The sequence below is a fragment of the Rhodococcus sp. NPDC019647 genome (assembly GCF_044389235.1).
GTDB classification, from domain to species: Bacteria; Actinomycetota; Actinomycetes; order Mycobacteriales; family Mycobacteriaceae; genus Rhodococcus_F; species Rhodococcus_F oxybenzonivorans.
Map to the genome: position 1 here is coordinate 1 of NZ_JBIRXS010000019.1, position 57160 is coordinate 57160.

Consider the following 57160-nt stretch of genomic DNA (forward strand, 5'->3'; position numbering starts at 1 on the left):
CCCATTCCGAACCCGGAAGCTAAGCCCTCCAGCGCCGATGGTACTGCACTCGACAGGGTGTGGGAGAGTAGGACACCGCCGAACATCCGTTACCGAAAGGGGACCCAATATACTGGGTCCCCTTTCGTGCTTTGTGTGAAAGGAATGACTGTGTCGGAGAGCGACGACGGACGTCGATCCTTCCGCGGAGGCGGTGCCTCTAATTCTGGACGAGGCGGTGCTTCCGGTGCGGACCGAGGCAGTGCCTCAGGGTCGAGCAGAGGTGGCCCGTCGGGTGGTCGTGGTGGATCGTTCGGCGGACCGCGAGGTGATTCTCGTGGCGGTGCCGGCAATGACCGGCGGGGTGGGCAGCGCCGTGGGGGCGAGGGCGGATTCACTCCGCGGGGTCGTGATGGTGACCGCCCGCAGCGGCAGGATGCCCGTCCCGACGAACCCGACCTGCCCGAAAATGTCGAGGCCGGTGAACTTGATCCGACTGTCCGGCGTGACCTGCTGAGCTTGGACAAGACGAACGCGAATACCGTTGCGCGGCATCTGGTGATGGCGGGCAAGTTGGTTGACGACGATCCCCGACTGGCCCTGGCGCATGCGCGTGCGGCGCGGCAGCGGGCCGGACGTATCGCCGTCGTTCGTGAGGCCGCGGGCATCACCGCGTACCACGCTGGTGAATGGGCAGAAGCGCTGTCCGAGCTGCGGGCCGCACGTCGGATGGCTGGCGGTCCCGGACTCCTCGCCGTGATGGCGGATTGCGAACGTGGACTGGGCCGACCAGAACGGGCGATCGAACTGGGTCGGAGCGATGAAGCAGCGGCTCTGTCTGGTGACGATGCCGCCGAGCTGCGCATCGTAGTTGCAGGTGCGCGCATGGACCTCGGGCAGTTCGATCAGGCCGTGGTCACGTTGCAGACGCCGGACCTCGACGCTTCCCGTACCGGTCCGGGCGCTGCGCGTCTCTTCTATGCGTATGCCGACGCCCTGGTGGCCGCCGGCCGTATCGAGGACGGACTGAAGTGGTTCCTCAATTCGGCTGCGGCGGACCTCGAAGGTGATACCGACGCAGAGGAGCGTGTGGCCGAGCTGACCGGAGACGATCAGTGACGGTGGAGCACGGTGTGGCGTCGTCGCTGCGTGAGGGATATGACGCTCTGCTACTCGACCTGGACGGCACCCTGTATCAGGGTCCGCTGGCAATTCCCGGTGCCCGGGCCGCGCTGGCGTCGGGAACGCAAGCCCTCTATTACGTGACCAACAATGCGAGTCGTAGCCCAGGTGAGGTCGCCGCACACCTGACCGAGCTCGGTTTCGACGCCTCGGAGTCGAGGGTGGTCACGAGTTCGCAATCCGCAGCTCGACTCCTCGCTGAGAAGATCGAACCCGGTGCTGCAGTGCTGGTGGTCGGGACGGAAGCCCTGGCGGATGAAGTGGCGCGGGTCCGCTTGCGCCCGGTGCGGTTGTTCGCGGATTCGCCCGTCGCGGTGGTGCAGGGCCATTCTCCGACAACCGACTGGGCGATTCTTGCGGAGGCGACTCTCGCCATCCGGTCGGGAGCTCTCTGGGTAGCGGCCAATGTCGATTCCACGCTCCCTACCGAGCGTGGGCTGGTGCTGGGCAACGGATCTATGGTGGCCGCTCTGCGCACCGCAACGTCCTGCGTACCTTTGGTTGCCGGTAAACCGGCAGCGCCTTTGATGGAAGACGCGATACGCCGTAGTGGGAGTTCGCGCCCTCTGGTTGTGGGCGACAGACTCGACACCGACATCGAGGGCGCCAACGCGGTGGGTCTCGAATCCCTGTTGGTGCTCACCGGGGTCAGCACTGCCATCGACGTCCTTCGGGCAACCGAGGAACAACGCCCGACCTTCATCGCGTCCGAACTGGATGCCCTCAACCGGCCTGCTGACGAATCGCGGGTCGGCGAGGACCGCCGGTTCTCCGTCGAGTTCGATGGCACTGATCTGGTGATCGAACCGAAAGGCGAATCGATCGGCACTGCCGATTCGGTGACGCTGCTCCGGCACGTGGCTGTGTCAGCATGGAAGTACCCGGAGTTCGGCCGCGTCACGTCCACTCACCCGGCAGTCAGCGCGCTCGTGTCCGATTGGGGTGCTTGACCGCGCAACTCGAGTGCCCGCAGATCCTTTGTGTCCGCGGCGCGGTTCGCTGTATGCGTATCCGAAGGGGATCGACTAGCGTTGTGCCCGATGAGCACGCCAATACCGCGCCCGGGAGCCCATCTACCTGGGCCAACGCCGAGTGTCGACCCCGAGAAGATTTCCGCGGAGGTGGACGGATTGCTGACGCGGCTGCACGCCGTCGAACCAGATCCCGAGGACCCACACGGAGTCGGTGTCATTCCGAAGAAAGCGCATCTGCTCGAGAAGGCCCACGACGTTCTGGTGGAAGCGCTGGCCGCCGTGGACAAGATCTGAGGTGGCCCGACGCGCGCGGGTGGATGCCGAACTCGTTCGGCGTGGACTGGCCCGGTCCCGTGAACACGCCCAGGAACTCATAACATCCGGCAGAGTGCTGATCTCCGGAGTAGCTGCGACCAAACCCGCTACCGCCGTCGAAGCGGGAACACCGCTACGGGTGGTCGAGGTGGACAACGAGGTGTCCTGGGCTTCGCGGGGCGCCCACAAGTTGCTCGGAGCTCTCGAAGCGTTCGGACCCGGCGGGCTCTCGGTGGACGGAAAGCGGTGTCTCGACGCCGGCGCCTCGACGGGGGGTTTCACGGATGTACTTCTCCACCACGGCGCCCGGGAGGTGGTCGCGGTGGATGTCGGATACGGCCAGTTGGTGTGGCGGTTGCAGTCGGACGATCGGGTTCGTGTGGTCGACCGCACCAACGTGCGTGCTATCGACGCCGAGCGCATCGGCGGACCTGTCGATCTCGTGGTCGCCGACCTGTCGTTCATTTCCCTCGAACTCGTGCTGCCGGCCTTCGTCGCGTGTGTGACTGCCGGGGCAGATCTCGTTCCGATGGTGAAGCCGCAGTTCGAAGTCGGTAAAGATCATGTCGGGTCGGGCGGAGTTGTCCGTGACCCGGAACTGCGGGTGGCTGCCGTGCTCAGGGTGGCAAGGGCCGCGGAGTCCCTGGGGCTGCGTACGCTGGGAGCCGTCGCGAGCCCGTTGCCAGGTCCCTCCGGAAATGTCGAGTATTTCCTGTGGCTCCGTTCGGGTGCCACTGCGGTGCCGGAACCGGGTGTCGTACCCGGGGTTGATGATGAACCGGTCGACTCGATCGAAGAGTTGATCCGCACCGCGGTGCAGGAAGGACCACAGTGAGCGGGGGAAGCAGCGGCACGGCACGCGAGATTCTGCTGGTGGCGCACCCGGGCCGGGCCGAAATCACTGAGACGGCACGGCGCGTCGGTGAGATCTTCAAGAGCGCTGGAATCGGACTGCGCGTCCTCGTCGACGAGGTCGACAACACGCGCATCGAACCAATGGACGGCATGGCGCCCGACGAGTTCCTCGTGCCGGGATTCGAGGTGACGATCGTCCAGGCCGGTCCGCACGCCGCCCTCGGCTGCGAAATGGTGCTGGTCCTCGGAGGAGATGGGACTTTCCTTCGCGCCGCGGAACTTGCTCAGGCCGCGTCCATTCCGGTGCTGGGTATCAACCTCGGGCGCATCGGCTTCCTCGCCGAAACGGAGGCCGAACATCTGGACGAGGCACTCGGTCAGGTGGTGCGCCGCGAATACCGGGTGGAACAGCGCATGACGCTGGACGTCGTCGTCCGGGTGGACGACGAGATCATCGAGCGGGGCTGGGCGCTCAACGAAGCGAGCATCGAGAACCGGTCCCGGCTCGGTGTTCTCGAAGTAGTGCTCGAAGTCGACGGCCGCCCCGTGTCGGCGTTCGGATGCGACGGAGTGCTCATCTCGACACCGACCGGGTCGACGGCCTACGCCTTCTCCGCCGGCGGTCCCGTCGTGTGGCCCGAACTCGAAGCCCTGCTGGTTGTTCCGAGCAATGCCCACGCACTCTTCGCGCGGCCGCTCGTCACCAGCCCGGAGTCGATCATTGCTGTCGAGACGGTGGCCGGTAGTCATGATGGCTTGGTGTTCTGTGATGGCAGGAGAACTCTCGAACTTCCTGCGGGTGCGCGGGTGGAGGTGGTGCGCGGTAAGGAAGCCGTTCGCTGGGTGCGACTCGACTCGGCTCCCTTCGCCGATCGCATGGTGCGAAAGTTCGAGCTGCCCGTCACCGGGTGGCGAGGAAGGAAACCCTAGACGTGCTGGCAGAGATCAGGATCGACAACCTCGGTGTGATCTCCGAGGCGTCCGCGCAGTTCCACGAAGGCTTGACAGTACTCACCGGTGAGACAGGCGCCGGAAAGACGATGGTGGTGACCAGCCTCCATCTCCTCAGCGGTGCCCGGGCAGACGCGGGCCGGGTGCGTCTCGGGGCGCCGCGAGCCGTCGTCGAAGGTCGTTTCGTGACGGACGAGAATACCGAACGCGTCGAGCGGGCCGTCACCGAGTTGCTCGAGTCGACCGGCGCCGAGCGGGACGAAGACGGCACCATCATCGCCGTGCGGACGGTCAGCAGCGACGGCCGCTCGCGCGCGCACCTCGGCGGCCGCAGTGTCCCCGCAGGAGTGCTGTCCGACTTCACCGACCCGCTACTGACCGTGCACGGGCAGAACGACCAACTGCGGCTGTTACGACCCGACCAGCAGCGTGCTGCGCTCGACCGATTCGCGGAGAAAACCGTCGGCCCTCTGCTGGCGCGGTACCGCAAGCACCGCGACGAGTGGCTGACCGCACGATCGGAGTTGATCGAGCGAACCGGCCGCACGCGCGAACTCGCGCAGGAGGCCGATCAGCTGACGTTTGCCCTCAACGAAATCGACGGCATCGCACCCACCCCGGGGGAGGACGAGTCGATCGTCGCGGAGGTGCGCAGGCTCAGCGAACTCGACTCCTTGCGGTCGGCAGCGCAGGAGGCGCAGACCGCACTTGCCGGCGGTGACGAGATGGACGGTGACGGCGTGTCGCCGCCCGCCCTCGACTTGTTGTCCGAAGCCCGCGCCCGTATCGAGTCCGCCACTGATCCGGAGCTCGACGGGCTGGGTTCGCGTCTTGCGGATGCCATCGCCGTGGTCACGGACGTGTCGGCCGACCTCACCACCTACCTGGCCGGACTGCCCGCGGACCCCGGCGCTCTCGATTCGCTGTTGTCGAGGCAGGCGGAGCTCAAGAACCTCACGCGCAAGTACGCTGCGGACGTCGACGGCGTGCTGGAGTGGGCCGAGAACGCGCGGGCGCGGCTCGAGAAGATCGATGTGTCGTCCGATGCGCTGGCCGCGCTGACGAAGCAGGTGGAGGAGTCGGCGGCGGCGACTGCGGAGGCGGCATCGAAACTCACCGCCGCCCGTGTCAAGGCTGCGGCCAAGCTCGCCAAAGCAGTGAGTTCGGAGCTGTCCGGTCTCGCGATGGGCCGCGCAGCTCTCGACGTGTCGGTACGCGCACGTGCGGCGGGCCCTCAGGACACCGCTCCGCTCACCGTCGAGGGCGCACAGGTGCATGCCGGGTCCTCGGGTGTCGACGAAGTCGAATTCAGGTTGTCGGCCCATAGTGGTGCACAGTCGCTGCCGATCAGCAAGAGCGCCTCGGGCGGTGAACTTTCGCGGGTGATGCTTGCACTCGAGGTGGTGCTTGCCGGATCCGATTCGGGGGCGACCATGGTGTTCGACGAGGTCGACGCAGGGGTTGGCGGTCGCGCTGCAGTCGAGATCGGCAAGCGACTGGCCCGGCTGGCGAGAACCCACCAGGTGATCGTCGTGACCCACCTGCCGCAGGTGGCGGCATTCGCTAATACCCATCTAGTGGTCGACAAGGTCGACGACGCCGACGGAGTCGTCAGTAGCGGGGTGCGCACCCTCACCGATGACGAGCGGGTCGTGGAACTGGCCAGGATGCTCGCCGGTCTCGACGACACCGAAACCGGTCGTGCACACGCTGAGGAACTGCTGGCCACGGCAAAAGCGGAACGCGCTGTCTGAGCGAAAACTGTTGATGATGGTGGGACCGATGTGGTAGCTGGTTCGGCGCGCCTCCACAGGTGGGCTGTGCATCCGCGTCATCATCGAAGCCATGAAGATGCCGGCACTGCTGTCACGTAACACCGAAACTTTGCCTGGGGTCAGCGGCATCGCCAGGGTGGACCGCAACACAGCCAAGCTGCTGAGGCGTGTCGGGCCAGGTGACGTCGTCGTTCTCGATGAACTCGACCTCGATCGCGGTACCGCGGACGCCTTGGTCAAGGCCGGCGTTCTCGCAGTGGTCAACGCGTCTCCGTCGATTTCGGGGCGCTATCCGAATCTGGGACCGGAGGTGATCGTCGCCAACGGGATCCTCCTGATCGATTCCGCGGGAACCGAGGTTTTCAAGAGCATCAAGGACGGAAGCAAGGTCCGGATCGACGGCGGCTGCGTTTATTCGGGGGAGCGGCGCATCGCCAAGGGCGACGAGCAGACCGAGGCCGAAATCTCCGATCGGATGATCGAGGCGAAGACGGGACTGGTCGATCACCTGGAAGCGTTCTCCGGCAACACGATCGAGTTCATCCGCACCGAAAGTCCGCTTCTCATCGACGGGGTGGGAGTGCCGGATGTCGACGTCGACATGAAGGATCGGCACGTGGTGATCGTGTCCGACGGACCGGATCACGCGTCGGATCTGAAAAATCTCAAACCGTTCATCAAGGAATACTCGCCGATCCTCATCGGGGTGGGGGCAGGCGCCGACGTTCTCAGATCTGCCGGCTACCGGCCCGACCTCATCGTCGGTGACCCGGAGGACATCACCAGCGCGACGCTGAAGTCGGGCGCCGAGGTGGTGCTGCCGGCAGACCAGGACGGGCATGCCTCGGGCTTGTCGCGTATCCAGGACCTGGGCATCGGGGCGATGACGTTCCCGGCTTCCGGGTCTCCGTCGGACCTGGCACTGCTCCTTGCCGATCACCACGGTGCCTCGTTGATCGTGACCGTGGGCAATACGGTCTCTCTCGACGAGTTCTTCGACCGCGGCCGCCGCGACAGCAATCCGTCGGCGTTCATGACCCGGTTGAAAGTTGGACCCAAGCTGGTGGACGCCAAGGCCGTGGCGACCCTTTACCGCAGCAGGGTGTCGGGAGGCGCCATCGCTCTGCTCGTACTGGCCGCTCTGGTTGCGGTGATCGTGGCCCTCGTGGTGTCGAATGTCGGTGGTGAAGCTCTGGACTGGGCTATCGCGACCTGGAATAGCTTTGCGCTGTGGGTGCAGGGGTTCTTCAAGTGATTTCTTTGCGTCAACATGCCATTTCGATCGCAGCGATCTTCCTGGCGCTGGCAATCGGGGTGGTGCTGGGATCCGGCCTGCTGTCGAGCGGTCTGGTGTCCGGTCTCCGCGATGACAAGGTTGATTTGCAGAACGACATCGAAAAAGCGAACGAACGCAACAACCAGCTGACCGAGCAGCTGAATTCGGCCGATGGTTTCGACTCGGCGGTGGCCGGCCGGGTGGTGGCCGACGCCCTTGGGGGGCGAACTGTCGTCGTGGTGACCACGCCCGACGCCGACCCTGCCGACCTCGACGGGGTGAACCGGATGATCGGGGCGGCCGGTGGCAGCGTCACGGGACGGGTGTCGCTGACGGACTCGTTCGTCGACGCTACTGGTGGTGACCGGCTGCGCACGGTCGTCAACAATGTCATCCCCGCCGGTGTCACCTTGAAGACGGGTGCCGTGGATCAGGGCAGCCTGGCGGGTGACCTCCTGGGCTCGGTGGTTCTGCTCGGCAAGGAGACCGGTCAGCCGCAGAGTTCACCGCAGGAGAGGGCGCTCGCTCTGGAAACGTTGCGAGGTGCGGGTTTCATCACCTACGACGACGGTGGGGTCGAGCCCGCCCAGCTCGCGGTGGTGCTCACGGGGGACCGTGACGTGGAGGACGGCGCCAGCGGTAACCGGGGCGCGGTGGTTGCCCGGTTCGCGGGAGCGTTGGACTCGCGTGGCGGTGGAACCGTCCTCGCCGGTCGTCCGGCTTCAGCGCAGGGAAACGGTGCGGTCGCCGTTGCCCGTGCCGATGCCGCACTGTCGGCGGCGCTCACGACGATCGACAACATCGACCGCGAGGCAGGGAAGATTACCGTTCCGCTGTCGTTGCAGGAACAGCTCGGCGGCGGCGCCGGCCGGTATGGGACCGGACCGGGAACCACCGGAGTCACGGTCGGGGCGACGCCCGCGTAGTGCACGTCACACCATGGGGGAGTGCAATCTCGGCGCGTTGTTTCCCGCAGGTCTGCGGAGGTGTTACCGTGAAGTCCCGTGGGTCGGCAGGCCCCAGCATTGCTCGAACAGACCAAGCCCTGCACAGTCGTCACGGGAGCCCCTTTGCCACAGTCACGCACTTCTTCGCGTACCGCCACCAAGCACATCTTCGTCAGCGGCGGCGTCGCCTCCTCGCTCGGCAAGGGCCTCACAGCCTCGAGTCTGGGACAATTGCTGACCGCGCGAGGGATGCGCGTGACCATGCAGAAACTGGATCCGTACCTCAACGTCGATCCGGGAACGATGAATCCCTTCCAGCACGGTGAAGTGTTCGTGACGGAAGACGGCGCCGAAACCGACCTCGATGTCGGCCACTACGAGCGCTTCCTCGATCGCGACCTTTCCGGTCAGGCGAATGTGACCACGGGGCAGGTGTATTCGACGGTCATCGCCAAGGAACGGCGGGGGGAGTATCTCGGGGACACCGTCCAGGTCATTCCGCACATCACGGACGAAATCAAGAGCCGCATCCTCGCCATGAGTGGGCCGGACCTGCAGGGTCAGCGTCCCGATGTGGTGATCACCGAGATCGGCGGCACCGTCGGCGACATCGAGTCGCAGCCGTTCCTCGAGGCGGCCCGTCAGGTGCGACACGACGTCGGCCGCGACAATGTCTTCTTCCTCCACGTCTCTCTGGTTCCGTACCTGGCGCCGTCGGGTGAGCTGAAGACGAAACCCACACAGCACTCGGTTGCCGCGCTGCGGAACATCGGTATCCAGCCCGACGCGCTGATCCTGCGCTGCGACCGTGAGGTCCCGCCGGCGCTGAAGAACAAGATCGCGCTGATGTGCGACGTCGACGTCGACGGATGTATCTCGACACCCGATGCGCCGTCGATCTACGACATTCCGAAGGTTCTCCACAGCGAGGGTCTCGACGCATACGTCGTGCGTCAGCTGGGACTACCGTTCCGGGACGTGGACTGGACGGTCTGGGGAAATCTTCTCGAGCGCGTCCACCAGCCGCGCGAGACGGTGCGGATCGCGCTCGTCGGCAAGTACGTCGACCTTCCCGACGCGTACCTGTCGGTCACCGAGGCACTGCGAGCCGGAGGCTTCGCTCACCGATCCAAGGTGGAGATCTCCTGGGTTCCCTCGGACGCCTGTGAGACCGAAGCCGGAGCGCAGGCAGCGCTGGGGGATGTGGACGGGGTGCTGATTCCCGGCGGTTTCGGGATCCGCGGCATCGAGGGCAAGCTCGGCGCCATCCGGTATGCGCGCCACCGCAAGATCCCACTGCTCGGCCTGTGCCTCGGCTTGCAATGCGTCGTGATCGAGGCCGCCCGCAGCGTGGGGCTCGAGGATGCCAACTCTGCGGAGTTCGAGCCCGAGACGACGCACCCGGTCATCTCCACGATGGCCGATCAGGAAGACGTCGTGGCCGGCGAAGCCGACCTCGGTGGAACGATGCGCCTCGGCGCCTATCCCGCCGTGCTGGCCAAGGGGTCGGTCGTTGCGCGGGCGTACGGCAGCGAGCAGGTTTCCGAGCGTCATCGGCACCGCTACGAGGTCAACAATGCCTACCGCGACCGCATCGCCAAGAGCGGACTTCTCTTCAGTGGGACCTCGCCGGACGGGCACCTCGTCGAGTTCGTCGAGTACCCAGCGAAGCAGCATCCGTTCTTCGTCGCAACGCAGGCCCACCCGGAGCTCAAGAGCCGTCCGACTCGTCCGCATCCCTTGTTCGCGGCATTCGTCGCAGCGGCGTTGACGTACAAGCTCGAAGAACGCCTTCCCGTCGACGTCCACGGTGAGGAGCGGACGGTCGAGGTCGCCGTGGCGGACGAGGTGGCTGCCGCCACGGACCGGGCGTCGATCGACAGTGCCGGATAAGTAGAGCCGGCGCATGACCGACACCGATCGGCACGAATTCGACATTCTCGACTCGCGCGTCGTCTACAGCGGGGCCATCCTGGCATTGCGTCTGGACGAGGTGGCGATGCCGAATGGGCGGACAGCCGAACGAGAGGTCGTCGAGCATCACGGCGCAGTTGCCGTCGTGGTGCTCGACGACGAGAACCGGCTCGTCCTCATCCACCAGTACCGGCACCCGGTGGGCCGCCGGCTGTGGGAGATTCCGGCGGGCCTCCTCGACGAACCGGACGAGGACCCGCTCGAGGCTGCGAAGCGGGAGCTGGCCGAGGAAACAGGACTCGCGGCGAAACAGTGGGCTGTCCTCGTGGATGTGGCTGTCTCGCCCGGCTTCACCGACGAGTCGGTGCGGGTGTTTCTCGCGGAGGACCTTTACACCGTCCACCGGCCCGAACCGGAGCACGAAGAGGCGGACCTCGAGATAGAGCGGTTCCCGCTCGACGAGGCGGTGGCGATGGTCCTGCGCGGTGAGATCGTCAACGCCACCGCGGTTTCCGGGATCATGTCGTTGGCCGCAATCAAGTCGCGACCCGACACGCCACTACGCGACCGGGATGCACCGTGGGTCGATCGTCCGGCGAAGTTCAGTGAGAGTAAACGCTCACGTGCCGGGGTCGAAGCCGCGGGAGAATGATCCGGTGATCCCGCGGCAGGTCGAAACCTACATCGATCACCTGGCAGTCGAACGCGGTGCTGCCCGCAACACCATCTCGTCGTATCGGCGTGACCTGTCGCGGTACACACAATTCCTCGCCGATCGAGGGATCACGGACATCGGACGGGTCCGCGAGCAGGATGTCAGTGAATTCGTCGTCGCGCTGCGCAGCGGTGACCCCGAGCGCGGCCTGCCGGCGCTGGCCGCGAGTTCGGCCGCCCGCGCGTTGATCGCGGTGCGCGGGTTTCACCGCTTTGCCACCGCTGAGGGGATGGCGGCGGTGGACGTGGCTCGGGTAGTCCGACCACCCTCGCCGGCCACCCGGCTTCCCAAATCATTGCCCGTCCGCGAGGTGCTGTCGCTACTCGAGGCCGTCGGCGGCGCAGGGCCCGCCGACGGGCCCAGAGCGGTGCGCGACCGCGCTCTTCTCGAGTTGCTGTACTCCACGGGGGCCCGCATCTCCGAAGCGGTCGGCCTCGATGTAGACGACATCGACACCGAGAACCGCTCCGTCCTGCTCCGGGGCAAGGGCGGAAAGCATCGGGTCGTCCCCGTGGGCAGGCCCGCGGTAGAAGCCCTCGACGCCTACCTCGTCCGCGGCCGGCCGGCGCTGATGTCGCGGGGCACGCCCGCGCTCTTCCTCAATGTCCGCGGTGGTCGACTATCACGGCAGAGCGCTTGGAAGGTGTTGCAGACTGCGGCGGAGGCTGCCGGGATCACGGTAGCGGTCTCGCCGCACACGCTGCGGCACTCGTTTGCCACTCACCTTTTGGACGGGGGCGCCGATGTGCGCGTCGTCCAAGAGTTGCTCGGACACGCCTCCGTCACGACGACGCAGATATATACCCTGGTCACGGTGGGTTCGCTGCGCGAAGTGTGGGCACACGCCCACCCTCGGGCGCGGTAGGCGAACGCGTGTCGAGGGGAATATTCATGGTACGAAGCGGTAGCGTTCGTATAACGATGTGTGATCGACAGCGAGCATCGAGAGAACAGGGGATCATCGGACCGTGATGACACCGCAGCCGCCAGCAGCGGAGTCAGGGCACTCGCAATCGGAGGGCGACATGTTCGACATGCGACAGACCGACCCCGCAGCCCTGTTCGACGACACCGTCGTCGAATCGGGTGAGCTCGGCCCCACCGGGAGACCGACCCGTGCCGTGCCGGAACCTGCGCCGCTGCCATCCCACGGTCCCGCGAGGATCGTCGCGATGTGCAACCAGAAAGGCGGAGTCGGGAAGACGACGTCCACGATCAACCTGGGGGCGTCCCTCGCCGAGTACGGCCGTCGGGTCCTGCTCGTCGATCTCGACCCGCAGGGCGCGCTGTCTGCCGGCCTGGGGGTCGCGCACCACGACCTCGACCTCACCGTGCACAACCTGCTCGTCGAACCCCGCGTGTCGATCGACGATGTGCTGATGCGGACACGCGTCGAAAATCTCGACCTGTTACCGAGCAACATCGACCTTTCCGCCGCGGAGATTCAGCTCGTCACCGAGGTCGGACGGGAACAAACCCTGGGCCGGGTGCTGCATCCCGTGCTGGACCGGTACGACTACGTCCTCATCGATTGCCAGCCGTCCCTCGGCCTGCTCACCGTCAACGCTCTCGCCTGCGCGGACTCGGTGATCATCCCCATGGAATGCGAATACTTCAGCCTGCGTGGACTGGCGCTGCTCAACGACACCGTCGAAAAGGTGCACGACCGACTGAACCCGAAGCTCGAACTCGCCGGGATCGTGGTGACCATGTTCGACGCCCGCACGCTCCACGCCCGCGAGGTGATGGCCAGGGTGGTCGAGGTGTTCGGCGAGGTGGTGTATGACACGGTGATCAACCGGACCGTGCGATTCCCGGAAACCTCTGTGGCCGGTGAGCCGATCACCACCTGGGCGCCGAAGTCGCCCGGTGCCGAGGCGTACCGCGCGTTGGCCCGTGAGGTCATCCACCGTTCCGGCCGGTAAGTGGTGAACACCCAGGACGTCGTGGCTCCATCGCATACCGAGAATCCCGGCGCGGCATCGGTGCCGGCCGAGTCGAACGATCAGCAGGCCTCCGCCGTCAAGGCCGGCTTCCGGGTGACCCTGCGGAACTTCGAGGGACCGTTCGACCTGCTGCTCACCCTCATCAACCAGCGTGAGCTCGACGTAACGGAAGTCGCGCTCCATCAGGTGACCGACGACTTCATCGTTTACACCCGCGAACTCGGTGCGGAGATGGGCCTCGACCAGACCACCGAGTTCCTGGTGGTCGCCGCAACACTCCTCGACCTCAAGGCGGCGCGACTCCTTCCTGCCGGACAGGTGGAGGACGCCGAGGATCTGGCCCTGCTGGAGGCCCGTGACCTGCTGTTTGCCCGACTGCTCCAATATCGCGCGTACAAGCAGGCGGCCCAGCTGTTCGGCGAACTCGAAGCCGCGGCCCTTCGGCGATATCCGCGATCGGTCGCGCTGGAAGACCAGTTCACAAGCCTGCTCCCCGAGGTGTTGCTCGGTGTCGACCCGCAGCGGTTCGCCGAGATCGCCGCTACCGTGTTCACCCCCCGCCCGACCCCGACCGTGGGACTCGACCACCTGCACGACATGCATGCGGTGTCGGTGCCGGAGCAGGCCGCCCGGATACTGGAACTGCTTCGCGGACGTGGCGCGAATCAATGGGCGAGCTTCGGTGAACTGGTGTCGGAATGTGAGGTAGCAGTCGAGATCGTGGCACGATTTCTCGCGCTGCTCGAGCTGTACCGCGAGCAGTCGGTGCTGTTCGAGCAACCCGAGCCTCTCGGTGAATTGTTGGTGAGCTGGACCGGGGGCGACGTCCGTCTCCCGGTGACCGAGGAGGATTACGGATGAGCTCGGCCCCGCACGACGAGCCCCACCAGCCCCATGCCTCCGGCGGTGACGACGAGCCGGCTTCGCTCGGCTGTGACGACGAGCCGGCTTCGCTCGGCTGTGACGACGAGCCGGCTTCGCTCGGCTGTGACGACGAGCCGGCTTCGCTCGGCGGTGACGACGAACTGTCGGACGCCGAGCTCGAGGCCGTTCTGGAGTCGCTGCTGTTGATCGTCGATTCGCCTGCCGGGGTCGATCTGCTGTCCTCCGTGACCGGGGCTTCTGTGAAACGCATCACCGAGACCCTCAACCGGATGTCCGCCGAGCTCACGGCCCGCAGTAGTGGCATGGACCTCCGATATGCCGGTGACGGTTGGCGTCTCTACACCCGCACCGTCTACGCGCCCTACGTGGAGCGCCTGCTGCTGGACGGGGCACGCTCCAAGCTGACGAGGGCTGCTTTGGAGACTCTTGCTGTCGTGGCATACCGTCAACCGTTGACCCGCGCACGGATCAGTGCGGTGCGCGGCGTCAACGTGGATGGTGTGGTGCGCACGCTTCTCGCTCGTGGATTGATCGCCGAAGCCGGGGTCGATCCCGATACCAACGCCACGCAGTACTCGACGACGGAGCTCTTTCTGGAACGGCTCGGCTTGGCCTCTCTCGCCGATCTGCCCGCCCTGGCCCCGTTGCTGCCGGACGTGGACCTGATAGACGACATCAGCGACAGTCTGGAATCTGACCCACGATTTGCGAGAATGAATAAAGCTACGGCGTCCACGGACAAGATGGGCACCGGGCTCGACACCGAAGACTGACAGGGATCGTAGAAAAAAGTGAAGAAACCCGCTCGCCGAGATGGCACACCGGATCGCAACAACAACAAGCATCGCACCGACAAGACGGAGACCGGCCACAGGTCGGGCCGGTCGGACACGGGCCAGCGTCCAGGTCGGCCGGAGGCCGCAAAGACCCGAACAGGTCGGCCGGAGGCCGCGAAGACCCGAACAGGTCGGCCGGACGCCGCGAAGGGCCGCTCAGGTAGGCCGGACGCCGCGAAGACTCGAACCGGCAGGCCGGAAGCCCCGGTCGCCACGAACAAGCGAGGCAAGCCGAAATCGGCCAAGCCCCAGCGTGCGCAAACTCAGGCCCCCAAGGTCAGCAATGCCAAGCCCGCCCGGCACCAGCATGCAGACGCCGAAAGGCCCGTCGGGCCCCCACAGGGCGACGGTGTGCGGCTGCAGAAGGTGCTCGCCCAGGCCGGAGTCGCGTCACGTCGCGCCGCCGAGGAACTGATCTCCCGGGGGCGGGTCGAGGTCGACGGTCGCATCGTGATCGAGCAGGGATTGCGGATCGACCCCGAAAACGCTGTCGTTCGCGTGGACGGGGTACGCGTCGTCGTCCAGAAGGATCTGGTCCATCTCGCGCTGAACAAGCCTCGCGGCTGGCAGTCGACCATGTCCGACGACCTCGGTCGTCCGTGCGTGGGTGACATCGTCTCCGAAAGGGTCGCGGCCGGTCAGCGGCTGTTCCACGTGGGCCGCCTCGACGCCGACACCGAGGGTCTGCTGCTGCTGACCAACGACGGCGATCTGGCCCATCGGCTCATGCACCCGTCGTTCGAGGTGTCGAAGACCTATCTGGCGACCGTGTCCGGTGCACTCGAGCGCGGTGTCGGGAAGAAGCTCAAAGAGGGCGTCGAACTCGACGACGGGCCGGCGAAAGTCGACACCTTCACCCTCCTCGACATCAACGAGGGCAAGTCTTTGGTTCGGGTCACGCTGCATGAAGGCCGCAAGCACATCGTGCGCCGACTGTTCGACGCAGTCGGGCACCCGGTGATCCGGCTCGTCCGGACGGACATCGGTCCCGTGGCCCTGGGTGAACAGCGCCCGGGAACGCTGCGAGTCCTCGGCCGCGGCGAGGTCGGCGGCCTGTACGGGGCGGTGGGTCTGTGAGCGCCGCCTCGCTTGTCGTCGCCATGGACGGACCGTCCGGAACCGGCAAGTCGAGTGTGTCTCGGCAGCTGGCGCAGGAGCTCGGAGCCCGCTACCTCGACACCGGTGCCATGTACCGGATCGCTACCTTGCATGTACTTCGCAAGGGAGTGGACCTCGGGGATCCCGACGCGATTGCCGACGCCACCGCCGGTCTGCCCTGGTCGATCGGCACCGACCCCACCCGTGAGCAGGTCCTGCTCGACGGTGAGGACGTCGCCCAGGAGATTCGAGGTGACGCGGTCACCAAAGCTGTCTCTGCCGTCTCCGCCGTCCCTGCCGTTCGCGCTCGCCTCGTCGAGGCGCAGCGTCGTCTGACAGCGGAGGCGGACCGGATCGTCGTGGAAGGGCGGGACATCGGGACGGTCGTCCTGCCCGACGCCGACGTAAAGATTTTTCTCACCGCTTCGTCGGCCGCCCGCGCTCAGCGCAGGAACGCGCAGAATCTCGCGGAGGGGCGAGGTGACGATTACGCCGCGGTCCTCGCCGACGTCGAGCGTCGCGACCACCTCGACTCCACACGCGCCGTGTCGCCGCTGCGGCCGGCAGAAGATTCTGTGCTGGTCGACACCAGCGAACTCGGAATCGACGACGTGATCGGCAGGTTGCTGCTGGTGGTAAGCGAGAGAACTGGAGCAGTGCAGTGACCGAACAATTCACAACTGAATTCGCGGGCGACGGAACGTGGAGCGAAGAGTCCGACTGGGAAGTCGTCGATCTGGAGGACGGAACCGACGGCGAAGCCCATATTCCCGTACCCACCGTTGCGGTGGTAGGCCGTCCGAATGTGGGTAAATCCACGCTGGTCAACCGCATCATTGGTCGTCGTGAGGCGGTCGTCGAGGACATTCCGGGTGTCACCCGCGACCGCGTTTCCTATGAGGCCAACTGGAGCGGTCGCCGATTCCTGGTACAGGACACCGGTGGTTGGGAGCCCGACGCGAAGGGTCTCCAGCAGTCCGTGGCGCGGCAGGCGGAACTGGCGATGCAGACCGCGGATGCGATTCTCCTCGTGGTCGACGCCGTTGTCGGCGCTACCGCCACCGATGAGGCCGTCGCCAAGGTCCTGCGCCGCTCCAAAACTCCAGTCTTGCTGGTAGCTAACAAGGTTGACGACGGGCGCACCGAATCCGAGGTTGCGGCACTGTGGTCGCTGGGTCTCGGGCAACCGCACTCGGTGAGTGCGACACACGGCCGCGGTACCGGCGACCTCCTGGACGAGGTTCTGGCCGCGCTGCCCGAAACCCCTCGCGAAGGTATTCCGGGTGGCGGTCCGAGGCGTGTCGCTCTGGTGGGGAAACCGAACGTCGGCAAGTCGAGTCTGCTGAACAAGCTGTCGGGTGACGAGCGTTCCGTCGTCCACAACGTCGCGGGCACTACCGTCGACCCGGTCGACTCGATCGTCGAGCTCGGTGGCCGGCCGTGGCGGTTCGTCGACACGGCAGGCTTGCGTAAGCGCGTCAGTCACGCCAGCGGCGCCGAGTTCTACGCCTCCCTTCGCACGAAGAGTGCCATCGAGGCCGCCGAGGTCGCGATTCTGCTCATCGATGCGTCAGAGCCGATCTCGGAGCAGGACCTGCGCGTGCTCAGCATGGTGGCCGATGCGGGTCGCGCGCTCGTGATCGCCTTCAACAAGTGGGATCTCGTCGACGAGGATCGCCGCCTCCAGCTCGATCGGGAAGTCGACCGGGACCTGGTCCGGGTGCCGTGGGCCCAGCGGGTCAACATCTCGGCGCACACGGGTCGGGCGGTACAGAAATTGGTACCCGCGCTGGACACGGCGCTCGAATCCTGGGACAAGCGCATTCCGACCGGCCGGCTCAACAACTGGCTGAAGGAAGTCGTGGCTGCCACTCCGCCGCCGATGCGTGGGGGACGTCTCCCACGGGTGATGTTCGCCACCCAGGCCGGAACGCGGCCGCCGACCTTCGTACTGTTCACCACCGGTTTCCTCGAGGCCGGGTACCGGCGATTCCTCGAGCGGCGCCTGCGTGAGGAGTTCAACTTCGACGGCAGCCCCGTCCGGATCTCGGTTCGTGTCCGGGAGAAGCGGGACCGACGCGGACGGTAGCTCGGAAGAATCGCCCTGACCAGGCGATTAGCGTTCAGGACTGCCACTGATGTAATCTCATCGAGCACCTGAACGAGGGTGTGGACGGGCTGTGGCGCAGCTTGGTAGCGCACTTGACTGGGGGTCAAGTGGTCGCAGGTTCAAATCCTGTCAGCCCGACCGCACATGACCTGGTGGACGAACATGTCCGCCAGGTCATTGTCGTTCCTGGCCTTGCTCCCTCGCGCGAGACTCGCGGACACCGGGAAGGCAATGGCCGAGGGAGCGCGGACGGTGACGCATCCGCGCTGTTCTGGCGTCAGTTCGTGACGATGACGGGGTCACCGATCTTGGCGTGGTCGTAGAACCATCGCGCATTCTCGATGCTGAGATTGATACAGCCGTGACTGACGTTCTCGCGCCCCTGCGAGGCGACCGACCAGGGCGCGCCGTGGATGAAGATCCCGCCCCAGGTGATGCGGGTGGCGTACTCCACGTAAAGCCGGTACCCCTCCGGGGAGTCGATCGGGACGCCGTACGTCGACGAGTCCATCACCATGTCGCGGAACTTCTCGAGGACGGGGAACGTGCCCAGCGGCGTTTCGTAGCCGGGTTTACCAAACGACGCCGGCATGGTGTGCACTACGCGGTCGTTGATGCTCACGGTGAACTGGTGTGTCGTAGTGTTCGCTACGGCGACCAGCGCGTCGCCGACCTGGAACTGGGTCTTCGATCCCGCGAATTCGACGGTGACCGCGGTGTGCGCCGGCCAGAAAGCGTCCGGGCTCCACCGCAGTTCGCTGTCATCGATCCACGAATAGTGTCCGGTCACAGGCGTCGACGGGGAGATCGCGACGGAGCGTTCGGCGCTCGCCCGGTCGGCGACGGGCGATCGGAACTGGATGATGATCGGATGCGCGACGCCGACGACCTCACCGCTCGAGGGTGCGATGGCCGGAGCGACGATTTTCGCAACGACGGCCGACGGTACAGCGGTGCCGGTGGCACTCACCCCGCACAAGGCCAGGATGGCGAGAACCGCCACGAGAAACAGGCGTGCACCGTGCTGCTGCGCTTTACGCATGGCCGTCAGCCCTTCGCATCACTGTGAGCTCATTTCAGTGAAACACAGCGTCGTCCGGGAACGGAACCGAGGAGATGTCACGACTTCATGACTGCCCGACGGTCCCGCGAGTAGCGTCAGTTCCGGGATGTCAGCGAAACGGAGGCGCACATGTCCGGACGATTCGAAGGCACCGTGGTGATCGACCGCCCCATCGAGTACGTGTTCGCCTATCTCGCGGCAGGCGTCAACGACCCGGATTTCAGTCCCCGTGTGCAGAAGATCACGAAGTCCACCGACGGACCACCCGGAGTCGGGACGGTGTTCGTCAGCACCGTGAAAGATGCCGGAATGACCACCACACGGGAATTCGAGCTGACCGAATTCGAGGCACCGAGAAAGATCCGGTGGACCGAACGGTCCAAGAACATCGTGACGGCGAAGGAAGGCGGCTACGACCTCGAGCCGGCCGGAGCCGGCACGAAAGTCACCATCTACAACGAGCTGGAAGGCCACGGAATCGGCAAGCTGATCGCTCCTCTCGCGCTCCGCGCTGCACGCAAGGACGCGCCGAACTTCGCTCGGCGAATCAAGGCGGCCGCGGAGAAATGATTCTCCTGTGTGCCGGCCGACAGCGTGACGTACCGAGAGATTCAAACGGCAGGAAATCACGCGCAGGGGCGGATAGTGTCGGGTGATGGTTGATGCGCCCGTCCTCGACAGAAACCACCTCGCCGACGCGCTCGCACACTTCGAACCGCGGATAGTCGATCCGACCAATCGTCGATCGGCGGCAGTCGTGATCGCCGTGATGAGCGACGGATCGGGTGGGCAGGCCATTCCACTCACCATGCGCCCGACCAAGATGCGAGCGCACCCGGGCCAATTCGCATTGCCCGGGGGCGGCGTGGATGCGGGGGAGACCGGGGCGGACGCGGCGCGCCGTGAATTGCACGAAGAGCTCGGTCTCGATGTGGAGCCGTCCGCGGTTCTCGGCCGCCTCGACGACTACGTCACCCGCTCCGGCTACGTCATCACACCATTCGTCGTGTGGTCGGATCGATCGATCACTACTCTCGTTCCCCATCTCGAGGAGGTGGCGGAAGTCTTCGCGGTGGGACTCTCCGAAATCGACACCGAGCCGCGGTTCGTCGACATCCCCGAATCGTCGAAGCCGGTGATCCAATGGCCGTTCCGGCGCCACCTGGTACACGCGCCGACCGGCGCCGTGGTGTACCAATTCCGGGAAGTCGCGCTCCACGGCCGCCACACCCGCATCGACGGGTTCGACCAACCGGTCTTCGCTTGGCGTTAGCCGAATCACGGTGGGGTTGCCGCGACTAGGGTCACACCCTGTGACCATCTTCGAGTCCGTGGCTCGCAAACTCGACCGCACCGGCGTCGACCCTGTCGTCTGGCATGCTCCCGCACCGCCCACTCCCACAGGTCTTCTCGCGCCCAACCGAGTGCTCGACGATGCCGAGCGATGGCAGCTGCCGTCCGGTGAAGGCCCGGAAGACGTCGCCGTCGATGCCGAGGGACGGGTGATCACCGGGGGCAACGACGGTCGGATCTGGCGGTTCGATATCCACGGGAAGGCGATCCCGATCGCCGACACCGGCGGGCGCCCCCTCGGGATCGAGGTGCTGGACGACGGCCGATTTCTCGTGTGTGATGCCGCGCGCGGGGTCCTGCGGGTAGATGACAGTGGGCGCGTCGAGGTGCTGGCCGAATCCGCTGTGGGGCGACCGATCGTGGCGTGCAACAACTCTGCCGTCGGCCGTGACGGGATCGTGTATTTCACCGACTCGTCGGCCCGCTTCACCATCGATGATCATCGGTACGATCTTCTCGAGCACCGGGGGACCGGCCGACTGCTCCGGTTGGACCCGAAGACGGGGGAGACCGATCTCCTCGCAGAGGGGTTGCAGTTCGCCAACGGCGTCGGATTGGCGGCAGACGAATCCTTCGTCCTGGTCGCCGAGACCGGGGCCTATCGAATTTCTCGCGTCGACGTCACGGGCCCGTCGCGGGGAAGCGTGTCGGTATGGGCGGAGAACCTCCCCGGCATTCCCGACAACATGACGTCGCACACGTCGGCCGGTCTGTTCTGGGTGGCGCTCTACAGTCCGCGCATGAGAGTGCTCGACATGCTCGCGCCGTATCCGACGTTACGGATTCTGGCAGCAAATCTGCCCGAAGCGGTGCAGCCCGCCCCGCAGCGTGCCGGCTGGGTGATCGCCCTGGACTCGAACGGGACGATCGTGCACAGCCTGCGCGGTGGTAAAGGAAGCTACTCACCCGTCACCGGTGTCCGGGAGCATGAGGGGTGGCTGTATCTGGGAAGTCTGACCGCGGACTGTGTTGCCCGAGTCCGAGCGCCGCGATGATCGGACTCGGTTCGCATATCGACGAGTGACACGTGGCTGAGGTGGCCCACGGTCGCCTGAAGCCCGGACCCGTTGTGGAAGAGTGGCGAGAGCGTTGCGAGGAGCAGCGCGCGACACTGCGCAATCGAGGGCTGGGGAGACTGTGGTGGATTCGGTGGACCGGGACATCGTGCGGTCGGACCGCATCGTGACCGTGCCCAACGTCCTCAGTGTCATCCGCTTGATCGGCGTGCCGCTGTTCGTCTATCTCTTGCTCGTCACCCACGCCGACGGGTGGGCGCTGGCCATCCTCATGATCAGTGGATTCACCGACTGGCTCGACGGCAAGCTGGCGCGCGTACTGAACCAGTCCTCGAAGCTGGGTGCGCTCCTCGACCCCTTCGTCGACCGCCTCTACGTCGTGACCACCTTGGTGACTTTCGTGGTGCGCGGGTTCATTCCCTGGTGGGTGGCCGCCATCCTCATCGGGCGTGACGCCGTTCTGGCACTGACCCTGCTCATCTACCGGCGCCGCGGACTGCCCCCACCGGACGTGATCTATCTGGGTAAGGGTGCAACCTTCCTGCTCATGTTCGCACTGCCGATGATCCTCGCCGCGCACGTCGACTGGGATTTCGCCCCGGTCGCGCAGCCTGCGGGTGCCGCTCTCCTCATCTGGGGCACAGCGTTGTACCTTTGGACCGGTCTGCTGTACATCGCCAACGCATTCGTCGTCGCACGTACCGTTCCCGTGCGAGCGCCGGGTGGCGACGACCGCGAGGTCCGCTGATGGAGCGCACCGACACGGGCGTCCGCCGAAATCCGGTGCCGTCCCTTCTCCGGTCCCTGATGAACGATCACCTGGACCCCGGCTACGAGGGCGCCGCCGAGGATCGCGAACACGGCCATGCGCGGCAGACCCGGTGGGGAAACCGGGTATGGATTTCCCTCGGTGCGCTGCTGATCGGCCTGGTGCTCGCGGTGGCGTACCGCCAGGCCACCGAACGCCTGCCGGGTACCGAACAGGTCCGGGCAGAACTGCTCGGCAAGGTACACGACGCCGAAGCCCGCGTCGGGAGTCTCGAGGACACCCGCGACGGCCTGTCCGTGCACACGGACGACGCCCGCGCCGCAGCCTTGGCGGGTGATGCCCGTGGATCCGCCGTCCTCACGGAGCTGCGCGCCCTCGAGGGTGACGCCGCGGTCGAGGCCGTCCGCGGTCCAGGACTCACCGTGACACTGACCGATCCCGCGGCTCGGCCCAACCTGTCCGACTCGTCGCAGCGCTCGGTGGGCGGAAAGGCTGTGGTGCTCGACCGCGACCTCCAATCAGTCGTCAACTCGTTGTGGGCCACCGGAGCCGAGGCCGTGGCGGTCGGTGATGTACGGATCGGTCCTACCGTGACGATCCGGCAGGCGGGCGGCGCGATGCTCGTAGACAATCAGCCCGTGTTCTCGCCATACGTGGTGTCTGCGATCGGACCGCAGAGGCCGATGCAGACGGGATTCGTGGTGAGCGATGCGTATTTGCGGATGTCGAGTATTGCTCAGCTGTACGGCATCGGCTTCTCGGTGGCCGAAGCAGACGAACTCGACCTTCCCGCGGCCCCGGCTCGCGAGGTGCGCTCGGCGCAGGTGGCAGGAACTCGATGAGATGGCGGAGTGACGAGGAACTCGATGAGAGGGCTAGTGACATGGAGGCGGCGCTCGGATGAAGGCAGTGCTCGGATGAAGGCAGTGCTCAAGGGTGGATCGGCGGTGTACGGCGTCCTCGCGCTGGTGGTGGGCATCGTGCTCGGAGTGGTGTTCAGCCCTCAGGTGCCCGATGCCGTGCAGCCCTACCTGCCGATCGCTGTGGTGGCGGCGCTCGACGCCGTGTTCGGCGGACTGCGTGCCTACCTGGACGAGATCTTCGATTCGAAGGTGTTCGTCGTCTCGTTCGTGTTCAACGTTCTGGTGGCCGCGCTGATCGTGTGGCTGGGGGATCAACTGGGAGTGGGCACCCAGTTATCGACCGCGATCGTCGTGGTCCTCGGTATCCGGATCTTCGGCAACGCGGCGGCTCTCCGCCGTCGCCTCTTCGGAGCGTGATCGGGCAATGAGCGGTCACGAGGGCAGACACGAACTCCACCAGGACGAATCGGCGTCGCGCCGGTCTCATGTCGTCTTCGCCGTGCTGGCCGCACTTCTTCTCGGTGGCCTGGGAATCGCGATCGTGACTCAGGTGAAGAACACCGGCTCCGGTGACACGCTCGACTCCGCGAGTCCGGCGGACCTCCTGGTCGTGCTCGATACGCTGAACCAGCGGGAGGCGGCCCTGCGGCAGGAGATCGCTACCCTCGAGCAGACGCTGGACACTTTACGACGAAGTGGTAGCTCGGGTGCCGCCCTCGACGAGGCACGCGCACGCCTGACCGCGTTGTCGATCCAAGTGGGGAGCGCACCGGCCACGGGGCCCGGGGTGACGATGAGCATCACCGACCCAGGGAAAGGGGTGGGCTCCGAAGTGCTCCTCGACCTCGTGCAGGAGTTGCGGGCGGCGGGTGCCGAGGCCATCTCACTGCAAGGCGCGCAGGGTGCTCCCATCCGGATCGGCGTCGACTCCTGGGTATCGGGGTCTGCAGGCGATCTGTCGGTGGACGGTCAGCGCGTGACCGCGCCGTACAGCGTTGTCGCGATCGGGGATCCGCCCACCCTCGCGGCCGCTCTCAACATTCCCGGCGGGGTGGTCGACACCGTCGCGCGCAGCGGTGGACAGCTCGAGATCGAACAATCACAGCAGGTCACGATCTCCGCCTTGCGGGAGTCGAAACCTCGCCAATACGCTCAGCCCGGAAATTGATCTTCGCATCCGCCCGCGGATTGCCATCGAAAGGACGCCACTGTGAGTGAGCTCGAAATTCCCGCCGATCGTCGGTACACAGCCGAACACGAGTGGGTCGAGCGGACCGGAGCCACGACGGTGCGGATCGGCATCACCGATTTCGCGCAGTCCCAGCTCGGTGACGTGGTGTTCGTCCAGCTGCCCGCTGTCGACGACGAGGTGACTGCGGGCGAATCGCTCGGCGAAGTGGAATCCACCAAGAGTGTGTCCGACATCTTCGCGCCCCTCACGGCGAAAGTCGTTGCCGCAAATGCTGATCTGGACGGCAACCCGGAACTCGTGAACTCGGCGCCGTACGCGCAGGGCTGGCTCGTCGATCTCGGGGTCGACGACGAGGCGACGCTCGACGCCGCCCTCGCGGAGATGTTGGATGCGGCAGCCTATGCGGACATCACCGCAGGCTGATCTCGGCGGGCTGAGGAAGCGGTGTTCCGCCGCCTCCGGGAACCCGGCGGCCCGCCTCACGGTCACGACGGGTCGATCCGGCGGCGTATTACCGGTTCGTAATGTGCTGGCGGCCTGTCTTACTACACGCACCGGCGCGCGCAGGGTACGGTCGAGGTGAACGCATGTGCCGTGTCGGGGCGCAGGTCCGTAGTTTGACTGTGGTTGTGGCAGTGCACGGAAGATAATGTGCACAAATATCGAATTATGTAGAACCGAGTGGCATTGCGTAGTCCAGCGAATCTTGCTGGATGATCGAACTAGGAGGAGAAACGGTGAGCGAGAACGGCAATGACGCGGTTTATGGGGAGTCCCCGGCGGAAACGACGTCGGTCTTCCGCGCGGACTTCCTCAACGAGCTCGACACCTCCTCGGCAACCCAGGCGCCGGAGGCTCCGGTGTCGGGTGTGGAGGGACTGCCAGCAGGTTCCGCTCTGCTCGTCGTCAAGCGCGGACCCAACGCGGGTTCACGCTTCCTGCTCGACCAGCCGACGACCTCTGCGGGGCGCCATCCCGACAGCGACATCTTCCTCGACGACGTGACGGTCAGCCGTCGTCATGCGGAGTTCCGCCAGGAGGACGACGAGTTCCAGGTCGTCGACGTAGGAAGCCTCAACGGCACGTACGTCAACCGGGAACCGGTCGACTCCGCGGTGCTGGCCAACGGTGACGAGGTCCAGATCGGCAAGTTCCGTCTGGTGTTCCTGACGGGTCCGCGTACCACCGCGGGTGGCTCGCAGATCGGTGAGACGTCAGCTGGTGCGGGTAGCCAATGACCGCGGTGCGGCAGCAGCAGGCGCAATCGGGAATGTCGATCGGCTCGGTGCTGGATCGACTGCGGCCCGATTTCCCTGATGTGACGATCTCGAAGATCCGATTCCTCGAAGCCGAGGGTCTCATCAGCCCCCAGCGGACTCCGTCGGGTTATCGGCGCTTCTCGATCGCCGACTGCGAACGTCTGCGCTACGTCCTCACTGCGCAGCGAGACCAGTATCTGCCGCTGAAGGTCATCAAAGAGCAGCTCGAGGCCATCGACAGAGGTGTGGCCACGGTCGGTGCCGGCGACTCGTCGCCGCGCCGGCCGCGGGCCCTCACCGTCGCTCCGGGTGAGGTGTCACCCGAGGAGTTCCTCACCGATCGGGAAGTCCGGATCAGCCGCGACGACCTGATTTCCCGGGCAGGCATCGACGAGAAATTCCTCGTGGAACTCACCCGAGGAGGTCTCGTCGTGCCCGGCCCGGCCGGCTTCTTCGACGAGGATGCCGTGACGCTTGCACGCACGGCGCGGGCGATGTCCGAGTTCGGCCTCGAAGTGCGGCACCTGCGGGCATTCAAGCTCGCCGCCGACCGTGAGGCGGGGCTGGTGGCCCAGATAGCCGGGCCGGTGGCCAAGGGACGTGACGCGGGTGCCCGTGACCGCGCCGAGGAAATGGTCCGGGAACTGGCGGCGTTGTCGCTGACTCTGCATACGTGTCTGGTGAAGTCCGCTGTGCGCGGTGCCCTGGACCGGTGAGTTGTTGCCAGGCACGCCTCTGACGGGGAACTTCTCAACGACGCTGCGCTCGAACGGCTGTACGGTCGACAGCGGACACGAATCGAATAGAATCCTGGTAGGCACGGTGTGCCGCGTACGGACCATTGCAGGGTGGAGGCAGACGCGATGAGCGAAATGCACGTGATCGGAGTTCGTGTCGAGCAGCCTCAGAGCCAGCCTGTTCTGCTGCTGCGCGAAACTGACGGCGACCGGTACCTCCCTATTTGGATCGGGCAGACCGAGGCCACCGCAATCGCACTCGAACAACAGGGTGTCGAGCCTGCCCGGCCTCTCACACATGATCTGATCAAGAATTTGATCGAGGCCCTCGGCCGCACCCTCAAAGAAGTGCGCATCGTCGAACTCCGCGAAGGCACGTTCTACGCCGATCTCGTGTTCGATCAGAACACGCGTGTCTCCGCTCGGCCTTCCGACTCGATCGCCATCGCGTTGCGTATCGGAGTCCCCATTTTCGCCGAAGAGTCGGTTCTGTCGGAGGCGGGACTCGTCATGCCGGACGAGCGTGAAGACGAGGTCGAGAAGTTCAAAGAGTTTCTCGAATCCGTCTCGCCGGACGACTTCAAGGCCACCGACGGCTAGGGCTCCTCTTCGCCCAGTAACGGTTGAGGTTCTTCCGGCGCGTTGCGTTGACCCTGACTGCTCGGAGTCATAGCGTTCGGTGCAGTGATTTTCTGCCTTGCAGATTCGATCGGGCGTACGCTGAGTAGGTTCAGGGTATGGATGTGCTCGGTGTCACTGGTGGCGACTACGCCGCCCGAGTGCTGTGGTGCATGCGCCGCGGCTACTGGCGACGCGTGTCACAGGCGCACTGATCGTCGGGTTCAGTGCAACATGCGAGAGGGAGTAGTCAGTGGGAGATCGGCCGCAGGAGAATCCGCTGAATCTTGCGCCCGGCGACAACGTTGCCGAGCCAGAGTTCAGCTCCGAAGAGATCCAGCCGGGCCTCTTCCCCGACGATTCCGTGCCTGACGACCTCGTCGGATACCGCGTCCCCATCGCCTGCCAGATCGCCGGAATCACCTACCGGCAGCTCGACTACTGGGCGCGGACGTCACTGGTGGTGCCGTCCATCCGTGGGGCGGCCGGCTCGGGGAGCCAGCGCCTGTACTCGTTCAAAGACATCCTCGTTCTCAAGATCGTCAAGCGCCTGCTCGATACCGGCATATCCTTGCAGAACATTCGTGTGGCCGTCGACCATCTGCGTAAGCGTGGGGTGCGCGACTTGGCCAAGATCACACTCTTCTCCGACGGCACTACTGTCTACGAGTGCACGTCCGCCGAAGAGGTTGTCGACTTACTGCAGGGTGGCCAGGGCGTGTTCGGTATCGCCGTGAGCGGTGCCATGCGTGAGCTGACCGGCACCATCGCGGACTTCCCGGCGGAGCGTGCCGATGGTGGCGCGCTCGAGCAGAGTCCCGAAGACGAACTCGCGTCCCGGCGGAAGACTCGCGCAAGCCGTAAGACGGGCTGAGTTCTCGTCGGGCAGACAAGCGCCGGTGACGCCCGGTCGTGTTCCACCGCAGAAATGCGTGACATGGGCGTGCGTGAACTGGTCGCGGGTGACATAGACTGTCGGTGCGTCGACGCCGTGCGGGAGAGTTCCGGGCACTGCATGCACAGAAAATCGTGTGTGGAGGACCCGGGCGCCGAAGGAGCAGCACCTCCCCGTCAATCTCTCAGGCACACAGGACCGTGCGGGCTCCGACGTCTCTGGAAAGCGGTGGGAGTACCCACCCGCCCACGGGGAAAGGGCCCGTCCACACCTGGACGCCGGTACCGAATCTCTCAGGCGCTCGAACGCGAGCAGGCGACAGAGGGGGAGGGACGCACCGCTGCGCGGGGCGGGTCCTAGTCCTCCGAACTGCTTGGGAGTTGTCGTGATCGACGCTGGAAGCCGTACATTCGCTGACCGCCATGTCGGCCCGAACGCGGCGGAACTCGCGCACATCCTCGACGTCGTGGGTGCCGGATCCCTGGACGACCTGGCGTCGAAGGCGGTCCCGGCCGCCATTCTCGACGGCGTCGCGAATGGTGTGGCCGACGGGCTCGACGCTCTGCCTGCCCCGGTGTCCGAGCACGAGGCTCTCGCCGAGCTTTCTGCACTCGCCGCCCAGAACACCGTGGCGACCACGATGATCGGACTCGGGTACTACGACACCCTTACGCCTCCGGTTCTGCTCCGGAACATCATCGAGAATCCTGCGTGGTATACCGCCTACACCCCGTACCAGCCGGAGATCAGCCAAGGGCGTCTCGAGGCTCTTCTGAACTTTCAGACGATGGTGGCCGATCTCACCGGTATGGAGGTCGCAAATTCGTCAATGCTCGACGAGGCGACCGCAGCCGCTGAGGCCATGACACTCCTGCGGCGCGCGAACAAGTCCAAGTCGCCGCGGTTCGTGGTGGATGCCGATCTGTACCCGCAGACCCTCGCCGTGGTCGAGACCCGGGCTGAGCCTCTCGGTATCGACATAGTCGTCGCTGATCTGTCTGCCGGGCTGCCCGATGGTGACTTCTTCGGTGTCCTCGCTCAACTGCCGGGCGCCTCCGGCCGCATCGTCGACTACACCGACGTCATCGCCGAGGCTCACGAGCGCGGCGCCCTCGTCGCGCTCGGCGCCGACCTCCTGGCCCTCACCCTGATCACGCCGCCCGGCGACATCGGCGCGGACGCCTGCTTCGGCACCACTCAGCGGTTCGGTGTCCCGATGGGGTTCGGCGGTCCGCACGCCGGGTACCTTGCCGTGCACACCAAGCATGCCCGCCAGCTACCCGGCCGCCTCGTCGGCGTGTCCGTGGACGCCGATGGTGACAAGGCGTATCGACTGGCTTTGCAGACCCGTGAGCAGCACATTCGCCGCGAGAAGGCCACGTCGAACATCTGCACCGCCCAGGTGCTGCTTGCCGTCCTCGCGGCCATGTACGCGAGTTATCACGGTGCGGAAGGCCTGAAGGCGATCGCGGAGCGCGTCGCGAATGCTGCGCACTCGCTCGCCGCCGCCCTCCGCAAGGCTGGGGTGATCGTGGTGCACGAGCACTTCTTCGACACCGTCCTCGTTCGCGTCGAGGGGCAGGCGTCGGCAGTCGTGGCGAAAGCCAAGGAGTCGGGAATCAATCTCCGCTTCGTCGATGCCGATCACGTCGGCATCGCCTGTGACGAAGCGACGACCCCAGCACACCTCGAGAGCGTTCTCGCGGCATTCGGCGGTGCCGGTGCGGTCGGCGTAGAACCGGGCACCGCGGTGCCCCATCCTCAGCGCCGCGGCTCCGACTATCTCCAGCACGAGGCCTTCACGCGGTATCGCACCGAAACCGGGATGCTGCGGTATCTGCGAGCGTTATCGGACAAGGACATCGCACTCGACCGCAGCATGATCCCGTTGGGTTCGTGCACCATGAAGCTCAACGCGACCGCCGAAATGGAAGCAATCACCTGGCCGGCGTTCGCCCGACTGCACCCGTTCGCACCCACCGGCGACGCGCCGGGGATTCTCCGCATCATCGAGGACCTCGAGAACTGGCTGGTGGCCGTGACCGGTTACGACGCGGTCAGCCTGCAGCCGAATGCCGGCAGTCAGGGCGAGTACGCGGGACTCCTGGCGATCCGCAACTATCACCTGAGCCGCGGCGACGACCACCGCGACACCTGCTTGATTCCCTCGAGCGCCCACGGCACCAACGCGGCGTCCGCCGTCATGGCCGGTATGCGCGTGGAAGTGGTGGCCTGCCGACCCAACGGTGACGTCGACCTCGACGACCTGCGGGCGAAAATCGCGGACCATGCCGAGCGCCTCGCGGCGATCATGATCACCTACCCGTCCACCCACGGCGTGTACGAGCACGAGATCGCCGACATCTGCGCGGCCGTCCACGACGCCGGGGGTCAGGTCTACGTGGACGGCGCCAACCTCAACGCCCTCGTCGGGCTGGCCCGACCCGGTCGGTTCGGCGGCGACGTCAGTCACCTGAACCTGCACAAGACGTTCTGCATCCCGCATGGCGGCGGTGGCCCCGGTGTCGGACCCATCGGCGTGCGCTCCCACCTGACGCCGTTCCTGCCCGGGCACCCGCTGGCGCCGGAACTCGGCACTGCCGGACCGATTTCTGCGGCACCCTATGGAAGCGCCTCCATCCTGCCCATCACCTGGGCCTACATTCGGATGATGGGCGCGGTTGGACTGCGCCGGGCCAGCCTGACGGCCATCGCCTCGGCCAACTACATCGCACGCCGCCTCGACGAGTACTTTCCCGTCCTCTACACGGGCGAGGGTGGAATGGTGGCCCACGAATGCATTCTCGACCTGCGTCCGATCACCAAGGACACCGGTGTCACTGTGGACGATGTGGCAAAGCGTCTCGCTGATTACGGTTTCCACGCCCCGACGATGAGCTTCCCGGTAGCCGGGACGCTGATGGTCGAGCCCACCGAGAGTGAGAATCTCGAGGAGATCGACGCCTTCTGTGAGGCGATGATCGCGATCCGTGCCGAAATCGACCGGGTAGGGGCAGGCGAGTGGCCGGTCGACGACAATCCGCTGCGCGGAGCCCCGCACACGGCGGGCTGCCTCGTTGCCGAGTGGAACCACCCGTACTCGCGAGAGGTCGCTGTCTTCCCCCGCGGCAAGGCTCGGCCGAAGGTGTGGCCTGCCGTGCGTCGCATCGACGGAGCGCACGGTGACCGCAATCTCGTATGCTCCTGCCCGCCGATCTCGGCATTCGAAGGGGCCTGACGGCTGGGCGCGCCCTGCTCACCCGGGGCGGGCCCGGACCGGGTCAGTCGGCGCGCACCAGTTCGAGGATCGTGATCTCCGGCGGTGCGGCGACGCGTACCGGCGGGCCCCAGGCGCCGACTCCGCGCGTGGTGTAGAGAACCGTGTTCCCGATCCGATCCAGACCGGTCACCGAAGGTTGCTGCAGCGGCACGAGATAGCGGAGCGGCCACATCTGCCCGCCGTGCGTATGCCCCGACAGCTGAAGGTCCACGCCCAGATCCGAGGCCTCCAGCGCCTGCCGCGGTTCGTGGGCGAGCAACATCACGAACGTCGACGGGTCACGTCCCGCGAGAGCTGCAGACAGGTCGGGCTCGTAGGGCGCCGGCGACGAGTAATCGTGAATGCCTGCGATGTCGATCGTTGCGTCGCCGCGGCGGAGAGCCACCCGTTGGTTCCGGAGGGTGGCGATGCCCAGACGGTCCCAGACATCCAGCCAGCGGCCGCCGTCGTCGGCGTAGAACTCGTGGTTTCCGCTGACACCGAAAATCCCCATCGGTGCGCGAAGATCCGCGAGGGGTTCGAGGTCGGGCGCGACCTTGGACACCGTTCCGTCCACCAGGTCTCCCACAATCGCCACCAGGTCGGGTTCCTGAGCGTTGATCACATCCACGACCTCCCGGGTGAAGCCCGCTCCTCGTGCCGGACCCACGTGGAGATCGGACACGAGGGCGACGCGCACACCGTCGAACTCGGGAGGAAGGCGCCGTAGCGGGACTCGGACGTGTACCACCTTCGGGCGGGCGGCCTCGGCGACCCCGTATCCGGCGGCCACGACGGCGGCGACCGCGACAACCGACGTCGCAAGGCGCAGGGTGCGGCGCCGGGACAGGTCGACCTGATCGGCACTCTCGCCCCTGTGGCGCCACCGCGCGACAACGCGAACGACCAGCGAACCGATCGCCACCAGGAGCAGGCCCAGCACCAGATACAGCAGTGCTCCGAGCCACGCCCATCCCACGAAACCGGGAGGTCGCGCCCATCCGGTGTCGAATACCTCACCGCTGCCGGCGCCGATCACGGCAAGAACCCACAGCACGACGAGGACGACATCGACGACGACGGACCACGGCCGGGTCAGGCCCGTGGCCCGCACGAGCCGCCGGTGAAGCCACCAGGTGAGCAGGGCGAGGACGACGCCGAAGACAACGACCCTCGTCATCGGACGTCCGCGGGGGAAGCGGCCCGCTGTGACACGGGTACGAGCGGGTGAGGGAGTCGAATCTCCGGATTCATGGCGGTGCTTTCTGTCACGGTGTCGTCGCACCCGTCGACGACGTCAGCGGGGTCCTTGCAAGGTGATGTTCCGGGCCGACGGCACGCAGCGGCGCTCGTGCTAGTGCGGTCGAGCGCCGATGCCCGACTTCCGGCGCGGGAAGGGTCAAGACAACAACTTGCCGATGGCTGTGGCCAAAGCGGGTCCGTCCGAGGACGGGGCCTTCTCGAGCGACCCGCCGGTGCGATCGGCGACGGCCTGAAGGGTATTGAGATCAGAGTTCTGCCCGATGGTCACGACGTCGATGCGAACAGGCTTCGACGGATCGCCCGCGGCTGCGAGGGACGCCAGGAGATCGGCGCGGGTGAGCGAACCGTCGTCGTTGGCGCCGTCGGTCAGGAGCAGCACCGAGTTCGTGCGTCCCGGGGTGTATCCGGCGACCGCGCTCTTGTACGCCGCCTCGAGCGAGGTGTAGGTGGCCGTGCCGGCGGCCGGGACGGCCTTCGCCAGCCGGGCACCCAGGGCTTGCCTGCGGCTTCCCTCGATGAAACCACCGGCCGAGAGCGGGCCGGTGGCAACCACCGTCGTGTAGGGGCGGGTTCCGTCGAGGTTGGTGCTGTATTCCCACAACCCCAGGCTCGAGGCGTCCGGCGAGCGGCTGACCTGGGCCGCCAGAGCAGCAGTCGTATTCGTCAAGCGTGAGGTGGCTCCCTCGCCGGCACCCATCGAACTGGAGACGTCGAGCAGAATTGTCGACGTCCGTTCGGTCACGGGATTGCGGATGACCCCCATCATCGCTTCGGCGGCCGCGGAATCGGCGGGCAACAGCGTGGTGGGGAAGCCGGGGAACGTCAAGGCTGTGTCGTCCGGCCTGCCAAGTCCCTCCACCCTGAAGCCCGCATCAGCGAGCACCTGACCCTGCTCCGGCTCGCGAAGAAATTCCGTGAACTGGGCAGCGGCCCGGCTCTGCGTCTCGTCGACAGCGGGCCCCGACAAGATGGCCGCCGGATGATCCGCTACCGGGGTCGCGCCCTTCGGCATGAAAGTGGTGACATCGGAGCCGGGGGCCTCGCGCAGCGCCCGGTAGACCTGCTGTTCGGTGACCGGTACCGCGTGAATGCCCTCCGTGGACGGGTCGTCCGCGTCGGCGAGGATGGTGAGGGCCTCGCGCGTCGTCGCCGGCTTCGCGCCGGGCAGTGCTTGATATCCGAGCGCCAGCCCGGTGAGCGCGGAGGTGACCTGGGTCGATCCGGCCTGCTCGGCGGTGATCGGGCCGGCAGCATCGCCGGCAACGGAGGCGGCGACGGCTTCGACCGCCAATTCTGTACTGCCGGAGCCGGATCCGACGGGTAGCGCCAATCCCAGGCTTCCCCACTCGGAGAGCCCGAGGGTCGCCAACGACCCTCGCCCTGTCTGCAGCGACGGCAGATCTTTCCACTCGACCGCAGCGGTGGTCAGGGCGTTCTCGAACTCGGCTCGGACGGCGAGCACAACGGGGCTCGCGGCAAGGGGGCGAGCCTCGCCGTTGACGACGGCGGGCGGCACCTGACGGACCCATTGTGAACTGGACGGAATCCACAATGCAGGACGCGGGCCGAGAAGCTTGTCGTCCCACGCGCCGTCCGGGCCTGCGATCAGGGCATCGCGCACCTCGCCGGAGTCGACCGGCGTGACGGTGACGGAGATGCAGTGATCACGGATGACGGGGGAGGTGGCGGTGAAGCGGTCCGCGAGAGTCCGGATATCTGCGGCGATGTCCGGGTCGGCTGCGACAGTGAGCACACTGTCACCCTCGACACACGCGCCTGCCGCTGCGGCACCCTGATCTTCGATTCGGTCGGCCAGCTGGAACCAACCGAACACTCCAACGACGATCACCACGACGAGGCCGAGCGCGATCAGGGGTCCCTTACTGATACCCCTGGCGCCCTTTCCGCCGCGATGATTTCCCACGTGGTTACCTGCTCCTGTCGGTCGAGTCGATCGAAGTCGACTTCCGCAGTGTAGTGAAGCGCGGAGCCGAAGCCGGAAAAGCGGCCCCCGTCACCAGATGATGACGAGGGCCGCTGACCGTGCGTAGTACTCAGGCGTTGGCGGCCTTGTACTCGCGACGACGGCGATGCAGGATCGGTTCCGTGTAACCGCTGGGCTGCTTGCCGCCTTCGAGGATCAGTTCCTTCGCCGCCTGGAAGGCGATGCTGTCATCGAAGTTCGGCGCCATCGGGCGGTACGTCACATCAGCCTCGTTCTGGCGGTCGACAACCGGTGCCATCCGCTCGAGGCTGGCGACCACGTCGTCCTCGGTGACGATGTCGTGGCGCAGCCAGTTCGCGAGGAGCTGGCTGGAGATCCGCAGCGTGGCACGGTCCTCCATCAAGGCGACGTCGTGGATGTCGGGCACCTTCGAGCAGCCGACGCCGGCGGTGATCCAGCGGACGACGTAACCGAGGATGGACTGGCAGTTGTTGTCCAGTTCCTCCTTCTTCTCTGCCTCGGACCAATCGGTGCTCGGGGCGAGAGGAATGGTCAGGATGTCGTCGAGGGTGGCCCGGGGCTTGCCCTTCAGTTCGTCCTGAACAGCGAAAACGTCGACCTGGTGGTAGTGGGTGGCGTGCAGGGTGGCCCCGGTGGGGGACGGAACCCACGCGGTGTTCGCGCCGGCCTGAGGGTGACCGATCTTCTGCTCGAGCATCTCGGCCATCAATTCGGTCATGGCCCACATGCCCTTGCCGATCTGGGCCTTACCCTGCAGTCCGGCAGCCAGACCGGTGTCGACGTTCCAGTCCTCGTAGGCAGCGATCCACTTCTGCTTCTTCATCTCGGCCTTGCGGACCATCGGTCCGGCCTCCATCGACGTGTGAATTTCGTCGCCGGTGCGGTCGAGGAATCCGGTGTTGATGAACACCACCCGCTCCGACGCCTCCTTGATGCAGGCGGCCAGGTTGACCGTGGTGCGGCGCTCCTCGTCCATGATCCCCACCTTGAGGGTGTTGGCGGGCAGCCCGAGGACTTCCTCGACACGGCTGAAGAGTTCGGTGGTGAACGCGACTTCCTCGGGACCGTGCTGCTTGGGCTTGACGATGTAGATGGAACCGGTCCGGCTGTTGTCGAGGGGGCCGTTGGCCTCGCTGATGGACAGTCCGTGGACCGCGCAGAGGCTGGTGACGAGGGCGTCGAGGATGCCCTCGGGCACTTCGTTGCCGTCCGAGTCGAGCACTGCCGGGTTGGTCATCAAGTGACCGACGTTGCGCACGAACAGCAGTGACCGTCCGTGCAGCGAGAGTTCGCTGCCGTCGGGTGCGGTGTAGGTGCGGTCGGCGTTGAGCTTGCGCGTGAAGGACTTTCCGCCCTTGGCGATCTCCTCGACCAGGTCGCCGCGGTTGAGGCCGAGCCAGTTCCGGTAACCGATTACCTTGTCGTCCGCGTCGACGGCGGCAACCGAGTCTTCGAAGTCCATGATCGTGGTGACCGCGGACTCGAGGACGACGTCCTTGACACCGGCGGCGTCGGTCTTGCCGATCGGGGACTCGGCGTCGATCTGGATCTCGGCGTGCAATCCGTTGTTGCGGAGCAGAACGCTCGTGGGGGAGTCCTTCTCACCGAGGTAGCCGACGAACTTCTCCGGCTGCGCGAGAGTCGTGATGTTGCCGCCGTCGAGTTCGACCTTCAGCTCCGCCCCGTCGACGAAGTACCGGGTGGAGTCGGCGTGCGACCCGGACGACAGGGGTGCCGCGGTGTCGAGGAACTGGCGAGCCCACGCAATAACCTTGTCGCCACGGACCTTGTTGTAACCGCTGCCCTTCTCCGCGCCGCCTTCCTCGGAGATGGCGTTGGTGCCGTAGAGGGCGTCGTACAGCGATCCCCACCGCGCGTTCGAGGCGTTGAGGGCGAACCGTGCGTTCAGAATGGGCACGACCAGCTGCGGGCCGGCCGTCGACGTGATCTCGGTGTCGACGTTCGCGGTGGCGACCTCGAACGGTTCCGGTGCGGGAACCAGGTAGCCGATCTCCTCGAGAAAATCCTTGTACTCCGCCGCGTCGATGGGCTTGCCGGCGCGGTCACGGTGCCACCCGTCGATGCGGGACTGCAGTTCGTCACGCTTCGCGAGGAGGTCCCGGTTCTTCGGGGCGAGGTCGTGAACAACCTTGTCGGCGCCGGCCCAGAAGGCGTCGACATCGACTCCGGTTCCGGGAAGAGCTTCATTCCCGACGAAGTCGTAGAGAACCTTGGCGACCTGAAGACCGCCGACCTGAACACGCTCAGTCATGAATAGCCTCACTCTTCCGCTATCGGAGCACCGGACGGGTGCCATGAATCGCGACCAATGTTACCTGGGAGTAAAGGCGTGGGGCCGATGACGTCCGGCCTGGCGGATGCGCTCAGACCTTCCCGCCGGTGGAAGGCTCGAAGACCGGGGTTTCCGGCAGTGCGGACAACTCGGGGCCGGTGCCGAAACGCTGCAAGTCGCCCGCGGACTCCGCTGCGCTGAGGCGCGAGCGGCGCCACGCGACCACCAGCAGTCCCGCCCACAACCCGACGAGCACGACATAGCCGAATGCCGACAGCGCTCCACTCACGTCGAACGTCGAAAAGAGCTTCTGTGCGTTGGTGATCACGATGATTCCCCCGACACCGGTCCCGAGCAGCGTCGCCGGGACCCGGCTCACCAGCCACGCCGCCAGGGGTGCAGCGAGGACTCCGCCCAGCGCCAGTCCGGCGATGATCAGCAGGTTGTCGAAGAAGGCGCTACCGAGGCCGAAGATGAAGCCGAGACTGGCCGCACCGGATACCAGGAACTCCGAGGCGCTGACAGACCCGATGACGGTCCGCGGTGCAGTTTTGCCGCGGGAGAGCAGGGTGCTCGACGTGATCGGACCCCAACCACCGCCACCGCTGGCGTCGATGAATCCACCGAACAAACCCAGCGGCGACAGAAATGCGGCCGTGTGAGGGGACGTTCGGGCGCCGTCGACCGCCGGCGGCCGGATCGAGAACCTGAGCAGCACATAGATTCCGATGGCCAGCAGAATGGTGGCTGTCACCGGGGCCGCCGCTGCGGTCGACAAGCTGGACAGGACGACGGCACCGAAAAAGGACCCGATCGCGCCGGGCACGCCGAGTCGCAGGACGAGCGACCAGTCGATGTTGCGGAATCGCCAATGCGCCGCCCCCGAAGCGAGGGTCGTGCCGACCTCCGCGAAATGAACGGCAGCGCTCGCCTGCGCCGGCCCGACCCCACTGACGACGAGCAGGGTCGTGGCCGTCACACCGAAAGCCATCCCGAGCGCTCCGTCTACCAGTTGGGCACCCACGCCGACCAGCGTGAAGATCAAGAGCTTGAACATCGGGACTCCGAGCGGGGGAAGCGAACGTCAGGGCAGCGAAAGACCGGCCCGTAGGCCGGTCAGCAACATCCCTGATCGAAAGCATGACCCCGGCGCGACGGCCAGAACGGCATGAGAGCGAGCACGGCCGCGGGGCCTGCCATCGCGCTCGAGCCGTTCATGGACACTCCGTAAGCCGTGAGAAAGGCGCGGACTACCCGCGCACGTCGTTCGAGATTAGCGGGGCGGTTCTACGCCTGTCACGTCGACCCGCCCGGCCCGTCACAACTTGCGTGCCGAGATTTCCAGACCCGCGTCGCGGAGGCGGGTGACCAGGACGTCACCGAGCGCCGTCGCCGGAGTGAGGACACCGGCCGCGGCGGGGAGCGCATCGCCGCCGAGAACCAGGCCGAGCGCGGATTCACCCAACATGACCGCCGTGGCGCGGTACCCCGGATCGCCTTGGGCCTTCACCCGAGCGGTGTACCGGGCACCCGTCGTGGTGGCCGTATAGATGTCGATCGTGAAGTGGCCTTTGCGTTGCGCATCCTCGCTCGGACCTTCGCCGGGTGCGGGAAGAACCCGGTCGAGGAGGTAGCGGGTGGGCGGGACGCTGAGGCCGAGTACCAATCCGCCCAGACCGACGGCGACGGCACCGGCGATGAGAGGCGAGACCGGAGACTTGCCGACGCTCATGACCTCGCGATACTTGAATTCGCGCCCGTACGCCCATTTCCGGAGGGCGTTGCTGCGCCGCACGACGCGGGTGTTGTAGGACGCCATCACGAACGGCGCCTTCCAGCCCTCGAGTTCGGGGGCGATGTCCTTACCGTTGACCACGCTGACATCGGACTGTTTTCCGAGATCGGGTTCCTGAGACCGGTCCGGGCTGAGCGAATAGGGCGATGCCGCGAGCCGGCGCAGCGCCGAATCCTTCTTCGACACGTCGACCTGGGTCCGAAGGGAGTCGATGGTCCCTCCACTCACGCCGCCTCGGAGCGAGGTGACGACCAAGGTGGTGTCGGTGAGTTCGCCGGCCCCGTCGGCCTGCACGGCTTCGTGGAGTACATGAACTCCGATGTCGGACGGAATGGAGTCGAAACCGCAGGAGTGCACGATTCGTGCGCCGGTCTCACGGGCTTTGTCGTGGTTGGCGTCGATACTGTCGCGGGCGAACAGCACCTCACCCGTGAGGTCGACGTAGTCGGTGCCGGCCTCGGCGCATGCAGCGACGAGGCCGTGCCCGTACTTGGCGTAGGGACCCACCGTCGTGGCGACCACTCTGGTGCCGGCGGCCAAGGCGGCGAGCGACGCCTGATCGTCCGAGTTCGCGACGATGATCGGCCACTGTGCTGCGCGGGGGCCGAGCGACGATCGCACCGATTCGAGCTTGGCCTGCGAGCGTCCGGCAAGGCCGATTCGCACATCGGCGGGCGCTGTGCGGGCGAGATAGTCGGCGAGAAGTTTGCCGACGAAGGCGGAAGCCCCGTAGACGACCAGATCCAGTTCACGTGCGCTGTCTGTCATGGCTCGACACTACAAGCTCGTCCAGCCACTCCGGGTGCTACGAACCGGCGTGACCGGAAGGGGTGTGCGCGAATGTGCTGCGGGCCCGGACACGGAGAATGCCGTACCCGGCCCAGGAGAGAACGACGCCGAGGGCGGCCGATATCTGGATCGCGCCGGCAGCCGACTCGGGGTACAGAACTCCGGTCAAGTAGTGGTCGATGAACCCGGAGGACGGCAGTGGAGCCTGTCCGGCCTGCACCCGGGCCCAGCTCTCGAGATGCGTGAGTGGGCAGTCGATACCTACGAGGAGTCCGGTGAAACCCCAGGCGACGGCCGCGACGTGGAGGCCGATCGTGCGCGGCAGGCGCCAGGCGAGGAAGCCGCCGGCGGCGACATACAGGATGAAGGCCAGGTGCACGACGACCGTCGCGTCGGCAACCACCCTGTAGAAAGCTGCACTCCCCATCGGTGTACTCCTGGTTCCGGGACCCGCCCTGTCATCCTAGGCGCGGCGCCGGCCCGGCCGCCGGAAGTGCGTTCAGGCGGAACCGTGCAGTTCTTCCTTGACGACGAGAACCGGGATGTCGACCTCGAGGAGGAGCCGTTGCAGCCAGCGTTCGAGAAGGAACTTGCCGATCGGTGACATGCGTCGGGTACCTACGACGAGGAGGTCGGCACCACTACGGTCCACCAAGGTGTGCAGCGCACTGACCTGGTCGCCGTCGCCCGCCTCGGTGCGCAACTCCCACGAGGCCTCGCCGACACCGTTACCCTCGAGCGTGGCCTGGACTTCGGCGCACAGAGCGGAACGATCCGATTCGGCGTCCGCATCCGCAACCTCGTCGACGACGGAGAGAACCACGAGCTGTTCGTGTCGATGCACGGCCTCACGGGCGGCGTGGACGATCGCCGCCCGGCCCTCGGGGCTGTCTCGGTGGACAACGGCGATCGCCATGTGTGGTGCCTCCAGTTCAGGATTCGTTTCGAGCCCCATTATCCCCGTGCACCAGCGTCCTTCGGCTGTGTTGATGCTCTCTGGCGCGCCGGATGGGGTGCTCGGTCACCAGGGGGAGGGTTCGTAATCCTTCAGGAAGCAGCCGTGCAGGTCGATGCCCTGCTCACCCTGCACGATCGGGTCATACACCCGCGCCGCGCCGTCGACGAGGTCCAGGGGGGCGTGGAAACCCTCGTCGGCCAGCCGCATCTTCGTGTAGTGCGGTCGCTCGTCGGTGATCCAGCCGGTGTCGACCGCCGTCATGAGGATGCCGTCGTCGAGCATTTCCTTGGAACTGGTCCGCGTCAGCATGTTCAGCGCTGCCTTCGCCATATTGGTGTGCGGATGCCCTGGTCCTTTGTATGCCCGGCTGAATTGACCTTCCATCGCCGAGACGTTCACCACATACTTGCGCCGGGCGGCGGCCGCCGCCATCGCGGGTCGCAGCCGGGATACCAGGATGAACGGCGCTACCGAATTGCACAATTGCACTTCGAGCAGCTCGATCGGGTCGACCTCCTCGACGGTCTGGACCCAGCTGTTCGTGTGCGCGAGATCGGGCAGGAGGCCCCCGGCGTCGATGGCGAGACCCTGCGCGATGCGAACGGGGGAGGCGGACTTGGCGACGAGGGCGAGCGAGCTGACGGATTCCGGTGCCATCGCCGCACCGGCCATGGCCGACACGTCGGACAGGGAGCCGGCCAAAGCCGCCGGGTGCGCGTCGCTGGTCTTTCCGAAGGTCAGGACGTCGGGCAGAACACCGGCGGGCAAGGCGCCCGATTCCGCGTCCGCCAGTGCGCTGTAGGCGCCGGGGGAGCGCCGCACCGTCTGGGCGGCATTGTTGATGAGAATGTCGAGTGTGCCCTGGGCGGCAACGGAATCGGCGAGAGCGACCACCTGCGCGGGATCGCGGAGGTCGATACCCACCACCCGCAGACGGTGGATCCAGTCGGCGCTGTCCTCCATCGCCTTGAACCGTCGGATCGCGTCGTTGGGGAACCGTGTGGTGATCGTGGTGTGCGCGCCGTCGCGGAGCAAGCGCAGCGCAATGTACATCCCGATCTTGGCGCGACCACCGGTGAGGAGCGCCCGGCGTCCCGTGAGGTCGGTGCGTGCGTCCCTCTTCGCGCGGCTCTTCCCGGCGCAGTCGGGGCACAGTTGGTGATAGAACGCGTCGACCCGCGTGTACCGCTGTTTGCAGATGTAACAGGGGCGGGGACGGATCAGCGTGCCCGCGGTGGCGCCGTCGGCGTTCGACGTGAGCGGAATGCCGGCGGTCTCGTCGTCTATCCGATCAGGCGACCCGGTCGCCGTGGCGGCGACCACCCGGCGGTCCGCCTCGGCGACAGCATCCCGGGCGGCGAGTCGGCGCCGCTTCTTCAACTTCTTGAAGAGATGGCCCACGGCGCGCTGCACGGTGACCGAATCAGGGTCGGATTCGTCCAGACTTGCGGCCTGATCGAGAACCCGCAAACAGATCTCCAGATCTGCCGGATCGATTGCCGTCGCTGTTTCACCCATCGAACTTCGCCCTCTCACGAAGAAGGCCCCGGTTCGATGAACCGGGGCCTTTTCGTCTGTCTCAACTCAGAGTGTCCGAGGGGGGACTTGAACCCCCACGTCCGTTAATAGGACACTAGCACCTCAAGCTAGCGCGTCTGCCATTCCGCCACTCGGACTCGCACCCATTTCCTGGGCGCTGGGAAAGACTATCCGATGAAGCGCCACGGCCCAAATCGCCCCTTTCACCTGAGCGTTTCCGGTGGCGCGGTGGTAGGAAAGTGAAGTGCCGACTACACAGGAAACGCCAGGCCGGGGTCGCGCCGAAGCCGAGGTCGTCGAGCTCGTCAGCTCACTGATCCGCTTCGACACGTCCAACACCGGGGAACTCGCCACGACCAAGGGTGAGCGTGAGTGTGCGGAGTGGGTCGCCGCTCAGCTCCAGGAAGTGGGATACGAGACGGAATACGTCGAATCGGGGGCGCCGGGGCGGGGGAACGTCTTCGCGAGGCTGAAGGGGTCGGACCCCACCCGCGGTGCGCTGATGTTGCACGGTCACCTCGACGTCGTGCCCGCCGAGCCCGCCGATTGGCGCGTCCACCCGTTCGCCGGCGCCGTCGAGGACGGCTACGTGTGGGGCCGCGGCGCCGTCGACATGAAAGATATGGTCGGCATGATCCTGGCGGTGGCCCGCCAGTTCAAGGCCGAGGGAATCGTTCCGCCGAGGGATCTCGTGTTCGCGTTCGTCGCCGACGAGGAGGCCGGGGGCAAATACGGCTGCCAGTGGCTCGTACAGAATCGTCCCGACCTGTTCGAAGGTGTCACCGAAGCCGTCGGCGAAGTCGGTGGGTTCTCGCTCACCGTTCCGCGCCCGGACGGCACCGAGCGACGGCTGTATCTGGTGGAGACCGCGGAAAAGGGTCTCGGCTGGATGCGTCTGACGGCCAAGGGCAGGGCCGGGCACGGCTCGTTCCTGCACACCGACAATGCCGTCACCATTCTCGCGCAGGCAGTCGCCCGCCTGGGTGCGCACACCTTTCCGCTGGTCATTTCCGATTCGGTCGCCGAATTCCTCGCCGCTGCAGGCGAGGAAACGGGCCTCGATTTCGATGCAACGTCGCCCGACCTCGACGGCACCCTGGCGAAACTGGGCAGTATCGCCAATATCATCGGCGCCACGCTGCGGGACACCGCGAACCCCACCATGCTGTCCGCCGGCTACAAGGCCAACGTCATCCCGCAGACCGCGGAGGCCGTGGTCGACTGCCGCATCCTGCCCGGTCGGCAGGCCGAGTTCGAGGCCACCGTCGACGAGCTGATCGGGCCCGACGTGCAGCGGGAGTGGATCACCAACCTCGACTCCTACGAGACGACGTTCGACGGTCACCTGGTGGACGCCATGAACGAGGCGATCCTCGCGCACGATCCCGGTGCGCGGACCGTGCCGTACATGCTGTCCGGCGGCACGGACGCCAAGGCATTCGCCAAGCTGGGTATCCGATGCTTCGGCTTTGCGCCGCTGCAGCTGCCTCCCGACCTCGACTTCAGTGCCCTGTTCCACGGCGTCGACGAACGGGTACCGGTCGACGCACTACTGTTCGGGACGCGTGTGCTGGAGCACTTTCTGCTCCACAGCTGATCCATCGCCCATTCGCGACAAGAGAGGAACCGCATGTCCTACGACCCGTACGAAGCACTTCCCGACCTGCCGAGTTTCGAGCTGACCTCCGCCGACGTCACCGACGGGCAGCCGCTGAAGAAGGATCAGGTCAGTGGAATCATGGGAGCCGGCGGCTTCGACAACTCGCCACAGCTGTCGTGGTCGGGATTTCCGCCCGAGACGAAGAGTTTCGCGGTCACCGTGTTCGACCCGGATGCGCCGACCGCCTCGGGTTTCTGGCACTGGGTAGTGGCGAACATCCCGGCGGACTGCACGTCTTTGGTGAACGGCGCCGGTGACGACGACGGTACCGGGCTCCCGAATGGCGCGATCCAGCTGCGGAACGACGCCGGGCAGCGCCGCTTCATCGGGGCAGCCCCGCCCCAGGGGCACGGCCCGCACCGCTACATCGTCGCTGTCCACGCTCTGGACGTCGACACCCTCGACGGCGTGAGCGAGGATTCCACTCCGGCATTTCTGGGATTCAACCTGTTCTCGCACGCCATCGCCCGGGCGAGGATCACCGGCACCTACGAGCAGTAGGTCAGACAGCAGCAGGTCGGAAATCGGTGGCCGGCGACTTCTCTCGGAAGTCGCCGGCCACCGGTCGTTGAGGCACCCGTATCAGCGGATTACTCCCGCGCCCACCGCGTCCGCGATGCTGTCGAAGCCGGCGTCGCGGACCTTGCGCGCCAACCCCTTGTGGATCCGGCGCGCCCAGAACGGTCCGCCGTAGATGAAACCCGTATACCCCTGGACCAGCGTGGCCCCGGCCAGGATGCGTTCCCAGGCCTGCTCCGTGGTCTCGATCCCGCCCACCGAGATCAGCACCAGCCGATCGCCGACCCGCGCGTGCAAGCGGCGCAGCACTTCGAGGGACCGTTCCGCGACCGGTGCGCCCGACAGCCCGCCCGCCCCGATCGCGGTGACCTCGGCTTTCGGGGTCCGCAGGCCGTCACGCCGGATGGTGGTGTTGGTGGCGACGATCCCGGCCAGGCCCAACTCGACCGCGAGATCAGCGACGGCGTCGACGTCATCGTCCGACAGGTCGGGGGCGATCTTCACCAGGACGGGAACGCTGACGGTCTCCTGAACTGCGCGAAGCAACGGCCGCAGCGACTCGACAGCTTGCAGGTCGCGTAGTCCCGGTGTGTTGGGTGAACTGACGTTGACTACCAAGAAATCGGCAAGGGGCCCGAGGAGCCGCGCACTTGCTGTGTAGTCGGCGGGCGCTTCAGCCGCGTCGACGATCTTGGTCTTGCCGATGTTCGCCCCGATCGGAACACTCGCGCGTCGCTGCCGGAGATGGTTCGCGGCATTACCTGCGCCGTGGTTGTTGAACCCCATTCGGTTGATCAGGGCGCGGTCGGCGGGCAGCCGGAACAAGCGGGGAGCTGGGTTGCCGGGCTGAGCCTGCGCCGTCACGGTTCCCACCTCGGCGAAACCGAATCCGAGGGGACCCCACGCGTCCACACCGGTGGCGTCTTTGTCGAAGCCGGCGGCCAGTCCCAGCGGGGCGGGGAAGTCGAGTCCGAACACGGTGTTCCTCAGCACCGGATCATTGACCACGAGGACCTTGCCAACCAGCTGGCGCAGCGGGGTGACGCCTGTGGCCAGGCGCATCGCCGTGAAGGCCAGATGATGAATGCGCTCCGGGGGAACGAGGAACATCAGCCGCAGGAGCAGGTGATACAACGGGATCTCCCTAGATAGCCGGGTCGGGAACATGGTGGATGGTCTTTCGTCGTTTGAGCAGCACGCGCCGGCTGCCGTCGGAGTACAGCCGCACGCGCGAGAGCTCCCAGCCACCGAACTCCGCCTGTATGGCGAGTCTCATCGACGCACTGACCCGAGTGACATCCGGTGGCAACCGCAGCGGCACGTACTCGAAGTCTTCGGACTCGATTTCCCAGCCGGAGGGGAGACGGCGTGAATGCGACGACATCTATGAGCTCCTCGTCGGTATCTGCTGCAACCCGTCACCCGTGCCGGAACCGATGAGTAGATCACCGCTGACGGTGTCCACCGCGATCGAGTTGGGCTGGCGGACCGTGGGATAGCGTGCGGTTTCCACCCCGACGCCGCTGGCGAGGTCATAAGCGACCACCTCGTTCGTGCCGGTCGACGTGACCCACGCCCGGTTGGCCTCGTCGTCGTAAACGACGCCGTAGGGCGCATCGCCCGCCGGAAACCGCTGGCGCAGCATCAGAGTGTCTGTCGTGTACGCCAGCAACTCGTCACCGGCCGTATCGGTCACCAGAATGCGACCGAAGTGATCGGTGGTGAGTTGAGTCGCACCTTCACCGGCGCGGAGAGCGGCACCGAGGGAGGATTTCGGAATGTCGACTTCCGTGACGGAAGTCTGACCGCGGTCGAGTGCGGTGAGCGACTCGCCGACAACGGCCAGCGCATCTACCGAGGTCAATCCGTCGATCACTTGTGACTCGGCGCCCTCGCTGCCGGTGATGTGAATTTCGCCATTGCCGAGTCCTACGGCCAGCCGTCCGTCGGGTAGCTGCGCCACCGACCGGACGTCCCCGTCCGCAGGGACGGAGTCGAGCTCGGCGGATCGGAGGTCCAGCCGTCCCACCTGGCCGTTCATGGCGAGCAGTGCAGTTCCGCCGGGGGCTAGGGACACCTGCGTCACAGTCTCGTTCAACCGAATCGAACGGGGGGCGGCGCCGAGGTCGCCGCCGGCGAACAGAAGAACTTCCCTCCGGTCGCCGACCAGGACGACGGCGGTACGCGTGTCGGGGTCGATTGTGACCGACTCGATAGGTTGCCCGATCGGATGGACGACACCGGCAGGCGTCGTGGCCTGTGCGGGTGACTGAGCTGCACTGGCCGGCGCGATGGTGACTGCCTGATCCTCGTCGTTGCTCGAAGAACAGCCCGTGACCAGCAAAAATGCCGCTCCGACGCACGACGCGACGACGCGCGCTCCAGGTCTGCCCATGCGCTGCTCCTCGGGTTTCTCTTCTGTCCGTACCTGCACAACTGTCCACCAAGCATCCCTGATTCGCGAAACACCGGGCAAAGCGGTCGGTGCCCAGCGCGTCGCGAGGCGATACCGTAGGGGCTATCGACCCCACGTGCGGTTGTTCCCGACAACCGGACGAGGTCATCGAGGAGAACACCGTGGAACTACCCGAAACACCGACGTTCACCGTCGAAGACGTCTCGGTCGGCCCGCACGCGCACGGCTTCGGTCGCACCGCAGAGGGGAACTCCTATGCCTTCCGGGTACGGAAGAGCACCCTGTTCGTCGAGGTGTACCGGGCGGACGTCGAGACGGATGTGCCGGCACCGGACGACATCATCGCGACGGCTCGTCGCTCGATTCGCGAGATCGATCTGACCGACGAACGCTCCATCGTCGCGGTGGTGCGGGATGCGGTAGCCGCCCCCGATTCGGTTGTCGTCGGGCAGGAAGACGGCAGAACGGTCCGCGCTGTACTGAGCCGCCTCGGCGCCGTCATCGACGGACTCTGACACCCGTACGGCCTCAGCGTGGGTCACGTCGAGGTAGCACCAGGGGCGTCCCGGTTTCCGGGTGCGCGATGACCTCCACGGGATGGCCGTAGACGCGGGTGAGAAGCTCCGGGGCCAGCACTTCCCGGGGTGGGCCGTCGGCGGCGACGCGGCCGTTCTCGAGCACGACGATCCGGTCCGCATAGGCGGCGGCGAGCGCAAGGTCGTGCAGCACCACCACCACAGCGGTGCCGGCGCGTGCACGGTCGCGCGCAAGCCGCATCACTGTCTCCTGGTGACCGAGGTCGAGCGCTGCGGTCGGTTCGTCGAGCAGAATCGTCTCGGTGCGCTGAGCGAGCACTCGTGCCAGCGCGACGCGAGCACGCTCACCGCCGGAGAGGGCGGTGAAAGGTCGATCGGCGAAGGGCTCGACATCGCAAATTCTCATCGCCTCGGCGACTGCGGTGACGTCCTCGTCCGACCGGGACGTTCTTGCCCACGGGGACCGGCCCATCGTGATGACCTGGCGTGCGGTGAACGAGAATCCCACCGTGTTCTGCTGGGGGAGTACGGCGCGGCGCTGAGCCATCTGGAGGGGCGTCCACGTGTCGACGTCCCGGTCGTCGAGGTGGACGGTGCCCGACTGCACGTTCTGATCGCCCGACAGCGCCGCGAGGAGGGTTGATTTGCCGGCGCCGTTGGGTCCGACGAGTACGAGAACCTCACCGACGCGCACGTCCACCGACACCTTGTCCAGCACGGGTCGTCCCCCGCGGTGGACGTCGATGTCGACCGCGCACAGCGTTACCGCGCCCGGGCGGGGTACCGGCGGAACCGGATCGGTCCGGCGGAGGAAATTCTGCGCGAGAGCTTCCCGGATTCTCGTCCGCAGACGGCTGGGGCTCATGCCCAACCGCCCTGGCGGGCTCGGGTACGGCGGAGCAGCCAGAAGAAGAACGGTCCACCGACCAGAGCAGTCAGCATGCCGAGGGGAAGGTCCGCGTTGGCCACCAGGGACCGGGCGCCCAGGTCGGCGAGTAGGAGCACCAGCGACCCGCACAACGCGCTGGCCGGAATGAGCACTCGGTGCCCCGGACCGACGGCGATACGCATGAGGTGGGGTACCACCAGGCCGACGAACAGAATGATCCCGGTGAAGGCCACGCTCGACGACACCAGTAGCGCGACGATGAGGACGGCGATCAGGCGCAAACGCTCGACGTCGAGTCCCAGATGTCGCGCTGCGCTCTCACCGAGCGAGAGTAGGTCGAGTTTTGCCGCGATCACCATGGTCGCGGCGATACCGGCGACGGTCATCGGCGCCACTACCGCGACAGCGCTCCACGTGGCGCCGTTGAGGCTTCCCAGTTGCCAGAACACGATCTGGTCACGGGCGGCCGGCGAGGCAATGAAGGTGAAGAAGGCGATCAGTCCGCCCGCGAAGGCATTGACCGCGACGCCTGTGAGTACGAGGGTGACCACCTCGGTGCGGCCGTCGTGGCGGGCGAGGACGTACACGGCGACGGTCGTGATGAGTCCGGCGATGAACGCGGACGCGGCCACGGTCCACCCGGCCGCGAACGCCCCGCCGACGACGATGGCGGCACTGGCACCGACGGCTGCCCCGGCGGAGACCCCGATGACGCCCGGCTCGGCCAGAGGGTTGGCGAAGACGCCCTGCAGGAGAGCACCGGCGCAGCCGAGGGCCGCGCCGACGAGGATCGCGAGGACGACCCGGGGGAAGCGGACCTCCCACAGCGTGACCTCACCGCTGGGATGTGCGGGGAGGGGACCCAGGTCGAGTCCTACGCGGTGCGCGATGCTGCCGAGCACCTCGCCCGGTCCGGTGGGCACCTGACCGATGCACGCGGAGAACACTGCGGCGACCGCGAGCGCGACCAGCAACCCGGCCAGCACGATGCCGGTGCGTGTTCGAGAAGAAGCCTGAGCTGGTGTGACGGTGCCGAGGCTCATCGATCGGCCGGCTGATAGACGGCGTCCGCCAAGGCGTCCAGCACACGACCGGTGTTGGGTCCGAAGCTGAGAAGCACCCCGTCCTGCATGTCGACGACACGCTGGTTCTTTCCTGCCGGGGTCTGCGCGACACCGGGAATCTTCGCGAGTCCGTCGATCCCCCCGATCGATTCGAGGCCACCCGTCATCATCAGGATCACATCGGGTGCTGCGGCGATGAGGGCCTCGCTGGTGATGGGTGCGAACTGCTGGGTGATTCCGGAGGCCGTGCCTGCGTCGACGGCTCCGAGGGCCTCGATCAACGAGTCGGCCCCGGATCCCCGCCCGCCGATCATGGTGATCGCGGTGCCGCGCAGATAGAGGAAGGCGATCTTCAACGGATTCTCACCGTCGGGCGCCCGGCTGCGGGCCGCTGCGATCTCGTCGTCGGTGCGGGCAGCGAGTTCGGCTCCGCGCTCGGGGACACCGAGCGCGTTCGCCACCGCGATGATCTGCGGGGACACGCCGGCGAGGGTGCGCGTCGGGTCGAAGTAGACCACCGGAACGCCCGCCGCGCGCAATTGATCCTGAACGCCTTTCGGTCCGATGCTGGTGTCGGTGAGAATGACCGTCGGCGCGAGATCGAGTATTGCCTCGGCGCTGAGTGACTGGCCGCCCGGCGTCACCACCGGCACACCGGCGGCGGCGGGGAACTCGGCTGCGATGTCGCGGCCGACCACGTTGTCCCCGAGCCCGAGAGCGAAGACCGTTTCCGTCAGGGTGCCGTAGCGGTCGGCGGTCACGATACGGCTCACGTCGTCGATCGTGACGTCCACGCCGTCGAAGCTGCGGACCGTGGTGGGCAGCACCGGTGCGGCCGTCGACGCGACAGGTTGCGGATCGAGATCGTCCAGCACCGCGGTGTGCGTGCCGTGTGGGCCCGTCCCACCGTCACCGGTTGCGGATGTGCATGCGGAAGCGCCGACGGCGGCGACGAGCACCACTGCCAGTACTGCGAGAACTGATCGGGGAGAGCACGTGCGGACCACGGGCCTCACCGCGCGAGGTAGCTGTCGATGTCGGCTTCGAGATCGGCGAACAGGTCACCGTTGAGTCGATACGCGAGGTTCACCTCGTCGATCACCCGTTGCTGATCGGCCGCGGACAACGGGGCGGCGTCGAGTTTCGCGCGATACGCATCCTTGAACAGTTTCGGTTTCGGGATCTCCTCGAAGATGTAGAACCGCAGGCCGTTCTCGGTGTATCCATATGCTCGTTCGAGCATCCGGCGAATGATCTGACCACCGGACAGATCGCCCATGTACCGAATGTAGTGGTGCGCAACGAAACCGGCGGGCCAGTCGTACGCCACCTCACGCAGCCGCTCGAGGTACCGGGTGGTGGCGGCGAGCGGGGACACGGTGTCGCGCCACGACGAACCGCGCAGGTAGGCCAAATCCGCTTCCAGGGCCGGCACGCGTATCAGCTTCTCGGACAGAAACGGTGAGGCCACCGGATCATCCGTGTGGGTGCGTCCGGCCTCTTCCAATTCGCGGTAGACGAGATAGGTCTGGGCAAGCAGTTCGGCGTAGCCGTCCGAACTCAACTCTCCGGCGAGTAACGCTCCGACGAACCGGGACTGTTCGGTCTCGCGGTGAGCGGCGTCCGTGCCGTCCTTGATGCGCTCGGCGAAACCGACCGCTCGGCGATCGGCCGCGTCGGCCTCGTTCAGCGTGGTCATGAGCTCTCCTGCATCTACGACGTCGACCGTTGAGCACCAGGTTAGCCTGGCCTGCTTTATCGCGGCATTCGCACGGAGGGCGCCCCACGGGCCCCTCAGGCGCTGACGTCGTCGAGAGCCGCCGAGATGGCGGGTGGCAATTCGAGTTCCTCGGCGACGAGGACACCGGTCAGCTGGGCGATGTCCCGGGCGCCGACCACCGCGCTCGCGACCCCGGGACGGTCCCGTGCCCACGCGAGCGCGACCGCCAGCGGTGAGGTCCCGAGCCCGTCCGCGGCGGTGACGACGGCATCGACGACACCGACCGAGGAGTCGGTGAGGTAGTTCTGCACGTCCTGGGAGTGCGCGTCGTCGGCCCCGCGGGAGTCGACGGGAATCCCGTTCCGATATTTACCGGTCAGGACGCCGCCCGCAAGAGGCACCGCCGCGAACACCCCGATCCCGTGATGTGCGGCGGCAGGAAGAAGTTCCTCTTCGACCCCGCGCGCGAGCAGGGAGTACTCCACCTGCGTGGCGACGAGGGTGGTACCGCGAGAGGCTCCCGCAGCGGTGGCCAGCTGCCACCCGAGGTAGCCGCGGGCGCCGACATACCGGACGCGGCCACTCGAGACCGCGAAATCCAGTGTCGCGGCCACCTCGTCGACCGGGGTGAACGGATCCCAGGTGGCGACCTGCCACATGTCGAGGTAGTCGGTTCCGAGTTCGCGGAGGGTGGCATCGAGTTGAGCGAGTAGCCCTCGGCGCGAGCAGTCGACCCGCAAGGGGCCGTGCGGGTTGATGCCGGCACTCGAACTCAGGACGAGTTCGGTTCGGGGTACCACGTCGTCGAGCAGTTCCGCCAGAATGCGCTGCGCTGCACCGTCACCGTAGGCGGGCGAGGTGTCTACGAGGGTGCCGCCGGCATCGACGAAGGCCGCGATCTGCGCGGCGGCTTCGTCGCCGTCGGTGTCGCGTCCCCAGGTGAGTGTGCCCAGGCCGAGGCGTGACACCCGCAGACCACTTGCTCCGACCGATCTCTGTTCCATAACCGCCTGCGTCTCGTGCTGTTTCCCCGGACGGCGACTGCCACCCGGGACGGGCCACCACAGGAGCAGAGTAGTGGTGTCGCGCGGAACCGGCTGTCCTGCCACGCCGGATTCTGCTGCGACCGGGGCCTCCCGGTACCGTGGCGCCGGTGAATGACGAACGCGACATGGGAAATTGGCGTCCTGACAGCAGATTCGAGGCCTCGCGGGCCGGTGTGTTTCACCTCGGGACGGGTGAGTGATGGGGGAGGCGATGTCGTGGCTCCAGGCGATCGTCCTCGGAGTCGTCCAGGGGTTGACGGAGTTTCTGCCCATCTCCTCGTCCGGCCATCTGCGGATCGTGTCCGAGGTCTTCTTCGGTGACGACGCAGGCGCCTCCTTCACCGCCGTCACCCAGCTCGGCACCGAGGCGGCCGTTCTCATCTACTTCGCCCGAGACATCGGCCGGATCGTCGTCGCGTGGTTTCGCGGATTGCTGCATCCCGAGCATCGAGGTGACCTCGATTACCGGATGGGCTGGTACGTGATCATCGGCACCCTTCCGGTCGGAATTCTCGGCTTCCTCTTCAAGGATCAGATCCGCACCGGGGCACGCAATCTCTGGCTGATCGCCACCATGTTGATCGTCTTCGCGCTCGTCATCGCAGCGGCGGAGTACTACGGACGCAAGGTCCGTCCGGTCGAGGACCTTCGCGCCAAGGACGGCATCATCATGGGTTCGGCCCAGGCACTCGCGTTGATTCCCGGCGTCTCGCGGTCCGGCGGCACGATCAGCGCGGGCCTGTTCCTCGGACTGACCCGAGAAGCCGCGGCACGCTATTCGTTCCTGCTGGCTATTCCGGCCGTGGTCGCATCGGGTCTGTTCAGCCTCCCCGACGCCTTCGAGCCCGCGGGGGAGGGCCTCAACGCGAGCGGTGCCCAGTTGCTCGTTGCGACGCTGATCGCCTTCGCCATCGGGTACGCCTCGATCGCGTGGTTGCTCCGCTTCGTCGTCGACCACTCGATGTACTGGTTCGTCGGCTACCGGATCATTCTCGGCGTCGTGGTGCTGTCACTCCTGGCAACCGGTGTCGTGTCGGCAACCTGAGATCGGGCGGCCTGCGGGTGCGCGACACTAGGCTGGGCCAATGACTGTTGTCCTGCTGCGCCATGGGCGGTCGACCTCCAACACTGCACGCACGCTCGCCGGCCGGTCGCCGGGAGTCGAACTCGACGACCACGGCCGGGAACAGGCAGAGGCGGTTGTCGCCAGGCTCGCGGACGTCGTGATCGAGGAAATCGTGCACTCACCGTTGTTGCGGTGTGAGCAGACGGTGCAGCCACTCGCGCGGGCGCGGGGGCTCACCCCGGTGGTCGAACACCGGCTCGTCGAGGTCGACTACGGCGACTGGACCGGCCGTGAACTGAAGGCCCTGCTGGAGGAGCCGCTGTGGAAGGTCGTCCAGCAACATGCGTCCGCCGCGGTGTTTCCGGGCGGCGAGGGCCTCGCCCAGGTGCAGGCCCGGGCAGTCGCAGCCATCCGTGAGCACGATGCCCGGCTCGCGGAACGGCACGGCCGGGACGTGGTGTGGGTGGCATGCTCGCACGGTGACGTGATCAAGGCGGTGCTCGCGGATGCGCTCGGCTCCCATCTCGACGGCTTCCAGCGGATCGTCGCCGAACCCGCGTCGATCAGCGTCGTCCGCTACACCTCCACCCGGCCGTATGTGCTCAAGATGAACGACACCGGCCACGACCTGTCGGCGGTCAACACTCCACCGGCGTCGGGGGACGGTGCCGCCGCCGAAGTTTCGGGGTCGGTCCCCGGCGGGGAGGTTCGCCTGTAACGATTGACGGATAATGAACGGGGCACGCTGCTAGGAAGAGTCCCAGACGGATCAACGAGTGGGCAGCGCCGCAGAAGGGCCCGGCTCCAGCTGAAGGAGGTGCAATGTCACGCGCAATTCACGTATTCCGCACTCCTGACCGGTTCATTGCGGGAACGGTGGGTGAGCCCGGCGACAGGACGTTCTATCTCCAGGCGGTTCACGAGACACGTGTCGTCAGCGTGTTGTTGGAGAAGCAGCAGGTTCAGGTACTCGCGGATCGGATGGGACTCCTGCTCGAGGAAGTACACCGCCGGTTCGGTACGGAAGTACCACCGCAGGGCGCCGAACTCGATGACGCGAGCCCGCTCGTCACCCCCATCGACGCCGAATTCCGGGTCGGAACCATGGGCCTGGGCTGGGACGCGGACGCCGGAGCCGTCGTCGTGGAGCTGCTGGCCGTCACCGAGACCGAGTTTGACGAGTCCGTCGTTCTCGACGACTCCGAGGACGGCCCGGATGCCGTACGGGTCTTTCTCACCCCGTTGCAGGCCAGGGACTTCTCGCTGCGTTCCGAACGAGTCATCGCCGCCGGCCGGGCGCCGTGCCCGCTGTGCGGGGAGCCGCTCGCGCCGGAGGGGCACATTTGTATCCGCACCAACGGATACCGCCGCGGCCACAGCTTCGGCCTCACCCCGGAAACGGACGAGGAGGACTGACAGTTGCCCGCCGAGGAGTCGGACCCTCTGGAGTTCGGCGAACTGACCCTCATCGGCCAGATCACCCACGCCAGTAACGCGACATTGGTCTGTGATGCGGTGATCGGTGAGACCGCGGTCCGGTGTGTGTACAAACCGATTCGCGGGGAGCGGCCGCTGTGGGACTTCCCCGACGGAACCCTCGCCGGCAGGGAGTACGCGTCGTATCTGGTGTCCGAACAGCTCGGATGGGGTGTGATTCCGCGCACTCTCCTTCGGGACGGTCCATTCGGACGGGGGATGGTGCAGCAATGGGTGGACACGGCCGACCGCCACGGAGACGATCGGCCCGGACTTGATCTGGTCGACATCTGCGCGCCCGGCGCGGTGCCGGACGGTTGGTTCGAAATTCTTCGCGCCAGCGACATGGATGGCGAGCCGGTGGCCCTCATCCACGCCGACGACCCCCGGCTGCAGCGCATGGCTGTCCTCGACGTACTCATCAACAACGCCGACCGCAAGGGTGGGCATGCGCTCGAAGGACTCGACGGTTCCGTGTACGGAGTCGACCACGGCATCTGCCTGCACAGGGAGAACAAATTACGGACCGTGCTGTGGGGGTGGGCGGGGACGCAGGTGCCGGGTGCCCTGGTGGTCGACATCGCCGAATTGATACCCGCGCTCGAGGGCGACTTCGGTGCGCGGCTCGCGGAGCACATCACCTCCGCCGAGGTCGCGGCGCTCTACGAACGGGCGGTCGACCTGCTCGACGCCCCCGTGATGCCCCGTCCCAACGGACACCGGCCGATCCCGTGGCCCGCATTCTGAGACGTTCGTGCACGACCCAGGAATCCGGGTTCCCGGCGACGGGCGGCGGCTCCCTCGAGGGCGGTGACGCCGGTCCACTAGGCTCGCAAGCATGCAGTCTTGGTCCGATACCGCTGTCCCGTCCGTCCCTGGCCAGGGTCCCCCTCTGCGGTTGTTCGATACCGCTGACCGGCAGGTTCGACCGGTCACCCCGGGGCGCACGGCGACCATGTACGTGTGCGGTATCACTCCCTACGACGCCACCCACCTCGGCCACGCCGCCACCTACCTGACATTCGATCTGGTCAACCGGCTGTGGCGTGACGCCGGGCACGAGGTGCATTACGTCCAGAACGTCACCGATGTCGACGACCCGCTGTTCGAGCGCGCCGCCCGTGACGGCGAAGACTGGGTCGTCCTCGGCATGCGGGAGACGGCGCTCTTCCGCGAGGACATGGAGGCCCTACGGGTCATCCCGCCCCGCGACTACATCGGCGCGGTCGAATCCGTCAACGAAGTGGTGGAACTCGTCGAGAAATTCCTCGCCTCCGGTGCCGCGTACATCGTTGACGACGCAGAGTTCCCCGATGTGTACTTCCGTACAGGTGCCACCGAGCAGTTCGGTTACGAGTCCGGATACGACCGCGAGACGATGGAGAAATTCTTCGCCGAGCGCGGGGGAGACCCCGACCGCCCCGGCAAGGAAGACCCCCTCGACGCCCTGGTGTGGCGTGCCGCCCGCCCCGGCGAACCGTCGTGGCCGGCACCGTTCGGGCAGGGCCGTCCCGGCTGGCACATCGAGTGTTCGGCTATCGCCCTCAATCGCATCGGCTCGGGCTTCGACGTGCAGGGCGGAGGCAGTGACCTGATCTTCCCGCACCACGAGTACTCGGCTGCACATGCCGAATCCGTGACCGGCGACCGTCGCTTCGCACGCCACTACGTGCACACCGGGATGATCGGTCTCGACGGCGAGAAGATGTCGAAGAGCCGTGGCAACCTCGTGTTCGTGTCGAAGCTGCGGGGCGAAGGCGTCGACCCCGCTGCCATCCGGCTCGGACTGCTGTCGGGGCACTACCGGCAGGACCGTCCGTGGACCGAGCAGGTGCTCGCCGACGCGCACACCCGGCTGAAGCTGTGGAAGGACGCCGCCGCCCTCGAATCGGCGCAGTCGGCGACGGACACCATCGCGCGGCTGCGTCAGCATCTCGCCGACGACCTCGACACCCCCAAGGCGCTCGACGCACTCGACGGCTGGGCCCGCCGCGCGCTCGATCACGGCGGTTCCGACACCGATGCCCCGCGCCAATTCGCTGCAGCGGTCGACGCGCTGCTCGGCGTCCGACTCCACCCGTGAGTACTTCTTAACCAAAGAAGTACTCACGGCTCCCGGTAGTCACACCTCGGCGAATTCGAGCCCGCCCTCGACGGGGGAGGGTACTCGTCGACGCAGGGGTGATCCGAGTGCCCGCGCCAGATCGGTGCCGTCGTGTTCGGCGAGCAGTTCGCCGTCTGCCCATACCAGCAGTGCGGCGCTGACGCTGTGTTCCGCCGTCGAGTGCGCGAGGTCGTAGTGCGCACACCCCGGGACCCCGGCGTAGGTGATCCAGAGGTCGTACCCGGTCATGAACAGGTCGAGGTCGAATTGGACGCTCAAACCGAGGAGTTCACCCCGACCGTTGTCGTCGACGCCGGCGAAGGCCTCGTCCAGGGCGAGAAGTCGCGGTGCGTGTGGATCAGCGGAGTCGAGCATCACGTGGGCGGCCGCGAACAGCGGCAGGTGGAGCGACACCGACTGTTCACCGCCGGAGAGTGCACTGTGGCGGGCGACGGTGAGGCGGTCTTCGCTGCCGTCTCCGCCGACGAGGGTGAAGGAGAACACCCGCCACCTGCGGTAGTCGAGTGCGGAGGCGAGGATCTCGGGGTACGAGCGTTCGGGGTGCGCGGCCCGGGCGGTGCGAATCTGGGCCGCGAAATGTGCACGCATGGCAGCGAGATCGTCCGGATTGAGCGCGGACGCGTCGCGATCGAGCAGCTTCGAGATGGCGCGGGCGTTGTCGTCGAGGTTGTCGGCGAGAACCCAGTGCACGCCGATCGTGTTACCGGAAGACATCCGCCGCTCCCGCATCTCCGAACCCATTCGCGCGATCAGGTCGCGGGCGTCGACGGTGCGTTCGTGGATCTGCTGAGCGAGTCCGGTGAGCAGGGCGTCCTCGAGTATGCGCCGTTCCGAGTCGGTGAGGAGGAGTTCCTGATCAGCCCGGGCAGCGGCGATGCGGGACGCGAACGCACCCACCGACGAGTAACCCTGGTCGTCTTGCACCTGTACCACGGTGAGCCCGTCCGGTGCATCCCATTGCACGCGGTAGTCCTGACCCGCGGATGCGAGGCCGGCGTCGAAGTCCTGCAGGGCTGTGGTGAGCGCGGTGCGGGTGGACTTGCGTGCCGCCTCGCTGACTCGCACCGCGTCGGTGGCCGAGTCCAGCGCGCTGTACAGGGCGAGCACCTCGGCGGGCAAGACCTGTGCTGTGCTGTCCGCGTTCTGAATTCGGTAGACGAGCTGATCCGCGTTCATCCAGGCCGCAGGACTCGCCGGCCATACGTGGTCGGTGTCGACGCCGAGTAGTTCGAGGAGGTCGCGTCGTGCGTACGGGGCG

General features: G+C 66.4%; 56 protein-coding genes, 2 tRNA genes, 1 rRNA gene and 1 riboswitch (1 of these 60 cut by a window edge). Of the genes, 40 read left to right on the top strand and 19 right to left on the bottom strand.

The features are described 5' to 3' along the window. The 19 genes from rrf to ACH49N_RS26415 all read left to right on the top strand — a co-directional run. Positions 1-84: ribosomal RNA gene (gene rrf / locus ACH49N_RS26325) — 5S ribosomal RNA — on the top strand; the annotation flags it as partial. 60 nt (positions 85-144) lie between these two features. Next, complete coding sequence (locus tag ACH49N_RS26330) at positions 145-1098, top strand: hypothetical protein (RefSeq protein ID WP_358275422.1); 954 nt, start codon at positions 145-147, stop codon at positions 1096-1098. Then, positions 1095-2111, top strand: a complete 1017-nt coding sequence (locus ACH49N_RS26335) for an HAD-IIA family hydrolase (RefSeq protein WP_358275424.1) — start codon at positions 1095-1097, stop codon at positions 2109-2111. Before ACH49N_RS26330 ends, ACH49N_RS26335 begins: the two co-directional genes overlap by 4 nt. A 90-nt stretch (positions 2112-2201) precedes the next feature. Further along, complete coding sequence (locus ACH49N_RS26340; protein WP_159921909.1) at positions 2202-2429, top strand: hypothetical protein; 228 nt, start codon at positions 2202-2204, stop codon at positions 2427-2429. A gap of 1 nt (position 2430) precedes the next feature. Then, a complete protein-coding gene (locus ACH49N_RS26345; RefSeq protein ID WP_159921911.1) occupies positions 2431-3285 on the top strand; it encodes a TlyA family RNA methyltransferase in 855 nt (284 codons plus the stop codon). Beyond that, positions 3282-4235 carry an NAD kinase gene (locus tag ACH49N_RS26350; protein ID WP_109329442.1) on the top strand — a complete coding sequence of 318 codons (954 nt, stop codon included), beginning with the start codon at positions 3282-3284 and terminating at the stop codon, positions 4233-4235. Before ACH49N_RS26345 ends, ACH49N_RS26350 begins: the two co-directional genes overlap by 4 nt. 2 nt (positions 4236-4237) lie before the next feature. Next, the gene (gene recN / locus ACH49N_RS26355; RefSeq protein WP_358275426.1) at positions 4238-6010 is read left to right on the top strand and encodes a DNA repair protein RecN; all 1773 of its coding nucleotides are present in this window, start codon (positions 4238-4240) and stop codon (positions 6008-6010) included. A gap of 91 nt (positions 6011-6101) precedes the next feature. Next, positions 6102-7286: a putative cytokinetic ring protein SteA gene (steA, locus tag ACH49N_RS26360; RefSeq protein ID WP_109329446.1), complete on the top strand. Its 1185-nt coding sequence runs from the start codon at positions 6102-6104 to the stop codon at positions 7284-7286. Further along, the gene (locus ACH49N_RS26365) at positions 7283-8233 is read left to right on the top strand and encodes a copper transporter (protein WP_159921917.1); all 951 of its coding nucleotides are present in this window, start codon (positions 7283-7285) and stop codon (positions 8231-8233) included. The genes steA and ACH49N_RS26365 overlap by 4 nt, the downstream gene beginning before the upstream one ends. Before the next feature lie 144 nt (positions 8234-8377). Next, a complete protein-coding gene (locus ACH49N_RS26370; protein WP_208961752.1) occupies positions 8378-10147 on the top strand; it encodes a CTP synthase in 1770 nt (589 codons plus the stop codon). A gap of 13 nt (positions 10148-10160) precedes the next feature. After that, the gene (locus ACH49N_RS26375) at positions 10161-10820 is read left to right on the top strand and encodes an NUDIX hydrolase (RefSeq protein WP_358275429.1); all 660 of its coding nucleotides are present in this window, start codon (positions 10161-10163) and stop codon (positions 10818-10820) included. A gap of 4 nt (positions 10821-10824) precedes the next feature. Next, positions 10825-11748 (top strand): site-specific tyrosine recombinase XerD, encoded by a 924-nt coding sequence (gene xerD / locus ACH49N_RS26380; RefSeq protein ID WP_358275431.1) that lies wholly within the window; start codon positions 10825-10827, stop codon positions 11746-11748. Positions 11749-11908: 160 nt separating this feature from the next. After that, positions 11909-12808 carry a ParA family protein gene (locus tag ACH49N_RS26385; protein ID WP_236603454.1) on the top strand — a complete coding sequence of 300 codons (900 nt, stop codon included), beginning with the start codon at positions 11909-11911 and terminating at the stop codon, positions 12806-12808. Then, entirely contained in the window at positions 12809-13690 is an 882-nt protein-coding gene (locus ACH49N_RS26390) for a segregation/condensation protein A (RefSeq protein WP_159921925.1), read from the top strand. Beyond that, positions 13687-14487 (top strand): SMC-Scp complex subunit ScpB, encoded by an 801-nt coding sequence (scpB, locus tag ACH49N_RS26395; RefSeq protein WP_358275433.1) that lies wholly within the window; start codon positions 13687-13689, stop codon positions 14485-14487. The genes ACH49N_RS26390 and scpB overlap by 4 nt, the downstream gene beginning before the upstream one ends. 18 nt (positions 14488-14505) lie before the next feature. Beyond that, positions 14506-15627: a pseudouridine synthase gene (locus ACH49N_RS26400; RefSeq protein ID WP_159921929.1), complete on the top strand. Its 1122-nt coding sequence runs from the start codon at positions 14506-14508 to the stop codon at positions 15625-15627. Continuing rightward, a complete protein-coding gene (gene cmk / locus ACH49N_RS26405; protein ID WP_159921931.1) occupies positions 15624-16313 on the top strand; it encodes a (d)CMP kinase in 690 nt (229 codons plus the stop codon). The genes ACH49N_RS26400 and cmk overlap by 4 nt, the downstream gene beginning before the upstream one ends. Beyond that, positions 16310-17737, top strand: a complete 1428-nt coding sequence (der, locus tag ACH49N_RS26410; RefSeq protein ID WP_109329462.1) for a ribosome biogenesis GTPase Der — start codon at positions 16310-16312, stop codon at positions 17735-17737. Before cmk ends, der begins: the two co-directional genes overlap by 4 nt. Before the next feature lie 85 nt (positions 17738-17822). After that, positions 17823-17896: transfer RNA gene (locus ACH49N_RS26415), tRNA-Pro, on the top strand. Positions 17897-18035: 139 nt separating this feature from the next. On the opposite strand, the gene ACH49N_RS26420 is transcribed toward ACH49N_RS26415, so the two are convergent. Beyond that, positions 18036-18800 carry a L,D-transpeptidase gene (locus tag ACH49N_RS26420; RefSeq protein WP_358275435.1) on the bottom strand — a complete coding sequence of 255 codons (765 nt, stop codon included), beginning with the start codon at positions 18798-18800 and terminating at the stop codon, positions 18036-18038. A gap of 150 nt (positions 18801-18950) precedes the next feature. Here ACH49N_RS26420 and ACH49N_RS26425 point away from each other — a divergent pair, with 150 nt between their 5' ends. The 13 genes from ACH49N_RS26425 to gcvP all read left to right on the top strand — a co-directional run bounded on the left by ACH49N_RS26425 (position 18951) and on the right by gcvP (position 30761). Beyond that, complete coding sequence (locus tag ACH49N_RS26425; RefSeq protein ID WP_358275436.1) at positions 18951-19391, top strand: SRPBCC family protein; 441 nt, start codon at positions 18951-18953, stop codon at positions 19389-19391. A gap of 85 nt (positions 19392-19476) precedes the next feature. Continuing rightward, the gene (locus tag ACH49N_RS26430) at positions 19477-20094 is read left to right on the top strand and encodes a CoA pyrophosphatase (RefSeq protein ID WP_159921937.1); all 618 of its coding nucleotides are present in this window, start codon (positions 19477-19479) and stop codon (positions 20092-20094) included. A 40-nt stretch (positions 20095-20134) separates the two neighbouring features. Continuing rightward, positions 20135-21169, top strand: a complete 1035-nt coding sequence (locus ACH49N_RS26435; protein ID WP_358275438.1) for an SMP-30/gluconolactonase/LRE family protein — start codon at positions 20135-20137, stop codon at positions 21167-21169. A gap of 145 nt (positions 21170-21314) precedes the next feature. Beyond that, on the top strand, positions 21315-21938 hold the full coding sequence (locus ACH49N_RS26440) for a CDP-alcohol phosphatidyltransferase family protein (RefSeq protein ID WP_159921941.1): 624 nt from the start codon (positions 21315-21317) through the stop codon (positions 21936-21938). Then, positions 21938-22801 (top strand): DUF881 domain-containing protein, encoded by an 864-nt coding sequence (locus tag ACH49N_RS26445; RefSeq protein WP_358275440.1) that lies wholly within the window; start codon positions 21938-21940, stop codon positions 22799-22801. The genes ACH49N_RS26440 and ACH49N_RS26445 overlap by 1 nt, the downstream gene beginning before the upstream one ends. A gap of 75 nt (positions 22802-22876) precedes the next feature. Further along, positions 22877-23239, top strand: coding sequence for a small basic family protein (locus ACH49N_RS26450; RefSeq protein WP_159921945.1), 363 nt, complete (start codon positions 22877-22879; stop codon positions 23237-23239). Between the two features lie 7 nt (positions 23240-23246). Beyond that, a complete protein-coding gene (locus ACH49N_RS26455) occupies positions 23247-23990 on the top strand; it encodes a DUF881 domain-containing protein (protein ID WP_159921947.1) in 744 nt (247 codons plus the stop codon). A 42-nt stretch (positions 23991-24032) separates the two neighbouring features. Next, positions 24033-24437, top strand: a complete 405-nt coding sequence (gcvH, locus tag ACH49N_RS26460) for a glycine cleavage system protein GcvH (RefSeq protein ID WP_109329480.1) — start codon at positions 24033-24035, stop codon at positions 24435-24437. 314 nt (positions 24438-24751) lie between these two features. After that, positions 24752-25252 (top strand): glycogen accumulation regulator GarA, encoded by a 501-nt coding sequence (gene garA / locus ACH49N_RS26465; protein ID WP_109335060.1) that lies wholly within the window; start codon positions 24752-24754, stop codon positions 25250-25252. Continuing rightward, on the top strand, positions 25249-25989 hold the full coding sequence (locus tag ACH49N_RS26470; protein ID WP_159921951.1) for a MerR family transcriptional regulator: 741 nt from the start codon (positions 25249-25251) through the stop codon (positions 25987-25989). Before garA ends, ACH49N_RS26470 begins: the two co-directional genes overlap by 4 nt. 147 nt (positions 25990-26136) lie before the next feature. Further along, positions 26137-26610, top strand: a complete 474-nt coding sequence (locus ACH49N_RS26475; protein WP_109335061.1) for a bifunctional nuclease family protein — start codon at positions 26137-26139, stop codon at positions 26608-26610. 271 nt (positions 26611-26881) lie between these two features. Continuing rightward, a complete protein-coding gene (locus tag ACH49N_RS26480) occupies positions 26882-27502 on the top strand; it encodes a MerR family transcriptional regulator (protein ID WP_109329483.1) in 621 nt (206 codons plus the stop codon). 110 nt (positions 27503-27612) lie between these two features. Continuing rightward, positions 27613-27734: riboswitch (glycine riboswitch) on the top strand. Between the two features lie 174 nt (positions 27735-27908). Then, entirely contained in the window at positions 27909-30761 is a 2853-nt protein-coding gene (gene gcvP / locus ACH49N_RS26485) for an aminomethyl-transferring glycine dehydrogenase (protein ID WP_358275443.1), read from the top strand. A 43-nt stretch (positions 30762-30804) separates the two neighbouring features. Here gcvP and ACH49N_RS26490 read toward each other — a convergent pair whose 3' ends face one another. From ACH49N_RS26490 to ACH49N_RS26530, 9 genes are all read right to left on the bottom strand, one after another. Continuing rightward, positions 30805-31962, bottom strand: coding sequence for a metallophosphoesterase (locus ACH49N_RS26490; protein ID WP_358275444.1), 1158 nt, complete (start codon positions 31960-31962; stop codon positions 30805-30807). 219 nt (positions 31963-32181) lie between these two features. Continuing rightward, positions 32182-33969, bottom strand: coding sequence for a substrate-binding domain-containing protein (locus tag ACH49N_RS26495; RefSeq protein ID WP_358275446.1), 1788 nt, complete (start codon positions 33967-33969; stop codon positions 32182-32184). Positions 33970-34099: 130 nt separating this feature from the next. Continuing rightward, positions 34100-36283 (bottom strand): malate synthase G, encoded by a 2184-nt coding sequence (locus tag ACH49N_RS26500; protein ID WP_358275447.1) that lies wholly within the window; start codon positions 36281-36283, stop codon positions 34100-34102. A 112-nt stretch (positions 36284-36395) separates the two neighbouring features. Continuing rightward, a complete protein-coding gene (locus ACH49N_RS26505) occupies positions 36396-37361 on the bottom strand; it encodes a sulfite exporter TauE/SafE family protein (RefSeq protein ID WP_358275448.1) in 966 nt (321 codons plus the stop codon). Between the two features lie 261 nt (positions 37362-37622). After that, entirely contained in the window at positions 37623-38867 is a 1245-nt protein-coding gene (locus ACH49N_RS26510; RefSeq protein ID WP_358275449.1) for a saccharopine dehydrogenase NADP-binding domain-containing protein, read from the bottom strand. A 37-nt stretch (positions 38868-38904) separates the two neighbouring features. Beyond that, positions 38905-39315, bottom strand: a complete 411-nt coding sequence (locus ACH49N_RS26515; RefSeq protein ID WP_159921965.1) for a DUF2784 domain-containing protein — start codon at positions 39313-39315, stop codon at positions 38905-38907. Between the two features lie 72 nt (positions 39316-39387). Further along, on the bottom strand, positions 39388-39804 hold the full coding sequence (locus ACH49N_RS26520; RefSeq protein ID WP_159921967.1) for a universal stress protein: 417 nt from the start codon (positions 39802-39804) through the stop codon (positions 39388-39390). Positions 39805-39909: 105 nt separating this feature from the next. Then, the gene (locus ACH49N_RS26525; protein ID WP_358275450.1) at positions 39910-41364 is read right to left on the bottom strand and encodes an SDR family NAD(P)-dependent oxidoreductase; all 1455 of its coding nucleotides are present in this window, start codon (positions 41362-41364) and stop codon (positions 39910-39912) included. A 72-nt stretch (positions 41365-41436) separates the two neighbouring features. Continuing rightward, positions 41437-41522, bottom strand: a tRNA-Leu gene (locus tag ACH49N_RS26530). Positions 41523-41629: 107 nt separating this feature from the next. Here ACH49N_RS26530 and ACH49N_RS26535 point away from each other — a divergent pair. Further along, the gene (locus ACH49N_RS26535) at positions 41630-42982 is read left to right on the top strand and encodes a M20/M25/M40 family metallo-hydrolase (protein WP_109329501.1); all 1353 of its coding nucleotides are present in this window, start codon (positions 41630-41632) and stop codon (positions 42980-42982) included. A gap of 33 nt (positions 42983-43015) precedes the next feature. Next, positions 43016-43546, top strand: a complete 531-nt coding sequence (locus ACH49N_RS26540; RefSeq protein ID WP_159921973.1) for a YbhB/YbcL family Raf kinase inhibitor-like protein — start codon at positions 43016-43018, stop codon at positions 43544-43546. Positions 43547-43627: 81 nt separating this feature from the next. Here the strand turns inward: ACH49N_RS26540 and ACH49N_RS26545 are convergent, their stop codons facing one another. From ACH49N_RS26545 to ACH49N_RS26555, 3 genes are read right to left on the bottom strand one after another with little or no spacing between them, the layout of a single operon-like run. Continuing rightward, the gene (locus ACH49N_RS26545; RefSeq protein WP_358275452.1) at positions 43628-44698 is read right to left on the bottom strand and encodes a quinone-dependent dihydroorotate dehydrogenase; all 1071 of its coding nucleotides are present in this window, start codon (positions 44696-44698) and stop codon (positions 43628-43630) included. Between the two features lie 10 nt (positions 44699-44708). Beyond that, positions 44709-44948: a DUF5703 family protein gene (locus ACH49N_RS26550; protein WP_358275454.1), complete on the bottom strand. Its 240-nt coding sequence runs from the start codon at positions 44946-44948 to the stop codon at positions 44709-44711. Then, on the bottom strand, positions 44949-45959 hold the full coding sequence (locus ACH49N_RS26555) for a hypothetical protein (RefSeq protein ID WP_358275456.1): 1011 nt from the start codon (positions 45957-45959) through the stop codon (positions 44949-44951). Positions 45960-46141: 182 nt separating this feature from the next. On the opposite strand from ACH49N_RS26555, the gene ACH49N_RS26560 reads away from it, so the two are divergent. Beyond that, the gene (locus tag ACH49N_RS26560; RefSeq protein WP_109329511.1) at positions 46142-46495 is read left to right on the top strand and encodes a hypothetical protein; all 354 of its coding nucleotides are present in this window, start codon (positions 46142-46144) and stop codon (positions 46493-46495) included. Between the two features lie 13 nt (positions 46496-46508). On the opposite strand, the gene ACH49N_RS26565 is transcribed toward ACH49N_RS26560, so the two are convergent. From ACH49N_RS26565 to ACH49N_RS26585, 5 genes are all read right to left on the bottom strand, one after another. Next, entirely contained in the window at positions 46509-47381 is an 873-nt protein-coding gene (locus ACH49N_RS26565) for a heme ABC transporter ATP-binding protein (protein WP_358275458.1), read from the bottom strand. Next, a complete protein-coding gene (locus tag ACH49N_RS26570; protein WP_358275459.1) occupies positions 47378-48448 on the bottom strand; it encodes an iron ABC transporter permease in 1071 nt (356 codons plus the stop codon). The genes ACH49N_RS26565 and ACH49N_RS26570 overlap by 4 nt, the downstream gene beginning before the upstream one ends. Beyond that, positions 48445-49485 (bottom strand): ABC transporter substrate-binding protein, encoded by a 1041-nt coding sequence (locus tag ACH49N_RS26575; protein WP_358275461.1) that lies wholly within the window; start codon positions 49483-49485, stop codon positions 48445-48447. Before ACH49N_RS26575 ends, ACH49N_RS26570 begins: the two co-directional genes overlap by 4 nt. Then, positions 49482-50168: a biliverdin-producing heme oxygenase gene (locus ACH49N_RS26580; protein ID WP_358275463.1), complete on the bottom strand. Its 687-nt coding sequence runs from the start codon at positions 50166-50168 to the stop codon at positions 49482-49484. The genes ACH49N_RS26575 and ACH49N_RS26580 overlap by 4 nt, the downstream gene beginning before the upstream one ends. A gap of 95 nt (positions 50169-50263) precedes the next feature. After that, positions 50264-51193, bottom strand: a complete 930-nt coding sequence (locus ACH49N_RS26585) for an aldo/keto reductase (protein WP_109329521.1) — start codon at positions 51191-51193, stop codon at positions 50264-50266. A gap of 241 nt (positions 51194-51434) precedes the next feature. On the opposite strand from ACH49N_RS26585, the gene ACH49N_RS26590 reads away from it, so the two are divergent. From ACH49N_RS26590 to mshC, 5 genes are all read left to right on the top strand, one after another. Then, positions 51435-52280: an undecaprenyl-diphosphate phosphatase gene (locus ACH49N_RS26590; protein ID WP_109329523.1), complete on the top strand. Its 846-nt coding sequence runs from the start codon at positions 51435-51437 to the stop codon at positions 52278-52280. A gap of 40 nt (positions 52281-52320) precedes the next feature. After that, entirely contained in the window at positions 52321-53019 is a 699-nt protein-coding gene (locus tag ACH49N_RS26595) for a histidine phosphatase family protein (RefSeq protein ID WP_159921985.1), read from the top strand. A gap of 104 nt (positions 53020-53123) precedes the next feature. Beyond that, positions 53124-53717 (top strand): DUF3090 domain-containing protein, encoded by a 594-nt coding sequence (locus tag ACH49N_RS26600; RefSeq protein ID WP_159921987.1) that lies wholly within the window; start codon positions 53124-53126, stop codon positions 53715-53717. Positions 53718-53720: 3 nt separating this feature from the next. Further along, positions 53721-54524 (top strand): SCO1664 family protein, encoded by an 804-nt coding sequence (locus ACH49N_RS26605; protein WP_109329529.1) that lies wholly within the window; start codon positions 53721-53723, stop codon positions 54522-54524. 91 nt (positions 54525-54615) lie between these two features. Next, positions 54616-55860 carry a cysteine--1-D-myo-inosityl 2-amino-2-deoxy-alpha-D-glucopyranoside ligase gene (gene mshC / locus ACH49N_RS26610; RefSeq protein ID WP_159921989.1) on the top strand — a complete coding sequence of 415 codons (1245 nt, stop codon included), beginning with the start codon at positions 54616-54618 and terminating at the stop codon, positions 55858-55860. A 39-nt stretch (positions 55861-55899) separates the two neighbouring features. On the opposite strand, the gene ACH49N_RS26615 is transcribed toward mshC, so the two are convergent. Then, on the bottom strand, positions 55900-57160 hold the 3' portion of the coding sequence (locus tag ACH49N_RS26615) for a TIGR02680 family protein (RefSeq protein ID WP_358275466.1). The gene runs 2912 nt beyond the window's last position; only the last 1261 of its 4173 coding nucleotides appear in the window; its start codon lies off the right edge, out of view — the gene reads right to left on this strand; its stop codon occupies positions 55900-55902.

Excerpts from the sequence above, each read along its gene's own strand:
- ACH49N_RS26330 (WP_358275422.1), top strand. The coding sequence starts at position 145 with ATGACTGTGTCGGAGAGCGACGACGGACGTCGATCCTTCCGCGGAGGC.
- ACH49N_RS26340 (WP_159921909.1), top strand. The coding sequence starts at position 2,202 with ATGAGCACGCCAATACCGCGCCCGGGAGCCCATCTACCTGGGCCAACG.
- steA (WP_109329446.1), top strand. The coding sequence starts at position 6,102 with ATGAAGATGCCGGCACTGCTGTCACGTAACACCGAAACTTTGCCTGGG.
- ACH49N_RS26375 (WP_358275429.1), top strand. The coding sequence starts at position 10,161 with ATGACCGACACCGATCGGCACGAATTCGACATTCTCGACTCGCGCGTC.
- ACH49N_RS26385 (WP_236603454.1), top strand. The coding sequence starts at position 11,909 with ATGTTCGACATGCGACAGACCGACCCCGCAGCCCTGTTCGACGACACC.
- scpB (WP_358275433.1), top strand. The coding sequence starts at position 13,687 with ATGAGCTCGGCCCCGCACGACGAGCCCCACCAGCCCCATGCCTCCGGC.
- ACH49N_RS26420 (WP_358275435.1), bottom strand. The coding sequence starts at position 18,800 with ATGCGTAAAGCGCAGCAGCACGGTGCACGCCTGTTTCTCGTGGCGGTT.
- ACH49N_RS26425 (WP_358275436.1), top strand. The coding sequence starts at position 18,951 with ATGTCCGGACGATTCGAAGGCACCGTGGTGATCGACCGCCCCATCGAG.
- ACH49N_RS26430 (WP_159921937.1), top strand. The coding sequence starts at position 19,477 with ATGGTTGATGCGCCCGTCCTCGACAGAAACCACCTCGCCGACGCGCTC.
- ACH49N_RS26445 (WP_358275440.1), top strand. The coding sequence starts at position 21,938 with ATGGAGCGCACCGACACGGGCGTCCGCCGAAATCCGGTGCCGTCCCTT.
- ACH49N_RS26450 (WP_159921945.1), top strand. The coding sequence starts at position 22,877 with ATGAAGGCAGTGCTCAAGGGTGGATCGGCGGTGTACGGCGTCCTCGCG.
- ACH49N_RS26455 (WP_159921947.1), top strand. The coding sequence starts at position 23,247 with ATGAGCGGTCACGAGGGCAGACACGAACTCCACCAGGACGAATCGGCG.
- ACH49N_RS26470 (WP_159921951.1), top strand. The coding sequence starts at position 25,249 with ATGACCGCGGTGCGGCAGCAGCAGGCGCAATCGGGAATGTCGATCGGC.
- ACH49N_RS26475 (WP_109335061.1), top strand. The coding sequence starts at position 26,137 with ATGAGCGAAATGCACGTGATCGGAGTTCGTGTCGAGCAGCCTCAGAGC.
- ACH49N_RS26490 (WP_358275444.1), bottom strand. The coding sequence starts at position 31,962 with ATGACGAGGGTCGTTGTCTTCGGCGTCGTCCTCGCCCTGCTCACCTGG.
- ACH49N_RS26500 (WP_358275447.1), bottom strand. The coding sequence starts at position 36,283 with ATGACTGAGCGTGTTCAGGTCGGCGGTCTTCAGGTCGCCAAGGTTCTC.
- ACH49N_RS26505 (WP_358275448.1), bottom strand. The coding sequence starts at position 37,361 with ATGTTCAAGCTCTTGATCTTCACGCTGGTCGGCGTGGGTGCCCAACTG.
- ACH49N_RS26510 (WP_358275449.1), bottom strand. The coding sequence starts at position 38,867 with ATGACAGACAGCGCACGTGAACTGGATCTGGTCGTCTACGGGGCTTCC.
- ACH49N_RS26515 (WP_159921965.1), bottom strand. The coding sequence starts at position 39,315 with ATGGGGAGTGCAGCTTTCTACAGGGTGGTTGCCGACGCGACGGTCGTC.
- ACH49N_RS26520 (WP_159921967.1), bottom strand. The coding sequence starts at position 39,804 with ATGGCGATCGCCGTTGTCCACCGAGACAGCCCCGAGGGCCGGGCGGCG.
- ACH49N_RS26525 (WP_358275450.1), bottom strand. The coding sequence starts at position 41,364 with ATGGGTGAAACAGCGACGGCAATCGATCCGGCAGATCTGGAGATCTGT.
- ACH49N_RS26540 (WP_159921973.1), top strand. The coding sequence starts at position 43,016 with ATGTCCTACGACCCGTACGAAGCACTTCCCGACCTGCCGAGTTTCGAG.
- ACH49N_RS26550 (WP_358275454.1), bottom strand. The coding sequence starts at position 44,948 with ATGTCGTCGCATTCACGCCGTCTCCCCTCCGGCTGGGAAATCGAGTCC.
- ACH49N_RS26555 (WP_358275456.1), bottom strand. The coding sequence starts at position 45,959 with ATGGGCAGACCTGGAGCGCGCGTCGTCGCGTCGTGCGTCGGAGCGGCA.
- ACH49N_RS26565 (WP_358275458.1), bottom strand. The coding sequence starts at position 47,381 with ATGAGCCCCAGCCGTCTGCGGACGAGAATCCGGGAAGCTCTCGCGCAG.
- ACH49N_RS26570 (WP_358275459.1), bottom strand. The coding sequence starts at position 48,448 with ATGAGCCTCGGCACCGTCACACCAGCTCAGGCTTCTTCTCGAACACGC.
- ACH49N_RS26580 (WP_358275463.1), bottom strand. The coding sequence starts at position 50,168 with ATGACCACGCTGAACGAGGCCGACGCGGCCGATCGCCGAGCGGTCGGT.
- ACH49N_RS26585 (WP_109329521.1), bottom strand. The coding sequence starts at position 51,193 with ATGGAACAGAGATCGGTCGGAGCAAGTGGTCTGCGGGTGTCACGCCTC.
- ACH49N_RS26590 (WP_109329523.1), top strand. The coding sequence starts at position 51,435 with ATGGGGGAGGCGATGTCGTGGCTCCAGGCGATCGTCCTCGGAGTCGTC.
- ACH49N_RS26595 (WP_159921985.1), top strand. The coding sequence starts at position 52,321 with ATGACTGTTGTCCTGCTGCGCCATGGGCGGTCGACCTCCAACACTGCA.
- ACH49N_RS26600 (WP_159921987.1), top strand. The coding sequence starts at position 53,124 with ATGTCACGCGCAATTCACGTATTCCGCACTCCTGACCGGTTCATTGCG.
- mshC (WP_159921989.1), top strand. The coding sequence starts at position 54,616 with ATGCAGTCTTGGTCCGATACCGCTGTCCCGTCCGTCCCTGGCCAGGGT.